The sequence below is a fragment of the Acinetobacter sp. IRS14 genome, from assembly GCF_034650275.1.
Taxonomy (GTDB): domain Bacteria; phylum Pseudomonadota; class Gammaproteobacteria; order Pseudomonadales; family Moraxellaceae; genus Acinetobacter; species Acinetobacter oleivorans.
On the sequence record NZ_JAOVFN010000012.1, the window covers coordinates 1 to 57671 of the forward strand.

Below are 57671 nucleotides of genomic sequence, written 5' to 3' on the forward strand. Positions count from 1 at the left end.
AAAGTAGCCATGCAGCAAGCCAGCTCAACTTGGGTAACTTAAGCCATCCAAAAGACAAGGCGGAAAGTGAGGGCCGAGGTGAAGGTTTCGAACTCAGAACTGATCAATGGGGCGCGGTAAGAGCTGGAAGTGGTTTACTCGTTAGTACTCACAAACAAGACCAAGCTCAAGGTGTACACCTTGATGCAAATGAGGCCAAACAACAAATCGAAGGTGGTCTTAACAATGCCAAGGCACTCAGTGAAGTAGCCAAAAACCAGCAAACTGATCCATTGGAAGTGCTCGAGAACTTAAAAACGTTCATAGAGCAAATTGAAGAAAAAGATCAAGGCAAAGCTGCCGCTTTTAAGCAAGCCTTGATGATATTAACGGCACCTAACAGTATTGCCATAGCCAGTAATGAAGACATTCACCTAAGCGCAGATGCTCAGTTAAGTCAAACTGCTGGTGATAGCATTAACCTGACCACTCAAAAGAACCTGATTGCGCATGCCCAAAATAAAATTAGCCTTTTTGCAGCTCAAGAAGGATCAAGACTTTATGCAGGCAAAGGCAAAGTCGAGATACAAGCACAAGGCGACGGAGCAGATTTAATTGCTCGTAAAGCTGTGCAGATTATTTCAACAGAAGATAAAATTGAAATTAGTGCTTCTAAAGAAATCGTTATCACGGCAGGTGGGTCTCAAATCAAGATTAATGGCTCGGGAATTTTCCCTGTCACTGGTGGTAAGTTTGAGGTAAAAGCTGGGCAGCATTTGTTTATAGGGGGAAGTTCATCAACACAGAACTTACCAATTTTACCCGCTTTCTCGATATCTAAGAAACAGCTTGAATTTAGAAAGGTATATGCGGATGGCATGCCTAGTCCAAATATTCCTTATACAATTCATTTGCCTGATGGAACCACACAAAAGGGTAAAACTGATTCGAATGGTATGGCGTTTTATAATGACCAGAAAAATGGACGTGCTGTCATTGAATATGGGGAAGATCGGAACCCATTAGGTTCAGCGTTAGAAATGAGGTTCGAGCAAGAAATAGATAACTTATTTAAAACTGAAATTTTTGTACTCCCACTTGCAGATGATCAAGCAGAAGATTAATTATGGATATGTTACAGACATTTAGTGGTTATCAAAGACAGCTTCAGAAAAGTTTTAATCAATCTGTCATCAGTTTGCAATCCAATTTTAATCAGACAGCAACATGGATAGAGAAAGAGCTTAATGAGCTTATTGCACAGTATAGTAAATCTTTAGACGGTGCTCAAAGTTGGGTTAAAAGTTTTATTTATGGGGAATTCAATACCGATGAACGCCCTGTTTCTGTGATTGTCACAGAAATGCTTGCAGGTTTTGTTCCTGGGACAGTTCTTGTATTTAGTGCTCGTGATGCGGTTGCAGTCATAATGAGGATGCTAAATGACCCCAAGAAACAAGATGATGTACAGGAATGGATGTTATTAGCTGTTTATCTGCTTCCATTTGTTTTAGTTGGTGTGACTGCTACAACCGGTGCGGCAACTGGTGGAGCAGGTGGGGCTGTTTTTGGTGGTGTTGGTGCAGCCCCCGGAGCTGGTGTGGGCGGTCTTATTGGTGGGGCTGTTGGTAGTGAAATAGGTAATGTAGTTAAATGTGTTGGATTATTTCTTATTAAAAAAACACCTCATTTAGCGACGATAGTCTCTAAACTAAACGGTTTTATGAAAGGAAATATTATTCCAACACTGAAAAGGATAAAGTATTCAGATTACACTACCTCTGTTACTAATATTATCACGTCAATACTTAATCAATTATTAGGTTTAGTAAAACGTGTTAAGTCACTGTTAAGCTATGGAGCTAAAATTAATTGGATGGGTTTAGGATGGGCTAAATCTATTTATGTGAGAATGGAGAGATTTGAAGCCGCTTTAGTTTCAATGATCCAAAAATCAGCCATAAAAATTAAACAAGGCTTTAAAGAATTTGATGAGCATTTGCAAAACTTATTAAAGCAATCAGTTAAGTATGAGCCTGCTTATGCTACTGTTGGTACAAAAGTGAAGCCTGTTCCTGCACCTGCTCAAACAGTTAGACCATCTTTCCCTCAAACTGCGCAGGCAAATGCTGCACATAGTGCAGGCACAGCTTCGAGTACTGCAGGAAAAACTCCTGAAAATGTACATCAGCCAAAAGTAAAAGAACCTGTCACTAAAAAAATGAAGGAAACAAAGGTAAACTGTTTTAACCCTGTAAATACGGATAGTGCAAGAAAAAATGCAGCTAAAATGATTAAAGAGGACTATCCAAAAGGTAGTAAGAATTTAACAGTTGATGAGTACTTAAAAAAAGAGACCGACTGGCAATTGGCTAACCAGCAAAAAGGCCTCAATGAAATGAGCGTGGATGATTATCTTGAGGGGCGCAAAGCTTTTGATGATAAAGGGAGAGGTGGCGGTGGACCAGCAGCTACAGCTAGAGAGGAATATGGAGAAAGTTTAACTGAGAAATATAAAAAAGAATATGAAAAACAAGGTATTGGTCCTAGGGAGGCGAAAAAACTAGCTACTGATAAATCCAGTCGTATTATGAATGAAATGGCAGCATTGCATAATCCAGACCAAATTGTAGGTGGGAAGAACAAAGTAGCATCAGATGCTATAGGTTTAAAAAATACTAACTCTTCAATTGGTAGCCAATGGAAAACGAGAGTTGAGGCTTTAGATGATGCTGCGAAAAAGGTTCCTGTAAGTGAAAGAAGTAAAACAGGTATGAATGCAAAATTGGAAAGGTGTAAAAAATGAGTGAATTTATGATGGATGAGCATTTTGAAATTTTCTATCACGATGAGGGTTTTGGACCACCAATTTATTCAGAAACTGTTTCCGAAGAAATTATAAAAAAATATCAAAAGAAACTGCCGAATCAATTACTTGAATACTGGAAAGCCTATGGTTTTTCAGGGTGGGGCAATGGATTATTTTGGCTGGTAAATCCCGAGGATTACCAAGATGTTTTGGATGCTTGGTTAGAGTATATTGAACTCCCTCCTCACGAAGAGTATTTTGTTTTTGCTCGTAGTGCATTTGGTGACTTAATTATTTGGGGAACTATACATGGTCGTTGTTTAAAAATATCTTCTGTCACGAATCAAATATTCCCAAATATGGAAGAAATGGAGCAAGGTGAAGAAGATTTTATACTACGAAATTACATTTCAACTCCAACTAAAAAAACATTCGATTTTAAAGACTGGAAAAATAAGCCTTTATTTGATAGAGCAGTAAAAAAATATGGGGAATTGAATAAAAATGAAATGTTTGGTTTCGAACCCGCTTTAATTTTAGGTGGTGAAGCAAAACTGGAAAATGTTCGCAAGTTACCGATTATTTCACATTTACAATTTCTAGCTTCTCTTGATACACCACGAATGATGCTCGATATCGGAAAATTTGTGGATGAACAAGGTCTAGGAAAGGATGATTAAAGCCCGTTAGGGCTTTTTATCCTATTTTCTAGTTTCCAAAGATATAAATGAAAACTTGGAAATAAGTGAAGTTATTGGAATATGAAAAAATAACTATTACCTTTCTGCTAGTATTGACGAATTAGATTCTTGGGATGCTTTTAGCCGAATATTTATTTACCGTCATGAATCAGACATAAATTGGTCTAGTCATGATTTAGATGGCTGGAAAGTTATTTCAGTGGCTTACGCGAATTTATTAAATAATAGATCTCTAATCTCGCTTGATAAAGAGGGGAATGTAGAGATTTTTCAGCAGGCTGGTGAAGAGTACCAACAAATATGTCCTGTTAATAATGAGCAGTTTATATATGGACAATTTAATCGTTTACGTATAATTCAAGATAGTATTTATGCTTGTGGAGATGGTGTAAAAATCTATATTTATGAAGATGAAAACTGGAAAAGTATCGCCAACAACTTAGAAGAGAAACCTTTAGAAACTCCTAAAAATGATGATTTTTTTCTAAATAATGATCAAGATTTAACTTTCCAAAAAAATCTTTATGATATAAATGGTTTTGATAATAATATTTATGTATGTGGAACACAAAATGATGAAGGCTTTATTGCATTTTTTAATGGCTTAAAGTGGCTCGAAGTTAATCGTATAACGCCATCTGCATTGTATGCAATAGTTCCTTGTCCTGATGGAAAAAACATTCTGGTCCTGGGTCAATGTGGAACACTTTTAAGAGGTAATATTGATAATGGATTTAAGAATTTAAAAGATATAAGTATTAATTCTACGTTTTATAATGCTGCTTTTTATAATAAAAAATTTATATAGCTTCTGAACAAGGACTTTATCTATATGAGGAGGGAAAATACTCCATAGTCTCAGAGTTAGAAGCAGTTCAAGGAGTAATATCAGTTTAAGTTAAAGAAAATATTCTTTGGGTGCTAACATATAAAAAACTTATACGCTATGACGGAAATGTTTGGGAGATAATTAGCCATCCTGATAATGATGAGTTAGATAGACAGCTATTAAAGTGTGAGGCTGGAGATGTTTGTCCATACTCTGGAAATTGGTATAGCCCAGCTAATAATTTAAAATGAATTTCTCGGAATACTAAAAAATTAAAAATTTTTAAAAGTGAATTAATAGCGTAAGTTTTTAATTCACTTTATATCTTTATTACGTTTATTATCTTCATCCACTCTTGTATTCATATGGTTAAGTTTTTCTTTACAAAATAGACAGATGTTTCTGTATTTTATAAAATAATGCCAATCCTGACAAAGTTTTCATAAAAAGATGTTATCTCATATACATAGAATTCTAGAAGATTTGGGTATCAGCTCGCAAAAGCGCGTGCTTCATGTTCAGTTTTCTAATCCATCATTGAATACTCAAGTCTTTTTACAAAGTATTGAAGGACAGCATCAACTAAATGAAGGACTAACTGTCGATTTATTTTGTCTTTCTACCAATGCCCATATTTCATTAAAACAATTTATTGGTTGTCAGGTTGCAGTCGATCAAGTAACTGATCAGGGGCAGCTATTTAGAACTACAGGAATTATTACAGAAGCCAGTCAGGGGCAGAGTGATGGTTCATTAACATTGTATAAAATGAGATTACAAGATCCAACCGCGCTATGGCATAAACGCCGAAATAGCCGTGTATTTATGAATAAAAGTGTACGGGACATTACTGAAATTCTATTTACTGAGTGGCAGAGCAAAAGCCCGTTGTTTGCTTCTGCCTTAACTTTGGATTTAAAAAACCTAAGCCAAGACTATGATGTTCGACCTTTTGTTATGCAAAGTAACGAAACGGATTATGAGTTTTTAAGCCGACTTTGGCGTAGTGAAGGCATTAACTGGTTAATTGATGAAGCTCAGTTGTTTGCCACTGATAGCTCAGATGAGATTCAACCGCAAAAATTACGTTTAATTGATAATAATGAATCATATTTAGCATTAGACCGAAGAAATATCCGTTATCACCGTAGTAGCGCTGTTGAACAACAAGACAGTATGACAAGCCTTGTGCCAACTCGAAGCTTGCAATCTACAGCCGTGCATGTTCAACGCTGGCAGGCTGATGCTTTAAGTCAAGAAGAAGGCATGGGTAGTGTTCAGTCAAAGCATAGTCATAGTGCTAATCAGGATAATGCGAGTTTGAGCCTAGAACATGCATGGCATGTCAGTCCTGCTTGGATGCAAGATTTAAATGGGGAAGACCAAGCCACTGCATCGGGCCACCAGCAGCTAGAAAAACTCAATCAAAATCTATCTGATTATTATGCTTCTCAATCAAAATATTTCCATGCACAAACCACGGTACGTGATGCGCAAGTCGGTTATTGGTTTGAATTGAATGAACATCCAGAAATAGATACGCATAGCGGATCAGACAAAGAATTCTTGATTATTGGGAAAAGCTTCTATCTGCAAAATAATTTACCTAAAGATTTGCAAGAGCAAATCAATCAACTTTTTAGTAAAAGCCAATGGCAAAACGATCAATCAGGGCTAAATGACCAGACTGAGCGTCAGGGTAATGTGCTCATCTTGTCGCGTAGAAATATTAAAACTGTTCCTGAGTACCATCCGTTAGAGCACCGTCCAGCTGCTTACCCGCAGCGCGCTAGAGTGGTGGGCTTGGAAGGCGAAAGTATCTATGTTGACCAATGGGGGCGTATTAAAGTTCGCTTCCTATTTACCCGAACTGACGACCATAGCCATGACGGTGGAGCGGGAAGTAACGATAATGCTACCGACTCAGCTTGGGTCGATGTATTAACCCCATGGGCAGGTGAGGGTTATGGCGCACGTTTCTTGCCTCGCGTGGGCGAGATCGTGGTGATCGACTTCTTTGACGGCAACATTGACCGCCCGTTTGTGGTGGGTCGTATTCATGAGGCTGAACGTCACCCAACACAATTCGACCAAAAAGGCCAACTACCCGACACTAAAAAGCTCAGTGGTATCCGCTCCGAAGAAGTCGACGGCAAAGGCTTTAACCAGCTACGCTTTGATGACACCACAGGGCAAATTAGTGCCCAACTAAAAAGTAGCCATGCGGTAAGCCAACTAAACTTGGGTAACTTAAGCCATCCAAAAGATAAGGTGGAAAGTGAAGGCCGAGGTGAAGGATTTGAACTTAGAACTGACCAGTGGGGTGCAGTAAGAGCAGGCAGTGGTTTACTCCTTAGTACCTACAAACAGGATCAAGCTCAAGGTGTACACCTAGATGCAAATGAAGCAAAACAACAGATAGAAGGCAGCCTAAATAATGCCAAGGCACTCAGTGAAGTTGCTAAAAACCAGCAAACTGATCCATTAGATATGCTTGAGAATATTCAGACTTTCTTAGAAATTCTCAAACAAGAAGATCCTAAAAAGGCTGCTGAGTTTCAATCAGCAGTGATGGTGTTAGCATCTCAAAAAAGTATTGCTGTAAGTAGTAATGAAGATATCTATCTCAGTGCAAATGGTCAGCTCACTCAAAGTGCTGGTGACAGTATTAATCTCAGTACACAAAAAAGTATAGTGGGTCATGCGAGCCAAAAGATTAGTCTGTTTGCCGCTCAGGAGGGTGCTCGACTTTTTGCTGGTCAAGGTAAAGTAGAAATTCAGGCACAAGGTGATGGCTTAGATGTGATTGCTCGAAAGGGTGTGCAAATTACTTCAACCGAAGACACGGTTTTTATTACTAGTCCAACTGAAATTAATCTGACTGCAAATGGGTCTCAAGTAAAGCTAAATTGTTCAGGTATTTTCTCTGTTACGGGCGGTAAGCTTGAGGTGAAAGCAGGGCAGCATTTGTTTATGGGGGGAGCCAAGGTGGCAACGAAAAACCCAGAATTGGCAATGTTGCCAGATTACCATTTAACTTATATAGCCAAAGATATAACTGGAAATCCATTGAAAAATAAAAAATATTTAATGATTTTACCGAATGGGGAAATGGTCAGTGGTGTGACAGATGGTCAAGGTAAAACACAGAAGATCACAACCAAGGGCCCTCAGCAAATCCAAATTAGTTTAGAAGATCACGTTCACGATGGTTTTGTAACTTTTGAAGAAGAATAAATGATGAATAAGATTAAATTAAAACTATTTATTAATGTATTGCCTGATAATGATACGATTGTTTGCCATGGAATGGATTATTCTGTAACTGAAAAGGGAAAACGGCCAGGACAGGTAAATAAACTTGCGATAGCTATTGGGAGTGCAAAGAATCCTAAGCCTCTTGTGCAGCCGTTGGATTCGAACTCCATTTATAAAAATAAACCTATTCCAGCTCAGACGATCGCCCAAAATATGGCGAGATATAAAGATGTACATGAAGGTCCAAGCTTGAGTCAGAACCGAGAAGCTAAAACTGACATGAAAGGTTTTACTAAAGAAATGCATCTGCCAGCTGGTGAGTATGATCTTTGGATTAAAAGAACGGATTCAGAGTGGGAGAAAGCCATTAATATTAATGGTAGTTCAGGTCTCCATATAAAAGAAGAAAAGCAAGGAATCACTACTATAGAATATCAAATCAAACAATATTATCGCTATAAAATAGAAGGGTTTAGGGGGACTAAACTATCTGATAATATTACATTTGAAACTTTTACTTTTGACAAAGAGGGTAAGGAAAAGAAAATTAGTTTACCTAATGTAAAAATGAGTGTTGTAGATAAAAATGGTTTTACTCCACCTTTATATTCGCCAAAAGGCGAAGTTATATTTGTAAAATTTAAATTCGTAAATATGTCTGCTCAACCAGAGAAAAAAGACATACAGCATTTTGCAACTATGAGTAAAAAGAATTATGTCACTGTACAGTTGAAGTCTGTTGCTAAGATAACAAAGCAAGATAAGAATACGACAGTAACTTTGCAGGGCAATGGAAAACCGCCTGTTATTTTAAATATGCATCGAGAGGAAATGATAGTTCTTTCAGCAGAGGATTATGCTGAGTTTGAAAAGGAAAGTTCGAAACTAGATAAATTATTTGGAAACTCTTTTGATGCTAAAAATAAATTAGCAGAAGCAATAAAATCTGGTAGTGTTTCTAATGTTAAAAAAGCAGAAGAAGAAATAAAAGAAGCAGAGAAAAAGATCGAAGAGGAGTTAAATAAAAACTTTAAAAAAGCGGCTGATCTAACAGAAGTCATTACTTTTGAAGCGCGTCAAAAGAAAAATCCGAATGGCAACACGCAAGAGTTTGATTTCAGACGTCGATATTTACGTACTGACCGATATATGCAGTTACAACAAAAGAAAAAGAACAAAGAGAGCTTTAAGGTAACGGTTTTAGGAACAGAGTTAAAGAAACTTAAAGATATAAAACAAGACTTTAAGAAAATTAACCAAGAGACTATCCATAATGAATTTAAAAAAGTTAGTTTAGATCTTGCGAAATATTCTAAGCAAACGGGAACTAAAGTTTGGGATTTCTCTGCTTTTAGTGCGGGTTTTGTCGAACAAATTAAGCTTTCAGACAGCTTAACGGTTGATATTCAATCACAATGGTTAAGATGTGTCGGTGGCGCTGGCTTATCAACAAGTGCAAGCTGGAAACCTGAAAGTGGTGAGGTGAATGCTAAGGCGAATGTTAATGCTCAAGGCAAACTAGTGTTATTTGAAGGGAAGGCAAAAACCACCTATGTAATTCCATGTGATAAAGGTTGGATGCTCAACTTTGATGACATTGATCTAGGTGCATTTCGATTTATTATTGGCATGGAACTCTACGGCTTTGCAGGTGCAAAAGTGGCCGCAGGGATTGGTTTAGAGATAAGCTATAGTAAAAATGGGCAGCAACAATTGGCTGCGAATGGTAGAAGAAATCGAAATCCTTCACTCGCCAATAATATGGGAGAAAACCGTCCAAGATTTGTCCCAATGGATCGAGATGAAACCATCATTCCTGGTAGTGGTGCAAGTTCTGAGGGGCAAATTGAAGCTTTTGCTGGTGCAGAAGCGGGAATCAAACCATCTGGAGAGTTCCAGTGGCTTTCACCTGAAGCTAAAGATTTTAAACCTCTAGCGAGCTTAGCTGTCGATTTCGCTGCAAGTGCAGGTTTAGGGGCTGGAGTTAATTTTAAATTATTTTACTGGGCTCAAAAGAGTCAATTTCGTTTTAGAGCAAAAGCTGCTTTATGTGTTGGATTGGGCGCAAAAGGGGCGTTAGATTTTGTAATTGATTTTAGCCAAGTTCTTGAAGTACTAAGATGGGTACATTATCAACTTACTCGTGCTCAATTTAAATTGTTGGGCTTTATTGCAGAGGGTGCTTTTAGAAATTTAAGTCGGTTAGCTGTAATTGCTTTAGGTAATGATTCAAGGATAACGCAGACTTTAAATGATATTACGGGCGAGTTTCAGAAATTTAATATGAAATATTCCATTGCAGAAAATGCAGTTGATTTAGCAAATAAAATTAAACGTCAACCAGAATGGTTGAAGTCCGCTACACCAGATGCGAAAGGAATGTTGATCTATCAAATGACTAGACATAATAGAGTTACACACTGGGTAGATAAACCATCTTCTCCAATTTCGCCATATTTACCGACTCATAAGCAGGCTGTGATTGCAATTTTTGAAACTATTGCAACAGAAGGAGAGTGGTTTAATGTACTCCAAAGAATTTCAATTGATGGTGCAAAGTCAGAAGTAAGTATTAAGTATTTAGAAAAACAAATTTTAGTTTTTTTACATGATGGGGCGTGGCAACAATTAACTGATATTGTAAAAGAATATACTTTTAATTCAGATACTGTTGGTCGTGGAAGTGAATATGTTGATCAATATGAAAAATTACGCTCTAAAATTGTAAAAACTATTCCTCTTCATGAAAAAGCACCAATGAATAATCCAAGGGAGTTGAAAAAGTTAAGAGAGAAAATGGCTGAAGACCCAAGTATTATTAATGCTGATAATTTAATTGCATTAAATACTGAAATAGTACCAACCATTGAAGTGGATGGTACTGATGCGGAACTGTTTATTGCTGCAAATTATGAACACGGCTCAGATGATTCACATATGGCCTAAAACTATTTTATAGGTTGTTGGATATTGGCGACACAACGTACTCCATACATACGGTAAGTCATTTTATTCTCTTCATTGGATTTGGGTTGAGCTTGTGCTCTTGCTATATTAAGTCCATCAGCCATCATTAAATCATCTGCACTCATTGCAGTTGTACTACGCAAAACTTTTTGAGTTCCTGACTTAGGTCCTGTTGGGTTATCAGTAGGTGAGTGTTTATAATAATCTTTATCGTACCAGTCATTCATCCATTCATAATTATTGGTGACCAGATCATAAAAACCCAATGGATTTGGAGGAGTTTTACCAAGTACTGGAATATCAAGTACTGAGTCAGGATTGTTAGTGTGTCTGTACGTATCGTATTGGTTTAATTTCCATAGATTTTTTTGGGGTTCTACTTTACCTGTATCTGTTGCAAAAACAACATATTGACCTTTATTTCGAGCAACATATTCCCATTGTGCTTCAGTAGGTAAGTCCATGGGGGTACCCACTTGTTGCCCTAGCCATTGACAGTAGTCTTTGGCTTGTTGCCAATCCATTCCTGTAGCAACTTCATGAATGATTTCTGGTGTATATAATCCATTGTAATAGCTTTTAGGTTGGCTTGTTGCCTCAGTAAAAGTATTAAAGTCTTCTAATGTTGTTTTATAAGCACTCATATTAAAGCTGCTCAGCGTAACTTTATGTAGAGTCTTATTATCATTTCCAGGTGAGAGAGGTTGGTTATCAGGATTTTCAGTATTACCCTTTGGGTTCTTCACCGCCATACTGTTTGGAACCATTTTTTCTAATTCTGGAGTTACTAGTCCAAAGTCACCCATTAGGTAGCTACCACCTTCAACAAAGATCATATTCTTTTTGGTTTTTTCAACCAATTTCTGAATTTTTTGTTGGAGTTCTGGTGAGGGCTTTGATGACTTATGATTTGTTTCAGTAGATTTAGCACAAGCGCTTAAAGCAAAACTTGAAAATAAAACAACAGCTATATTCCGTTTCATCATTTTTTAGGAAATCATTAGGTTGAATATTGATGAAACTATTTTAGTGAGAGACTTGAAAGATATAAAGAGCGGTTTTGTTATTCAACTTAGCGAATAATCATTATAGTTTATGAAGAATCAAAATGAACTTAGATATTTTATAACTGATTGGCTATCTAAAATAGGAATCTATAATTTTTTATCATACTTTTACAAAAAACAAACTTAATTTTTTTATTCTATTTTTTTGATAATTTGTCGAAAAGGCATGCTTAGGGCAGGGTGTAGTAGTTCTTAGCCTTCAGCTAGAAAATTAAATTTATATAAATAAGTATAATAGATAGACAGATTAGTCTTGACAATTTTTGTGTTTTTTGCACTTTAATTTTTACTTTACGTTTTGATGATGTGTTCATAACCAAATAGAAATACCTTCTGGTTAATATAAACTTAAATATTGTTAAGCAAATGTTTCATAAAAACTAAATGAATGATATTTATAATAATTTATTAATTGGTGTTGATTTTTATTTAATAAATAAAAATCAACAACTTATTTTTAATTACAAAAAATAACAATATTATATTTTTATAAGAATAACTTTATTAAGCTATATTTTATAACCATCTTAACTATTTACTTTTAGTTTAAGTTGATATGATTTTTATATAAAATATGTTTGTTTATATGATAAACTGCGCGTAAATTTTTTGAATATAAGGTTTTTAGACTGATTTTTTAATGTTTTATCAATATTAACTTTTCAGTAAAGCCTTGAATAAATAAGAAAACAGAGGAATAAAAGTTGTGTTGAAACGAAGTATTTTGATACTTTCTCTGACTGGAAACATTATCGGTCTATCAGGTGCTCATGCAGCAGAACTAGAGCCTGTAAAACTTAAAAAAAGTTGTATTAAAAAAAATCCTTTAGCAGAAGGTCAGAATGACCCTGAGCTATTGAATATTTTTAAACAAGTTTGTGATAGTGATAATACGACTCAAAAAAATGATTTATTAGCTAAAGCAGCTATGCGTTTTTATCAAACCAATCAACCAGTTAAAGCATTAAATTTGGCAAGTCAATTGCAAAGTCAAAATATACGCGGTTCATTAATAACAGATGTTTTATTTTTATCTGGTGTAAGCATTGCAAATAACTCTTTGCAGCAAATGCGAAGTCAGGAAATGCGTTATTTAAGCAATGATGTAACTTATCCACCCGCTAAACAATTAATTGAAAATATCCATACTTCAATGCCTGCGCCAGATACTTCAAATGTTAAGGCAGCTACAGAAGGTGGCTCAGTTGATAATGAAAGAAGAAGCTATAAAAAACAAACTGTAACACGTAACAGAGTTACTGCTTCTAGAGCAGTTACAAAACGAGTAGCAACTCCAGCAAAAGCAACTGTGGTTAAACCAAAAACTGCCCCTGTAGCCAATGTTAATAAATCAAAAAGTTCGCCTTTTGACCCTTTAATTAAATAATCAGGAAGAGAATCTTATGGCTAAGAGAGAAAGCGTACAAAAGAAGCTTCAGCGAATTCGCCCTCCACGTGTTCAGCTTACATATGATGTCGAAATTGGTGATGCAAAAGAAGCGAAGGAACTACCATTTGTTGTTGGTGTGATGGGTGATTTTTCGGCAGCTTCTGAGCTTGAACGTACAAAATTAAAAGATAAAAAATTCATTAATGTCGATTTAGATAATATTGATGAAGTTATGGAATCATTGTCTCCAAGAGCAGCTTTTCAAGTGGATAATACGCTGACTGAAGAGGGTGGAAGAATTGCAGTTGATTTAACATTTAAGTCAATGGAAGATTTTCGCCCAGAAAATGTTGTTCAACAGGTTGACCCATTAAAGAAACTCGTTGAAGCACGTGAGCGTTTAACAGATTTAAGAAATAAGATTTCTAACAGTGAGCGTTTAGAAGACTTACTTGATGAAGTGCTTAAGAGTACTGATCAAATCCGTAAATTAAGTGCGGAGGCTGATCATGAATAATGCTCAATCGGCAGCAATGCCTCTTGTTGAAAATGAACAAGTTAATCTTTTAGACTCGATTGTTGAAGAAAGCCGTATTGCCCGAAATGAAGAAGAACATTCGCGTGCAAAAAGCTTAATCGGTGAGCTTGCCAAAGAAGTAATGGCAGGTACAATTACAGTTTCTGAGAATATGACTTTATCAATCGATAAGCGTATTGCAGAAATTGATGCTCTGATTTCAAATCAATTAAGTCAGATCATGCACAATGAACAATTTCAAAAGATTGAATCAACTTGGCGTGGTCTTTACTACTTCTGTCAGGAAACACCGTCTAATCCTCTCATTAAAATTCGTATGTTAAATACGACTAAAAAAGAGCTGGTAAAAGATTTTCAAGGTGCTACAGACTTTGATCAAAGTACTTTGTTCAAAAAAATCTATGAAGAAGAATATGGATCTTTTGGTGGTGCACCATATTCGGCACTGATTGGTGATTTCGAATTTGACCGTACGCCTTCTGATATGTATTTGCTTGAGCAAATCTCTCATGTTGCTGCAGCGGCTCATGCGCCATTTATTTCTGCGGCTAGTCCAAGCATTCTTGGTCTTGAATCATTTACAGATATTGATCGACCTAGAGATGTGTCGAAAATCTTTGAAACAGCTGAATATGTTCAATGGCGTTCATTCCGTGACAGTGAAGACGCTCGTTATGTTGCTTTAACCTTGCCGCATGTGCTTGGTCGTCTTCCTTATCATCCAAAGGAAGGAACAGCTACAGAAGGGTTTAACTTTGCTGAAGATGTTTCGGGTGCAAACCACAACGAATATTTGTGGATGAATGCTGCTTATGCTTTCGGTACTCGTTTAACAAATGCATTTGATATGCATGGTTGGTGTGCTGCAATTCGCGGTGTTGAAGGTGGTGGTTTAGTCGAAGGCTTACCAGTTCATACGTTTAAAACACAAGATGGCGAAGTGGTATTCAAGTGCCCAACAGAAATTGCGATTACTGATCGCCGCGAAAAAGAATTAAGCGATTTGGGCTTTATTCCTTTAGTGCATTGTAAAAATACCGATTACGCTGCTTTCTTTGGCGCGCAATCAACTCAAAAACCTAAAAAATATGATAACGATACAGCAAATGCTAACTCTGCTTTATCAAGTCAAATTCAGTACATCATGGCCGTTTCACGTATTGCTCATTATTTAAAAGCAATGATGAGAGACAAAGTGGGTAGCTTTGCTTCTGCTGGAAATGTTGAAGCATTCTTAAATGAGTGGTTGTCACAGTATGTATTACTTGATGATGGTGCTTCTCAAGAAGCGAAAGCTCAATACCCTCTACGCGAAGCGTCTGTAAAAGTTGTAGAAGATCCTGCTCAACCAGGTCACTACAAATCTGTGGTTTTCTTGCGACCACACTTCCAGCTGGATGAGTTGTCAGTTTCTTTGCGACTTGTTACTGAGTTACCTCAGTCCTCAAATTAATAAAGGTCAGCGAAAGAATAACTTTAAATTACAAATAGGACATTTCTAAATGAAAGATATATACGTTGAGTTTCGCGGTAAATATAAAGTTGATGGCGAGTCTCGTGACTCTGAGCACAAAGGCTGGTTAGAAGTTAACTCTTGGTCTCACAACATTCGTCAACCTAAATCTGCTACTTCAAGTAGTGTTGGTGGCCATACTGCTGAACGTGTTGAACATTCAGATATGCTTTTTATTAAAGACCTAGATGCAACTAGCCCGAAATTATGGGAAGCATGTTCAGCTGGTTATACATTTGATGAAGTACAAATTGATTTTTATCGTGCAAATGGCGATAAACGTATCAAGTACTTACAAATTAAATTGAAGCATGTTCTAGTTTCTAGCGTAACTCCAACAGTTAACGAAGAAGGTGTACCAACTGAAGCGTTTGGTTTGAAATACGCAGCTGTTGAGTGGACATATAACCAACAAGATATTAACGGTACTGCTAAAGGTGCTGTTACTAAGAAATGGTCACTTTCTAATAATACTGCTTCTTACGCAGCATAATTATTTAAGTGAATATTTGGTGGAGGCTGACATAAAGTTAGCCTCTGCTGTCTTTAAGCATGCTTGTTGTGAACTCGAATGAATTTAGATCGGCTTTATCCATACGGATTTCGTTCAACTTTGTTTGATCGCTTAATTCCTGAAAGTGAAGATTATGCAAAGGGTCTTTCTATTCAGCAATTAAGAGAATCGGTAGCAAAAGATTTAGAAGACTTGCTGAATAGTCGAGTCGCTAAATTGGATCATGTGGTCGATGATTATCCGCTAGTTAAAAAATCTATACTTCAGTTCGGGATTATTGATTTTGTGGGGCTTTCTACAGCCAATCCGCTAGATCGAGACAAGATTTGCCAATCCATTGAACAATCAATAGCAGCTCATGAACCTAGATTAAGACAAATACGGGTAGAGATGTTGTTGGATGGACATAATATGGGGGCATTATGTTTAAGTATTCAGGCTTATCTAAATATTCATCCACTGTATGAACCTGTCGTTTTTGATGCATTGCTAAAACCGACAACGCAGCAATATGTAATTTCAGCGAGAACCTAAGCGTAGTGGGTGTGTTGTGATAGAAGAGCTTTTACCGTTTTACGAAAAACAACTACAAGAATTTGGTCAGCAATCTCGTGAATTTTCACAAAAATATCCGAAAATTGCTCAGCGTTTATCTTTAAATCAAGAGCAAATTGATGATCCGCATATTGAGCGTCTTATACAGGCGTTTTCATTAATTGCTGCCCGCATTGATAAAAAGCTTGCTGATAGTTATGACGTATTTACGCGCTCTCTATTTGAGGTGATGTTCCCTCAATACTTACGTCACTTTCCTGCTTGTTCGGTGGTAAGTTTCGAAGATATAAATAAGATAAAACAGCTCACAGAAGCGCATATTGTTCCTGCACACACCGTCTTAAAGTCGCGTAGTTTTAAAGGGGTTCAATGTGAGTTTAATACGACGCAAGAAGTCAAATTACTCCCGATAAGTTTGCAAGCGCTAGAGTTTAAAAGCACACCTAGTGCACATATGCATTTAAGTCAAAATGCGACTTTAAATTTTAAATTCGAAATTTTTAACAATGCTCATTTGTGTTTAAAAGATGAAAAACTACCTATTTATTTAGATGCAATTTCTAATTTTCCACTTCAAGTACTAGACAGTATTTTTAAGAAGGGGACAACTTTTGCTATTAAAATAGGGCAGAAAGTTGTTGAGCTGAATAAAAATCCATTTGAATTAACTGGCTTTTCAGAGCAAGAAAGTCTATTGCCTCTCGATCAGCATACTCACCATGCTTATCGTTTGCTGATGGAATATTTTTGTTTTCCTGAAAAATTTAATTATCTAAAACTCGATTTAAGTTTTTTAAAGCTTCTATCTTTAGAAGAGAGTGGTTTTGAGCTGCTTATACATTTTAAATTAAATTTAAATGATCAAGCTATAGTCCGAAATTATTCTGAATTAAATATCGCTAATTTTAAATTATTTACTACACCAGTCATTAATTTATTTGAAAAATACGCTGAACCTCAAAAAATTGTACATAAGCAATTAGAATACCCACTGATTACAGACGCACATCATCCTGAGTTTTATCAAGTTTATTCAATCACTGAAATGAATATGGTGCGTGAAAAAACTAGTCACGAAGAGAGCTATGTTCCGGTGCTACCTTTTTTTGCGATGAGTCACTACCACGCTGATAAGGCTCGTTTTTTCTATTCAGTAAACTATCAAAAATTACAGCCTAATTTCGTCGAAATGGGGTATTCAATTATTTCTAAAAATCTAAATCCTTCGTCAACACGTTCGGATTTTATTAGCACAAAATTATTGTGCTCAAATCGTGACTTACCACATGAAGCATTGGGGCAGTCTAATAATATATTGAACCTCAACGATAGTAGTTTGGCTCGCCGTGCGATTGTTTTAAAAAGACCTACAAAACCATATCAATTTGGTCAAAGTCAGAGTGAGCAGTGGCGTGTTATTTCGCACCTTTCATTGAATAGTTTAGCTTTAATGAAAGGTGATGCTGTATCTCATATTAAAGAGTTACTTGCGTTATACAACTTACCATTATCAAAAGAAAATTACCTAATTATTGAATCAATCAAGCACCTTGAATTTTCACTTACTCATAAACTTGTAGATGGAAAGCCATTTCCAATGTTTGTAAGGGGTGTGAAGGCCGAATTGCAAATTGATTCATCTGTATTTAGAGGGCATAGCCTATACATTTTTAGCCAATTGTTAAGTCGTGTTTTTAATTTAAAGGTTCAAATTAATAGTTTCGTTGATTTGGTTGTTAAGGATTATTCATCTCAGCAGGAGTTATACCAATGCAGTCAGAACGTTGGTGGCAAGACTCTTCTATAACAGCTGAGCTCTTTACAAAGCCAAAGTCTTTTGAATTTATCCAAGCAACACGGCTATTAAGACACGATTCAAGTCGCACAGTTGGTACATCTTGGAGTGATCATTTTAAGTTTGAGACATCCTTTAATTTAAATTTTCCTGCTACAGAAATTGAAAATTTAGAATTAACGGACGAGCGGATTTATATCACAAATTTAATTGTTGGTCTTACAGGTATACAAGGTGCTTTACCGTATACGTATACGAACAAGATTAAACAAGCTTCGCGTCAGCAAAGAGCTGAAACTAAAGAGTTTCTGAGCTTATTTAACCATAAGCTTACTGCTCAATATGTAGAGTCGAGCATTACCTATAATTTGCCGATTCGATATGAGATCGAGCATAAAAATGATTATCTCGATATTTTGCATGCGTTGAATGGCTATGTACGGTCGCAACATCAGCAAACAGAGCTTGATGACTATTTTGCAGAGTTTTCTGGATTAATGCAGGGCCAGAATAATACAGTTCATGCATTAAAAACGATGCTGTCGTGTATTTTTAAACATGAAATTACGATCAAAGAGTTCATACAAGAGTCTTTTAAATTGGCGAGTGACCAATTAACAACTTTAGGTGGAACTCAGCCGAGCCTACTTGGTGTTAATACATTTTGTGGCGAAACTATTCAGCAAATTGATGGGAAAATTGAAATTCAAATTGGGCCATTAAAGCGTCAGCAATATCTCAGTTTTTTACCAAATCAAGAATTAAGTTTAAAGCTTAAAAAAATTGTAGAAACTTGGTGCAGTCCAACTTTATCAATAGATCTTCGACTCGTATTGGATGAGTCAGAAATACAACCTATTTGTCTCACTCACCATAATCAGAATGGTTTGGGGCAAGGTTCTTTTCTTATATCACGAGAACCGAAAGTACATAGTCATGAAACTTGCTATAGCCTTATTGGAGAGCGAATATGATTAAAAAAATATTACTCTCGTTCATCGCTATTTTTGCATTAGTTAGTGGATTTATTATTTTCTACTGGCGTGATGTTCAATATAACCCTGATAAGGGTGATTTTTTCCTTTATTTCCTGCTATTACCAGCAATTATTACCTTGGTGATCTTATCCCCATGGTTAGTTTATAGCGCTTATAAAAATTATAAAGAAAAGAAAGAACAAGCTATAAATCAAGATAAAGGTGATGCTAACCAAAAACAAACTGCGGTAACTGATGCACCACTCGAACAGCTAGATTTTAATATTTACTCTTCTTTTGCTGTACATGCACTCGGTGAGAATGAAAGCATTATTGAGCAGCTACAAAACTTTAAAAGCCCAGAGCTGGATGATCAACTGTTAAATTCTTACGGATTGCCTCTTTTATCTTACCGAATTAAAGACTTGGATGAAGATAATCATGAGGAGAGCGAGTATGCATCTCCACGACAAGTTCGTATGATGTCATTAATAAAACAGCAATTAGAACAAAATATAGAAAACTTATATCTTCTTGCAGAGCATTTAAAACGTTCAACTTTATTTTATGAGTCGCAGCAAGCACGTGAATATCATATGCATCCGGCATGGGTTGATCCTGAGTCTGAATATGATGATGTTCAAATGCCGATAGTCGAAGTTTATCGTTTAAATCGCTTAAATCTACATATCCTTCTTTCGGAGGATTTATTACATATCTGGAATGATGAACAAAGTAATGAATTAATTTTAGAGTTTTTTGCTGAGATCGGCATTCCTGCTCAAAAGATCCATATTGAATATCATTTTTTTGGAGAGCAACTGGCTTATCAAGAGCTGATACACCTATTAAAGGGTATTCATAAAAGAGAACACGAGATGTTCTTTTTGCTCGTAGCCGATTCCGAAATTGATCAGGATCTAGTCGATGAAAAGTCTTGGATGATTAAAGATTATATTCCTGCTGAATTTGCAGCAAGCTGTTTACTTGCTGATCCTTTAGTAAAAATTCAAGAATTAGAACCTACAAAAAAACTAAAAGTTGTTGTAGGCCAACAAGATACAGCAAAGCTTTTTACTAATTTTGAATTTCATGACTTACCTCAATATGAAGGTGAGGATCCTTATGTGCTGATATTGTCAGATCAGACGGATATAAAAGTTTCGAAGAAATTGCAGCAATACTTTCTTCAAACACCTGTAGAACCACATCACTATATTTATGTGAAATCTTCATTAGGGCATACCCAACATTTAGCTGATATTTATGGCTTTATGCTGAGTATGCATTTCCCTGAACATATCATTCCTTTTGTCTTTGGTGAAAATACAGTGTCAGCACATACATTTGTGCAAAGTGTCACTGAAAATTCAGAAGATGATGTGATGGTGTTGAATAACTAATTTAAACTTTGGACTTAGAACGAGAATAGAATGCATACAATTTTAGGCTACTTGTGGCAGTACATCACGAATCCTAAAGCAATTATCGCCTTGTCATTGTTCGTGGCATTGATGTCTTCATATACTTCAATTCCTCGTCATATATTCTGGGCTTTAGCAACTGCCTATGCTTTGGGTCTTATTGTTTATGGTATCTATTGGCTTATTCAACGAAGAAAGCATGCTGCTCAGGGCGAAGAGCTAGCTGAAGCAATTGAAAAAGACAATCAAGCTGAATATGGCAAAAATAAAGATAAAGAAGAGCTTCAGCTTGTTAGTCAACAAATGAAAGAATCAATTCAACTGATTCGTAAATCTAAGTTGGGTGATAAAAAAGGGAATGCTGCACTATATGAGCTTCCTTGGTATATGGTTATTGGTAACCCAGCCGCGGGTAAAAGTTCAGCTATTTATAATTCTGGTTTAAAGTTTCCTTTCGAAGAAACGCATCAAAAAATGGTATCTGCTGGTTTAAGCGGTACTCGAAATTGTGATTGGTTTTTCTCTACAGAAGGTATTTTGCTCGATACGGCTGGTCGTTATTCTGTTTATAGCGAAGATCATTCTGAGTGGTTAGGTTTCTTAAATATTTTAAAAAAGAACCGTTCTAAAGCTCCGGTTAATGGTTTGATTTTAATTGTTAGTATTGCTGAGCTAATTAGTCAAAGTCCTGAAAACTCGTTAAAGCTAGCTAAAAATTTACGTGCTCGTATTCAAGATCTAACCGAACGTCTAGAAGTAGTTGTACCTGTTTATTTAGTCTTTTCAAAGATGGACTTGATTGCAGGTTTTACCGAGTTTTTTGAATTTTACGAAGCTCAAGAATATAACCAAGCTTGGGGAGCAACGCTTCCATATGAGCAGAGTTCTTCTCATAACGCGGTAGATTTGTTCGAAAAACATTACACCATTCTTTATGATGGTCTAAAAGGGGTAAGTTCGACTCATTTAAGTCGCCGTCATTCGCAAAATATCTCACCAAGTGTAATGACCTTCCCATTAGAATTTAAAACATTAAAACCAGCTTTAAAAAGCTTTATCGGTACACTTTTTGAAGATAATCCATATCAATTTCAACCTGTTTTCCGTGGATTTTACTTCACAAGTGCTTTACAGGAAGGTGTCATTGAAAGTCCAATGACGGAACAAATTGCACAAGAATTTCAGCTGACTCAAATTGCTCAAAGTGATTTAAAAGATCGTTCAAAAATTACGCCTAACCATGGTTATTTCTTAAATGGTCTATTTTCAGATGTTATTTTAAAAGATAAAGATCTTGTTAAGCAGCATGTAAATACGGGTAGAAAACGTCAACGCTACATTGCATTTATTGGTGCTTTAGCGGGCGTTTCCATTATTCTTGGCGTATGGGTTTGGTCATACCGTAATAACCAACAATTAATTGGTGAAGTTCAAGCAGATCTAAATAAAGTAGTTCAACTAGAAAGAGCTTCTGGTCAGCAATTATCTACTCAATTAGAAGCTTTACTGATTCTTCAAAGACGTCTACAGCAGTTAGATGAGTTTGACGAAAATAGACCACTTAAGTTTAGTTTTGGTTTATATCAGGGCAATGAGCTTCGTGAAAAGTTAAAAGCTGAATATTTAAAAGGTGTTAAGCAAATTGTATTGACACCGACACAGCAAAACATTGCTCAATATTTGCAACGTGTAAAAAATAATGAAGTAACCTTAAAAGCGAATCACACGAATGTTGAAATCAAGCAAACTGCTCAGACTCAACAATATTTAGAACCGTCAGACACAAATCCTCAAGATGCTTATAACGCATTAAAAGCATATTTGATGATGAGTAATCCACAATACATGGATGCTAGTCATCTGAGTGATCAAGTTACGCGTTTCTGGCGTTCTTGGTTGGACGCAAATAAAGGTCAAATGCCACGTGCAGATATGATTCAGGAAGCTGAACAAATCTTGTCGTATGCAATGACTTTAGCGAATGATAAACAGTTCCCAATTTTAGATGCAGATTCGCAAATTGTTGATCAAACACGTCAAGTATTGCTCTCTGTTGTTCGAGGAATGCCAGCGCGTGATCGTGTTTATAACGAAATAAAAATGCGTGCAGCAGTACGTTTCCCAGCATTGACGGTAAGTCAGATTGTGGGTGAAGCAAATAAAAATGTTGTATTAGGCAGTTATGCGTTGCCTGGCGTATTTACCCAAAAGGCATGGAATGACTATGTAGAAAAAGCGATTGAAGAAGCCGCAGATAAGCCAACAGATAGTAAAGATTGGGTGTTAAATAGTCGTCAATCTGATGATTTAACTTTCTCTGGCAGCCCAGAGCAAATTAGAAAGCAACTGACAGCACTCTATAAGCAAGAATACATTGCGGAATGGAGAAAATTCTTAAGTGGTATTCATTATGCTAAAGCTGCCCAATTCCCTCAGCAAGTAAAAAATATTGATGTTTTAGGTGAGCCACAGAACTCTCCAATTCGAACCTTAATTGAAAGAGTGGCAATTGAAACAAACTGGGATAATCCAGTTGTACAAGCTGAGTTAGCAGCTCCACAAAAAGGATTTGTTGCATGGTTTAAACGTAAGGTTTTAAATCATGATGATAAGGCTGCTAATCAAGTGGCGACTAATGCTCAGGGCGCTATTTCTCAAGAATACCAAATGTTCTATCAGTTGGTTCGCAAACGCGATGATCAACAAGGTAAATCATTACTTGATGAATATATGACAAATTTAGCCCTTGTTCGTAGTAAGTTTAATGAGCTTAAGAACGCAGGGGAAGTTGGGCCTAATGCGATGACATTAGTCAAACAAACCCTGAATGAGCAAACTTCTGTATTTAACCAAACGCAAAAAATTGTAGATGAAAAAATGGCGGTTGGTTTTAGTGAAATTGATCAGCGATTACTACAAAAATTAGTAGTTAGTCCACTGACACAGGCTTTCGAGAGTTTAATTACACCGACACAAGACGAAATTAATAAATTATGGGTCATGCAGGCGTATCAGCCATTTACAGCAAATCTTGCTAAGAAATATCCATTTAATTCATCAGCTTCTTTGCAGGCGACAAGTAGTGAAATTGGACAAATCTTAGGTGAAAACGGCAGCATTTCTCGTTTTGTAAAAGAAAATCTTGATCCATTTGTGATTCGTCGTGGCTATACATTAACGTCTAAGACATGGAAGGATTTAGGAATTAGTTTAAATCCTCAATTCGTCATGAATTTCCAAAGATACGTTACGCCATCTAATGGTATGGCAACAGGTGAGTTAAATAGTCAAGCTCCTGCTGCGCCTGCAACTAATCAATCTAACTTCCAGTTCTACCCAATTCCAAATCCACAATTGCTTTCATATACCGTGGATATTGATGGTCAGCGCATGACTTATGAGAACGGTGTGCAACAGTGGGTGAACTTCATTTGGCCAAATCAAGGCAGTATTCCAGGTGCTCGAATTACCGCTGTAGATTTACAAGGTCAAACGCATACGATTTTTGATGAGCCAGGTGAATACGGTATTAACCGCTTAATTGATAGTGCTCAGCGTAAAGAACAAAATGGCGGATTTGAAATGCTTTGGCGTAGTAAAACTGATCCATCATTAGTTTTAAAAATGAATTTCCGTCTGATCAGTAGTAATTCAGGCAGTATTGGTTCAAGCCGTGGTTATGCGGGTATGCAACTAGTGGATAAAGTCACTGCGGATAAAGCTGCTCGTGTAGTGTCTGCTCAGCAGGCGCCAGCTCAAGCAGCTGCTCCAGCAAAAACAGAAAATCCTGTTTCAGCACTTGCTCAGCCTTCTGTGGGAGTTAAACCATGACATGGAAAATAACCTCTATGCGAAAGGAGGAGCAATAATGCAGACATTAAAAACAACTCCTTTGTATTACGGCAAAAGTCCTGCACGAGGCGACTTTTTAAAAACAAAAGGTCAGAATGCTTTAATACAGTTGCTTGATCAGTGGATTACTGAAGCATTGGAATATGCAATGCAATCGGGCAGCTTTAAAGAAGCTTATAACACGTTGCCTTCGCTCGACTTCTTTATTGCGAATCCGAAAGAAAATATGTTTTTAGCGGCGAACCTTCTTGCAAGTGAAGATAGTTCGGGTCGATCTTTTCCAATGGTACTCAGCCATTTATTAGAAATTGATTTACCGTATGATAATTTGCTATATGCACCATATAGCTATAAGCATGTACTCGTTGATTTATTCCAAAACAATCGTACTTTAAAAGGAATTAAAGATTCAGATCTGTTACTTGGAAAATTAGGTCACTTACAAAATCAAATTCAGGTTTTAACTGAACGCGAGTGTGTGGGTTTCTATGAAAATCATACGATGCACTCATTTGCTCAATTAATGAAACTCAGTATTTATGAGTTAGCGCAAAGTATGATTGGGTTGGGGTTATTACTTCAGCCAATTTTACAAAATGGAACCAGTCGCTTAAATAAAGTTTTAATTTTGCCTATTAATAATCCTGCTTACAGTTATGAAATAGCAGCCTTTTGGGTCAGTATTATTTGTCGCTTTTTAAAGGAACATAATACTGAGGTGTTGATAGGTTTGTTACATCGAGAACAACCCGTATTATTCTTCGGTTTTCAAGGGGCTGATATTTTAGCCCTGAGCGATATTTTTACTCAGAATATGGATAGTAAACATTGGGTTTCTTTAATAGAAGCTCAGTGGATTGATACTTATTTGGAGCAGAATGCTGGTTTAGCTACGCTAGAACAATCATTATGCCAACGCCAATTAAGTTTAAATCAAGGCTTAAAACTATTTAGACAGACTTTTTTGGGTGAATAATAATGAATCAACGAAATCAAACTAAACTTACACAGCTCATAAAAGGCTGTTTTATCTATGCAATAGCTAATTATGCTTTGGCTCAGCCTATTGTTGTAGAGGGTGTGGTTCCAAATGAGGCGAGTAAACAGGCCATCTTATTAAAAATGCAATCTGTTTATGGTGCTGATCAGGTTGTAGATAAAATACAAGTGAGACCTGTAGCTGCTCCAAATGGATGGAGTGATTCTGTTACGCGAGTTATTACACCTGACTTAAAAAAAGTTTCACAAGGTAAATTAAGCGTAAATGGTACTCGATTTGAGCTAAGTGGGAAAATGCTGAATCCAGCAGATATTCAACCTACCATTCAATCTTTTCAAGGGTTAGTACAGCCACCATATCAACTGTATTCACAGTTATCAGTCAATCAGGCTGAGCAAAAAATCATTGATGACGCACTTAAAAATCGAATTATTGAGTTTGAATCTGGTAGTGCAGTTTTAACTGATGCGGGTCAAAAAATTCTAGACGAGATGGCTGTTGCCTTGAATAAAGTAGGCGGCAAAAAAGTCAAAATCGTAGGACATACAGATAGTTCAGGTGATGCGACTAAAAACTTGAAACTTAGTCAAGATCGTGCGCTAGCAGTAAAAAACTATTTGATTAGTAAAAGTATTCCTGCCGACCATTTATCTGCCGAAGGTTTAGGTTCATCTAAGCCTGTTGCAGATAATACTTCTCCAGAAGGCAGAAAGAAAAACCGTCGAATTGAGTTTACTGTTCTATAAATATAAGGAGAAGAACATGGCTAGCCCTTACATTACGATTGGATGCCCAACAACTGGTGGAGGGCAAGTCATTTCAGGAAACAGTACATTTTTAATTGATGGAATTGCAATTGCCTGTGTAGGAGACAAGGCGACTTGTCCGTTACACAAAATAGTTGCAACGATTGTATCGGGAGATCCGAATATGCTTGTCATGGGTAAATCAGCAGCGCGTGTAAATGATTCATTATCATGCGGCTGTAAATTATTGCCAAAACAGAGTTTAGTTAATCAAGGATAAGGGTAGAGATATTTTTATATAGATATAAATATCTACTAAAACATATTAACGCTTGAAATGATGAGTAGTTTGTCTGATAAAGCTGAATTTTGTTAATATACAGGCATTATGATTTTAAGCATTAAATTATTTAAAAATATTGAGAGTAATGATGAGTAATTTAAAAATTTTAATTACAAAACTTTCTACAGTTGCGCGAACTGCTTTAGAAAAATCGGCTAATGCTTGTGTTATTCAACAAAATTACGAAATTGAAATTGAGCATTTATTCTTAGAGTTACTTAATCAAACTTTAGAGAATGATTTAAAGATTTTATTAAAGAAATATAAAATTTCATCTGAAGCTTTAGCTGATGATTTAAAAGAAACAATTTCTCAATTACCGAAAGGTAATTCACGAACTCCTATTTTTGCTAAATCTATTGTTCGTTTGTTTGAACAAGCATGGTTATTGGCTTCGGCTGAGCAAAATCCGATTATTCGTAGTGGTCATCTATTAGTTGCCTTATTAACTGCGCCTGATTTATATCAAATTGCGACTCGAGCTTCGAGTTTATTTGATCTCTTGCCAATTGACTCAATGAAACATAAGTTTCTTGAAATTTGTGAGAAGAGTGTTGAGCAACAAGATGAAACGAAAACACTTTCTAGTGAAGCTGAGCCAACAGACGCAACTGTAGCAAATACCAAAGTAGCTAAAACACCTGCGCTTGATCAATATACGATTAATCTCACTGAAAAAGCGAAAAAAGGCGGTATAGATCCAGTTATTGGGCGTGAATATGAAATTCGCCTAATGCTCGATATTTTAATGCGTAGACGCCAAAACAACCCGATCTTAACTGGAGAGCCAGGCGTTGGTAAAACAGCTGTGGTCGAAGGTTTAGCTTTAAAAATTGCTCAAGGTTTAGTGCCAAACGCCCTTAAGAATGTCCATTTACATGTGCTTGATATGGGACTTTTACAGGCGGGAGCAAGTGTTAAAGGCGAATTTGAAAATCGTCTAAAACAAGTGATTCAAGAGGTTCAAGCTTCTGCTCATCCTATTATTTTATTTATTGATGAAGCGCATACTTTAATTGGTGCAGGTGGACAAGCTGGGCAAAATGATGCTGCAAATCTTTTAAAACCAGCACTTGCACGTGGTGAGTTGCGTACTATTGCTGCGACAACTTGGGCAGAATATAAACAATATTTTGAAAAAGATGCTGCATTGAGTCGACGTTTTCAGGTAGTAAAAGTAGAAGAGCCAACCGAAGAAGTTGCCGTAGATATGTTGCGCGCGATGATTCCTGTCATGCAGCAGCATTTTAAATTACAAATTGATGATGAGGCGATTGTTACAGCGGTTCACTCTTCACATCGATATATTAGTGGTCGTCAACTTCCGGATAAAGCAGTTAGTGTTCTTGATACGGCAGCAGCACGTGTTGCGTTGACCCAAAATGCCCAACCTGTAAAGCTTGATCAGTTAAAGGCTCAAGAGCACAACTTAAAGCTTGAACAGCAAATTTTAGAAAATGAACATCGTCAGATTCCAATTCATCATGAACGATTAGAAACTTTAAAAGCTAATTTAGAATCTTTGCAAAAAGAGATTCATGAAACTGAAGAGCAGTGGAAAAAAGAATTAGAACTTGTTCATAAAATTCAGGAATTAGAAGTACAGAATCATTCTAATGAATCTGAAGCTTATGATCAGATTAATTTACTGCGTAAAGATCTTGCTGAAATTCAAGGCCAGCAACCATTAGTATTTGAAAGAGTAAATTCTCAAATCATTAATGAAATTATTTCTGATTGGACCGGAATTCCTGTTGGAAAAATGGTTAATGATGAAATTAAACAGATATTAACGCTTGAAGATAAATTGGGCGAGCGTGTAATGGGGCAAGATTATGCACTTACACAATTAGTTCAAGGCATTAAAACTTCAAAAGCAAGACTTGAAGATCCTAATAAGCCACAAGGTGTATTTCTTTTGGTCGGGCCAAGTGGTGTTGGTAAAACTGAAACTGCACTAACTTTGGCAAATGAATTATATGGCGGTGAGCAGCATTTAATCACCATCAATATGTCTGAATATCAAGAAGCACATACTGTATCTTCGCTTAAAGGTGCACCTCCTGGATATGTGGGATATGGTCAAGGTGGTGTTTTAACAGAAGCTGTTCGTCGCAACCCTTACAGTGTTGTGTTGCTTGATGAAATTGAAAAAGCTCATAGTGATGTTCAGGAACTGTTCTATCAAGTATTTGATAAAGGCACTTTAGAAGATGGTGAAGGACGAGTAATTGACTTTAAAAACACTACTATTTTGTTGACTTCAAATGCTGGCTCAAGCGCGATTATGCAAGCTTGCTTAAATACACCAGTCGAAGACTGGCCGACAGCTGAAGAGTTGATTGACCACTTAAAACCAAGTTTATATAAGCAATTCAAGCCTGCATTTTTAGGTCGAATGAGAGTTGTGCCATATTTCCCATTGCATGACGATCTACTTGTACGAATTATTAAACATAAATTAGGCAAGATCACAGCAAGAATTGAAAAACAATACGGTACACAAGTCCAGTATTCTGAAGATTTGGTAGAGCTACTTTTGAGTCGCTGTACAGAAGTCGATAGTGGTGCACGTAATGTTGATAATATTTTAAATTCTACGGTGTTACCTGCATTGGCTACAGAAATTTTAGTGGCTTTAGCAGAGCAAAAGTTGCCAAAAGTTATCATGATTGATGCTAAAGATGACGAAATTCAATATTTACTAGATCCAGTTGCGAAAGCTGCTAAAAAAAGGACCAGTAAAAAGTTGAAGTCAGAAGTTTAAATTGAATAGAGCTAAAATTAGATGAATATTGATATTTCTGAACTCCTTGAACCCATTAGCGATAGCTTACCTTGTGGTGATGACTTTTCATTTTCTAATGAATTTCATGAAATCAAAAAGGCGAAAACACAAGATGATCTATTGCTAGATCAAGGCGATTGGGTTGCTGAGCGAAAACAAGCCGACTGGGATTTTGTATCAAATAAAACGAGTGTTTTGCTAAAAGAGAATACTAAAGATATTCGTCTATTAACTTGGCTCTTAGAAGCTTGGACTCATCTTTATGGTTTTGAGGGTATGGCGAAAGGCTTAACTTTAAGCCATATCATGCTTAATCAATACTGGCAGGAAATTCATCCTGTTATTGAAGATGATGACTTAGATCAACGCATTGGTTTATTACAGGGTTTAATTAATCAGTTGCCTGGCTTGTTGAAGAAAGTCTCTTTAACCAATACAGTGCCTTATTACAATTTGCTTGATTATGATAATTTTCTATATCACGAGAACATTCGTCGTAAGCAAACTGAAGAGTACGATAGTCAGTCGGGACCATCGGAGTTAGAGCAGTTCGATCAAGCTATTTTTAATACGTCTAAAACTTTTCAATATTCTAATTATCAAGATTTTAGCTCAGTGTTAACTGAGTGGGATGTTTTAAAGCAAACCCTTGACCATTTAATGGGACTCGACTCACCAAGTTTTGGTGCAATTGATTCAGCATTTGAAACCATTCACAGCACATTACGCAAGATTTATAAAGCAGAAGCTTTTGGTACTGGACTTACGCCAGTCCAAGAGCAGGCGGCTGTCATCACGAGTTCATCTATGGAAAATCAAGTGCCTGTACAAGTTGTTTCAGAACAGCCTGCTTTTCAGCCTCAAGCTCAAACACATTTGGCGAATCGTGAGCAAGCAATGAAAGTTCTGCAAGAAATCGCAGATTACTTTCAGGCAAATGAGCCTCATAGTCCTGTGAGTTATATGCTTCAAAAAACCATTAAATGGAGTCAAATGCCGTTACATGAATGGCTAGCGCAAGTCATTAAAGATGAGCATCCATTACAAATGGTTCAGGAAATGTTAGGTGTGCAGCCTAAAAATGAATACGAATAAAGATTGGTAAAGACATATGTTTAAAGCTGAAAAAGTCCTTTGGGGCGAAGGTTTATTTTTAAGACCTCAACATTTCCAAATTCAAGATACCTATCATGAACAACGCTTGAATCATACGGTTCGTGCGGTCGTACCTTTTTCGTATGGTATTCAAAAATTAAGTTTCGATGAGGCTCAATTGAGCACACATATTCTTGCTCTTGAGTCTGTAGAGATGATCTGGCAAGACGGTGAAATTTATCAGGCGCCTGCATATGATCTATTGCCTGAGCCAATTTTATTGGATGATCTCAATTTACGTGGTGAGATGCTAATTTATTTAGCATTGCCACTCTTACAAGCAAATAAGCAAAATCTAATTGATCAAAACCAAGCGCAAAAGGGCAGATATCAATCTCATCTTGTCGAAACGCACGATCTATTTACGAATGCTACTGAAGCAGATATTAGTTTGCTACGCCGCCGTGCTGTTTTTAAATTATTAGATGTACATAGTAATCCAGACCATAATCTGGATGGTTTCTTATATCTGCCGATTGGGAAGATTAAACGTCAAAGTTCGGGTGCTTTTGAAATTGACCGAAAGTTTATTCCACCAATTTTGCATGTGGATGCATCTGAAACACTCATTTCAAATTTAAAAAGAACACTGAACGTTATTAAGGCAAAAATTAAGACGATTCAAACCAATAACCGAGAAAATGAACAGAAATTAATTGAATTCCGTTCAGGTGATATCGTTTCGTTCTGGTTAGTAAATGCGTTAAATACAGCTCATTCTGGTCTAAATCATTTTGTGCAATATCCACAAATTCATCCAGAGCGTTTGTTCTTCGAATTATTGCGTTTAGCAGGTTCATTATTAACTTTCTCGACGGCCTATGATGTCGATCAGTTGCCTGCCTATAAACACCATAATTTACAAGAAAGTTTTTCGCAGTTAGACACGATTCTACGTGATTTGCTCGATACGATTATTTCGAGTCGTTATATCAGCATTGCGCTTAAAGAGATCCGACCTTCATATTGGGTGGGAAGTCTTGAGACCGATAAGATTACTCGAGATACTCGACTTTATATTGCTGTATCAAGTAGCGCAATGCAGACACATGAGTTAATCCAGATTGTGCCTTTACGATTCAAGATCGGTAGCACTTTAGATGTAGAACAACGTGTAGTTGCGGCATTGCCTGCGATTCCATTGCATCACTTAATTCAAGTTCCAACTGCGATACCGGTACGTTCTGGTGTGAGCTATTTCGAAATTGAACCACATCATGAGCTTTATCAGCGCATGTTAGATTCGGAAACGATTTGTATTTATGTTCCGGCTGGTTTCCAAGATATCAGTATTGAACTGATTGCGGTCATGAACGCTTAAGGGTAAAGGAGAGAAAAATGTCACAATCCACAGGCGCTCCTTCTTTATTTGATGATGGGCAAATTGGAACGGGCGGGAATAATAGTAGCCAGTCTCAAGCAAAATTACAGGCAATCAATCTTATTGATTTATTGCATGATGGCTTTTATTTGGTTTTTTTAATTCGAAATCAGTATGTGCCAGCAGACGCTCAACAGTTTCGTGAAAAAATCTTAAATTTACTCAATCAATTTGAGCAACAAGCCAAAAAGTTACAATTTTCAGCCGATGATATTCATGATGCTAAATATGCATTCTGTGCTTTGATTGATGAAACGATCGTAACGCAACAAGACCCAAGTTATTTTAATTTGCAAAATGCTTGGTTAATTAGCCCGTTACAATTGAGCTTGTTTGGTTCTCAGTTAGCCGGTTATCGTTTCTTTGAAATATTGGAACAATTACGTAGCCGTGGAAAAGAGCGTCTAGCTGCTTTAGAGGTATTTCATTACTGCCTTTTATTAGGTTTTCAGGGTAAGTACCGAATCGAATCTACGGAAAGTCTCAACCATTTAGTATCAAGAGTCGGTGACGAAATTGACTATTTGAAAGGAAAAAAAGTTGCCTTTTCGCCGTTCTCGGCCATTCCCGATCAGATACGAAATATTATTCATCGCGAAGTACCTTTCTTTTGGATTTTGATCTTTTTATTGATTTTTGCATTGCTTACCTTTGCAGGGCTAAGATTTGTGCTGAATAATCAAAATGATAAAGCATTATCTAATTATCAAAATGTGATTTCTGCTCCTCAAGAGCAAGCACATATTACAATTTATTTACCTTGATGATGGTACGAAATGGCTCAGGAAAAACCAACTTCTATTCGAGTTTTACAATCGAATAAAAAAAAGCCGAAATCACCAATACTTTATATTGTCATTGGTGTTATTGCCGGGGTGTTTGTCAGCATCTCGCTATTCCTGTTCTTGTCTCAACCGCATTCGTCAGAATCAACAGCAATTGAGAGTAAATCAACAGAAGAACAGATTTTAAATCAAGAAACTACTCATTCTTCTGATGAACAAAATCAGGTTGCTGTCAGTCAAGACAACGAAACAGATTCAATGAGCCGTGATGGCTTTGAACAACCTAAAGATAATGAATTAAGTAATATCTTTAAACCTGCTCAGCATAAGCCTGCTACTGTCAATCAACAGCGAGTTTCTCCATTTGATGAACAGCTCACGGGTGAAAAGAAAGTTCAGGTTGTGCCTCAACTACAGACGAGCGTAGCTAAAACGACTCAACCGAAGGTACAGCCAACTCAGCAAAAGCCAGTGAGTAAACCGCAGCAACAACAAGCGGCACAGGCTAAACCTGTTGTTGAGAGTAAAGCTCCAGCCGAACCCGAAGCTGAGGTTGAACCACCTAAAGCATCGGTAGATATTAAAATTACACGAAGTCCTTTTGCTGTGAATTAATGAACAAATGATGATTTTTCTCATTTTCTTTTGCTTTACATGCTTAGCAATTGGTTTAGCGTTTTTAATGTCTTATGAGCTAAGGACGAGAAGCAAAGATTTTGTTTTGTCATTACTGCCGCAAGGCCGTAAACAGCTTAATCAGGTTAGACAATTTGCTCAAACAATGAATCAGGCGGCTGCGCCTGAAAAGCTGCAATCCCATTGGCATTTACAGCAGTGGTGGATTGTTATTGCAGGATTTTTCTTGTTTGCCAGTATATTAGTTTTTGCTTTTACTCGACCTATTAGCTCAACTCGAATTGAAGCTGAATATCTCAAAAAAACAGATCCTCAAATCTACGCGCTTTTGAACGGTGAAATACTATCACCGCCACCAGAAGTGGATGAAAGCTTAATTGAGGCTGCAATTGTAGAGGCTACACAATTAGAGCAACAATATTCTGCTCAAAATAGTGGAACCATTAATTCTTCACCTATTGATAATACAAGTTTTGATGGGCGAGCTATTTTAGATACCAGTTTAGTAGATCGTAAATGGAGCAAAATGAACCCTCGTTATAAGCAGCGTTTACTCATGGTTTTTAAAATCATGAAAGAACAATATGGCTATGAGTTGGTTCTATTAGAGGGATATCGTAGTCCTGTACGTCAGAATATGTTGGCAGGTAATCCGAACACGACAAAAGCAAAAGGGTATCAGAGTTATCATCAGTTTGGTCTGGCAGCAGATGTCGCCTTTAAACGAAATGGAAAAGTGGTTATTTCTGAAAGAGACCCTTGGGCTATGCAAGGCTACCGTTTATATGGGCAAGTTGCTGAATCGGTTGGGCTTACCTGGGGGGGACGTTGGAAATCTATTCAAGATTATGGCCATACCGAGTTCCGTATGCCGGGGTTAAGAAAGACACAGGAAATGGCAGAAAAACTTATTGCTGAAAGTTTGAATGATGTAAGTTAAACATTTATTGATGATTGAAAACGTTCTTGTAAAACAGTTGTCATCTTGTCTACAAGCTGGGAAATGATCCCAGCTTTTTCCCATGTATAAATTGAAACAACCATAGGTGGGACAGTCCCTAATGAATCATATCGACGTACTCGACGTCCGCGGGTTGTTGCCACAGGCAGTAAAGATAATCCTAAGCCAGTTTCAACACTAACTAACACGCTTTCTAGGCTACTACCCGTAAAGGCAATATACCAACGTCGCCGTTCACGCTCTAACGTTGCGAACATCTCATCCCGATAAAGTCCGCCTTGAGGAAAGGTCACTAAACTCATGGGATCAGACCATGTAGTTGTTGAATTCTCGCTTTCAAACCATGCCATTTCTTCTGGGAATGTAGCGTGGTGATCAGCACTGGCCGCAGGTTCTTTGACAATAATAATATCGAATTCACCATTCCGATAACGTTCTGTTAAGTTGCGGCTTAAGCCAGAGGTTACGTCTAAACGAATGGAACGATGCTCTTTGGCAAATATACCAAAAACTTCAGCCATTGCTGGACTCATCATATCTTCTGGTAAACCAATACGAATAGGAATACTTCCTGCCGGATCTTTAAGCAGTGCTTCAGCTTCTTGTTGAAGGGTCAAAATCCTTTGCGCATAACCAATCAGATATTCTCCAGACACCGTCAATTTGAAAGGTCGTGCTGTTCGATCTATAAGCGCATGTCCTACTGATTCTTCAAGGCGAGCTAACTGCTGACTAATCGTTGATTGAGTCAAATGTAATTGATCGGCAGCTGCGCTAAAACTGCCAGTTTCAAAAATAGTGACGAAAGCACGTAAAAGGCGAGGATCAAACATTATTAGGCACTACCAAGCTTAAAAGCCGATGAAATAAGTATTTATAATCTTAATACTATCGATTAAATAATTTAATTTCCAAATACTTTTTGTGAAGCTTATTCTAATTGCAAAATGTTTTGCCATAAGTTTTTATTGGGAGGCCACCATGCGTAAGTCACTGTTATGGATGAATCTGATCGTCACACTGGGGGCTTTGGGCTTTACAAATATGACGAACGCAATGGGTGAGTATCCTTTACATCAGGCAGTGATAAATAATGACACTCAATCTCTCAAACAGATTTTATCTCAAAAGACCTTAATTGATGAGCGAGATGAAACTGGTTCAACTGCTTTGATGGTCGCAACAAGAGCAAATAATGTACATGCTGCTCATATGCTGATAGAGGCAGGCGCTGATGTAAATGCAAAAGACAATATTCAAGACAGTCCATATTTATATGCTGGTGCACAGGGATATTTAAAAATTCTAAGAATGACACTCATGCATGGTGCGGATTTAAAAAGTATTAACCGTTACGGTGGGACAGCGCTCATTCCAGCAGCGGAACGAGGCCATGTCGAAACAGTTCGTACATTAATTGCCGCTGGTGTAGATGTTAATCATGTCAATAATTTGGGGTGGACGGCATTACTTGAGGCCATCATTTTGGGAAATGGAGAACCCAAATATCAACACATTGTAGAGCTTTTATTAAAAGCAGGTGCTGATCCGCACTTGGCTGATAAAGACGGCCTAACTCCCTTACAACATGCGCGTTCACGAGGATACCGCGAAATTGAAAAAAGACTTTTTGCAGCTGGTGCAAAATAGAAAGTGAGAGTATTTAATGGAAAAAGGTGAACAGTTTTTACGTAAAGCGATTGAACTTGCCTATAACAATATTGAAAAAGGTGGCAGGCCATTTGGCGCTGTGATTGTAAAGAATGGAGAAGTTATTGCTTCAGGCGTAAATCAGATTCTGACAACGAATGACCCAACTGCACATGCTGAATTACTGGCGATTCGTTCAGCCAGTCAAATTTTAGGATCTGCCAACCTAGAAGGCTGCTCTGTGTATGCAAGTGGACACCCATGCCCAATGTGTATGGCAGCAATGCGTTTAGCCGGTATAAAGTCGGTGAGCTATGCTTATTCTAATGAAGACGGAACACCATTTGGTCTGTCTACAGCCGAAATATATATTGAGCTTGCGAAGCCGTTTGCTGAGCAATCAATGAAAATTCAATATATACCGATCAGAGTTGAAAACCGCACTGATCTTTATATGCATTGGAAGAATTATCAAGCCAATCATTCAGGCTCAGAATAATGAAACAGTCTGGCGTTTTTTTGACTCGTCCCATGCTTGTTGTAACGGTAGCTTTGGTGGGCCTTAATTTAAGACCATTTATCACAAGTATTGGTCCATTGATTGCCAATATTCGAACAGCTACTGGCTTAAGCCTACAAGGTGTAGCATTGCTCACTTTGCTACCGATGATGCTTATGGGAATCGTTGCATTTGTTGGACCAATATTGCAAAACTTTGTCGGTGAACGAAAGGCTATTCTTGGTGCATTGCTGAGTATTTGTGCGGGATGTGCTTTCCGATTTTTATTTCCTACTGCCGAAGGATTAATTCTTAGTGCCATAGTGATTGGATTCGGAGTCGCGATGATACAAGCGGCATTTCCTGGCATGATTAAACGAGAATTTAGCCAACATATTGGTCCGATGATGGGTCTTTACTCAGCCATGCTTATGGGAGGTGGTGCCTTAGGAGCATGGTTAGCGCCTGTAGTTTCAAATATAACGGGTTTATGGTCTATTGGACTATCTTTTTTTGCTATTCCAGCTTTATTTGCATTTATATTGGCGCTGGTTTTTTTACCTACAAAAGCTAGCTCATCTATTCATCGTGCGCCTGTAAGAAAGTTATTAAAGCAACCTCGAACTTGGTTATTAATGGCTTGCTTTGGGCTTGTAAATGGTGGCTACTCATCAGTCGTAGCTTGGTTAGCGCCTTCTTTTCAAGATCACGGTTGGAGCGCAGCACAAAGTGGGAAATTACTTGCTCTTCTGGCCTTGAGCCAAGCAGTTTCAGCACTCATTTTGCCTATTTTAGCTAGGAAATATAAAGACCGACGTCCATGGCTATGGTTTACGTTAGTAATGCAAATGGTTAGTTTTTCAGGAATGGCTTTTATGCCTGAGTTCGCCGCTATTCTTTGGGCAATTTGTTTGGGCGCGGGTTTGGGAGGATGTTTTGCATTAACGCTTATAGTTGCATTAGACCATTTTGATGAACCCATTCATGCAGGTGCTTTATCTGCACTGATGCAAGGTGGTGGTTTTTTACTGGCAGCAATCCCGCCGTGGATTATTGCAATTTTGCATGATCTTACGGGGGCTTACAAAGCAGGATGGCTTTTTCACTTAGCCAGTGTGGCATTGGTTGTTATTTTAGTGATTAGATTGGCTCCCAAAAGTTATTTAAAAATGAGTCTGTAAAATGTTGAGTTGGCCGAGATTCTTTTTATAAAGAATTACTGATGCTAAAGCACAAGCAAATTAGGAAATAGTGATAGGATAGAACTGAAATTTTTCTGCTTCTAAATGAATACAACAATATTTGATTTCTATGACTTCTTCTTTAAAACAGCTCACTTTATCTAATCAAGGCTTAGGAAAAACCAGTCGATTTGCAAAAGGTCTAGATGGCACTTTACAGGCTATTGAGCATTTAGGGTATGTACAGATTGATACCATATCGGTTGTAGAGCGAGCTCATCACCATATATTGTGGAGCCGAGTGCCAGACTATGATTTAAATCATTTAAATAATTTGGTTCGTGAGCGCCAGATTTTTGAATATTGGTATCATGCTGCGTCTTATCTTCCTATGAAAGATTATCGCTATGCGCTGCCTGCCATGATGTCTGTCAGGAACGGAGAAAGTCGTTATTTCAATAGAGGTGATCAGCACCTTATGAATGAAATATTGGCGCGTGTTCGTGCCGAAGGTAAAATTCGACTGCGAGACATTGATAAGAATAATAAGAAAAGTTTGGGAAATTGGTGGAATACAGGTCCAGGTCGCCGTGCTTTTGAGCAGTTATATATGCAGGGTGACTTGATGATCTGTGAGCGTAATGGAATGGAAAAAGTCTATGATTTGACTGAGCGTTGCCTACCTGAAAATATTGATTTAAGAATGCCCACGCTTTATGAATATGCGCAGTATTTATTTAATAATACGCTTCGAGCACATGGAGCATTTACATGGAAGCAATTAGTTCATTTAAAGAAAAATGATTTAAAAGAGACTATGCGTGTTGTGCTAAAAGAGCAGGTTGATGCTGGTGTTGTATCAGTGGTTAAACTTGCTGACGGTCAAACCCTATATGTGGATGTAGCTGCAATAGAACAAAAAGTGGAGACTGATTTTGGTTTAAAAATACTTTCGCCTTTTGATAACTCGCTTATTCATCGTGACCGCTTAACTTCTTTATTTGAGTTTGATTACCGGATTGAATGCTATGTACCAGCGGCTAAACGGGTATATGGATATTTCTGTTTACCTATTCTTTATCAAGATGAGTTAGTAGGCCGACTAGATTGTAAAGCTCATCGATCTATCAAAGAATTAGAAGTGATTAGCTTGCATCTAGAAAAAACAATCAAAGATAAAGAGCATTTCTTTTTTGAACTAGATCAAGAGCTTAAACGTTTCGCAGCATTTAACCAATGTTTAACTGTTAATGACAAAGTGATTAAGCTCATTCGTACTAAAATTTAAACACCAAAAGCATTCTAGCTTTTGGTGTTTTTACTTTTTTAGTTCAAAGGCATTCGATATTCAATAATCCCTGGTTTTTGTGCAATCCAGTCATAAAGCTTTTGTGCTGTTACATTGGTTTCTTGAGTATGCCAATATAAACGGTCACAGTTGTGTTCAATTGTTTGCTTCTGCACATATTCAATAAGTTGCTTACCAATGTGTTGTCCACGAACTTCGGGTGAAACATAGAGGTCTTCTAAATAACAATAATTATCTTCTGCCCATGTTGAACGATGAATAACATAATGCACAATTCCCAAAACTTGCTCACCTTGTTTGGCAACAGCACAATAAACGGGTTCATTTTCATTGAAAAAGCGTTCCCAAGTCACTTTTGTGACATGAAGAGGTAAATTTACCTGATAAAAATTTTGATAAGCAAGCCAATATTTTTCCCATTGTGAATAGTCCTGCTGTTGAACTGGGATGATTTGAATATCTTGATTTTGCATAATAATTACACTCTATTTTAAAGTAATGGAAAATGGACAACTAGAGTGTAGTTTTGATAGTGGTATTTTTATAAGGTACACTTTTGATATTTTTTACAGTACCAGTTTGTTATGGCAGCTTCGATTTCGGCATCTTTCCCACATTTGATTTTGCCAAAAGGTCAGATTAAAGATGGGCTATATTCGGCTTTGCGTGATGCTATTTTAGATGGAAGGCTATCTGCCGGAACAAAATTACCCTCAAGTCGTACCCTAGCAGAGATGATGTCAATTTCAAGAAACTCTGTATTGGCAGCTCTTGAACGATTACTTGATGAGGGATATTTATTTACCAAACCAAGTTCGGGGACCTATGTTGCTGAGGTTGTGCCAGATCAGTTAATACATGTTCAAGAAAATTCAAAAAAAACGTCTAAAAATAATCATCAATCCTTAAATATTAATCCGAATATGGAAGCATTATTAACTTCATGGCGAGAGCAGTCGTGGTCAAGTCAAAAGAAAAAAATGTTCCATGTGGGTGTAGGTTGTGTTGATTTATTTCCTCATCAACTTTGGTGGAAGTTATTAAATCAAGCTTGGCGGCAGTCGTATTATCAGCTTGGTCAATTTCACGACCCGCGTGGTTATCTACCTCTACGTCAGGCAATTTGTGAATATGTCCGCTCCACCCGAGGGCTGAACTGCAACGAAGAGCAAATTATTATTGTCAATGGAACGCAGCAAGCTATTCATTTAACGGCCTATGCTTTACTTCAAGCAAATGATGAGGTGTGTTTAGATGAACCAGGTTATGATGCGGCTTTTAACATTTTCCGAAGTTTTGGTGCACAGGTAAATTTAATTGAAAGTGATGAAGAGGGAATGCAAGTCTCTGACATTATTCATCGTTATTCAAAAAGCAAACTGGTCTATACAGCACCTTCACATCAGTTTCCTGTAGGTGGAACCTTAAGTCTCGCCCGCCGTTTTTCGTTACTCGATTGGGCATCTCAACAAGGGAAATGGATTTTTGAAGATGACTATAATAGTGAGTTTCGCTACGGTACACATCCTATTCAAGCTCTACAAGGTTTAGATCAGCAGCAAAGAGTCATTTACTCTGGTACTTTTACCAAAATGATGTTTCCAGAGTTTCGGTTAGGATTCATGGTTGTGCCTGAAGCATTGATCGAAACGTTTAGTGCAGCCAAATACTATACTGATGTTCGAAGTTCTTATTTAGAGCAAGTGGCTTTGTCTCAATTTATACAAAAAGGCCACTATGCTCGGCATGTACGTAAAGTTCGAAAAGCTTGCTATGAGCGCCAACAAGCCTTGATTAAAACTATTGATGAGCATCTTTCAGATGTGCTTAGTGTTCAACCTACAGATTCAGGTATCCATGCAGTGTGCTGGTTAAAAGGTAAGTGGACAGAGCAAGAATTCATTGATCAGTGTTCAGCTCTAAACTTGGCTGTTCAACCACTATCAAGATATTGTCAGATGCCAAACAAAAAGGGCGCGGTACTTTTTGGTTACGCAGCCCATACACCTAATGAAATTATTGAAAAAATTCAAAAAATTGCACAATATTTACAAGAAAAATAATAGCCTAAGTTTTGTTATTTAGATAAATTTAATCGTTCTTTAAATGCTTAAATACGAATTTCTATGATGATCAATTGGTTATATGAAAATAGAGATGTTATTAAAATTTTTAAAAATTAATTTTAATTAATATTATTTTAAGCTAGCACAATTAATCTAACTACATCAAAGCTTATTTAGTACACCTTTTGGCCACATTCTCCAGATGTGGCCGTTTTTTTATCAAAAATAAAAATAGTTCCGAATAACTTAATTAATTCTTAAAGGGAAATAAAAATTAATCTTCTTCCATGGCATTACTATAAAACTTAACACCCAGTTTAATACGATCACGCCCATTACCCATACGCCAGCGATTAGTATCTCTTAAAGAATATACACAGCCACAATATTCTTGTTGATAAAACTCTTCTCGTTTACTGATTTCAATCATACGGCTTGAGCCACCGTTTTTACGCCAGTTGTAATCCCAGTACTGAATTTCAGGATAGTGCGCAGCAGCACGAATTCCGCAGTCATTGATTTGCGCCATATTTTTCCAGCGAGAAATTCCTAGCGAACTACTGATGAGACTAAAGCCGTGTTCATGTGCGTAAAGGGCAGTTCGTTCAAATCGCATATCGAAACACATGGTGCAACGAATACCACGTTCGGGTTCATCTTCCATACCTTTTGCTCGAGCAAACCAATTGTCAGTGTCATAGTCTGCATCAATAAACGGAATATTATGCTTTTCGGCAAAACGAATATTTTCTTCCTTACGGATGAGATATTCTTTTACTGGATGAATATTAGGATTATAAAAAAATATTGAAAATTTAATGTCTGATTCAATCAATGCTTCCATAACTTCTCCTGAACAAGGAGCACAACAGGAGTGAAGTAATAATTGATCATGTCCAGATGGGAGTTCTAATTTTAAACGTTGAGTTGACATAATAAAAAAATTAAATTGTAATGCAATTCATTATATATTTATTTTTTATATAATGTGAAATGAATTATTTTCAATTTTACTGTGAAATTAATTTAATGTTATCTATTAATATTTTTAATATTAAGCTAAATATAATGAAATAAATATTGTGCTAAATATTGAAGTCATCTTTATAATTAACCTGAAAGTTATTGTTAAATATACTATATGATTAAATAAATTATGGGTGAATTTTATATATTGAAAAATAATAAACCTTAAATATTTTTTGATAAGTGATTGATGTATCTGAATATAATTTTAAGTTTTTATTGTGATATGTGTCACAAATAAACCTTATTTTTTCAATTAAAGTATTTCTTTAGATTTATATCTTTAATAAATTTATACTATAAAATTCAGTGTGTTTTTTTAATTTAAGCGTGTGATAATTTGAGATATGAAAGATTGGCAATGTAAGTATTGTAATGGTTACATTATGGTTAATCATTCAAAGATTAGCGTAGGAGAAAAAGTTTACTTTTTGGTATATAAATTTGATGCAAAGAATGAAAGGAAAAAATTATATAAAAAGGGAATTGTGATTGCACGTCACGATAATATACTTCACATTGAATCACGTAAAAAAACTTATAAGATCGAGCAAATTAAAGTCTATCCATTAGGTGCACCAATGCCTTTCGTTTACAACATGTTTTGGATTTGTGGATGTCCGTGTACTCTACAAAACTAATTTCTTAAATTTGATTGATAGTAAGTTATTTTATAGATCGAACTGGATTAATCATCAGATTCATTTTTTATCTTTTGCTTTTACAGATAAGAACTATAGTTTGATAAAAGCGGCACATACATATAACAAAACCTGTGTTATTTATTTGACAAAACAAAGACGTACTCTTATAAACCTCAAGTAAAGTTGAGGTCAATTGTGATGAGTGAAAATAAAAAAGCAGACCCTAGTCGCGTTTTGACTGTGGGTGAAGTTGCAAAAAGGAGCGGGGTTCCTGTTTCAACCCTTCATTTTTATGAAGCAAAAGGCCTTATAAAAAGTATAAGAACGAATGGTAATCAACGTCGTTATCCCTTAATTATTTTAAGATATATTGCGATTATTAAAGTTGCTCAAAGGGTAGGTATTCCTTTAAATGAGATTAAAGAAGCTTTAAGTCAGTATCCGATTGGTAGCAAATTAACAGCTAAGCAATGGAGGGATTTATCGAGTCATTGGCGAGAAAATTTGGATGATCGAATTCAAAAGTTAACTCGGTTAAGAGATGAGATGGACTGGTGCATTGGCTGCGGTTGTTTATCGTTAGAGCAATGTCCATTAAGAAATCCTGAGGATATTTTAGGACAAGACGGATCAGGCCCACGAATTTTAGAAAGACCTGAATAGGATAGTTCAAAAAAATGGCTTTTAATTGGGAATATCTTAATTTCCAATAAATTAAATTTATTTTGCTAGAACATTCAAGTGAGTTTTTTATTGTAAACAAGTCATATGAAACATGAATTTTTTTGATATCTTTAGTTTTTTTAGTAAGAAGCAAAAAATTATGAAAAAAACTATCTTTCTTGGCTTAGCGCTTGTTTCGTTAACGGCTTGTTCGTCTGTACAACATAAAGATTCAACTCCTCCAAAAATTGGTTCACCAAACCCAGCTAGTCAATATTGTGTTGAACAAGGTGGTAAATTAGAAATTAGAAATGAAGCAAATGGTCAGGTTGGGTATTGTCATTTACCAAATGGCCAAGTTGTCGAAGAATGGAAATTATTCCGTGATAACCAAGCGAACTGTGTAGCAGAAGAAGCTCAAAAATTAGTGGGGCAATCTGGCCTGACTGATGATCAAATTAAACAAAAAACTAAATCAGAAATTGTGCGCACAGTAGCTCCAGGTCAACCAATGACAATGGATTATCGTACAAACCGAGTTACAGTTACTATTGATCCTGCTTCTAAGAAAATTACTCAGGCAACTTGTGGTTAATTTGTTTAATTAAAGTTTGCTAAACCAAATCTTGAAGTACAAAAGCCTGCATTTCAGCAGGCTTTTTTATGACTTTAATTTTGGGAATAATGAATGACTGGATACTCTTTTTGTTGAGGCAGTTGTTGCAAAGCCTGATTAATTTTGATGAGAAAAATATCAACTTTATCTTGGTTTGGATTGTTGGTGTTGTATGAAGCTCTTTCTTGATAGTTAATTCCACATCCAATAATTTTCATATTTGCGGGATTAAAGCTCCAGTCATTTTTATTTTTGATCGAGATATCTAAATCACTATCACATTCTTTCCAGAGTTTTAAAAATTGATTGGAATATACAGCGGGAGCTTCTTGTGCTCGATAGGCTGTAAATCCTTGCATTTCAGAGTTAGCAAATTGAAGGAGATGATTGGTGGGCATTCCTCCCCAAAGCATAGCGCTATCTTTTGGTAACTTTATTCCTGTTATATGTTCTTCTTTAAGGGGGGCAGTTTGCTCATCTTTCTGTTTGGACTTTTGAGATTTATAAACTAGTTTTGTTCCAACAGGAACTGTTACGCCTTTGACTTGAGTGATTTGTGTTGTATAGAAATAAGGCGAAGTATCACGGTTACAGCCTGTCGGGTTATAACAGCCAATACAACCACTTAACAATAAAACCGGAAAACTTAAAATACTTAATTTGAAAATTCGATCCATTTTTCTTGTCTTTAATTATGTCTAGAAATTTAATATATCAGCATTTAAATCAATAATAAAAAAAGCCCCTAGCGGACTAGAGGCAGAAAAACATCAGATGCAAGAACAGGTGAATTATGCATCTGAGTTAAGTAGGTTGTATCAAACCATGTAAAGCACTTTACCAGCAAAAATGAATAAAAATAGGGAGGTGCGACTAATGGCTAATGTTCTACGGTTGTTTTTTAAGCACCTGTAAACTCAGATTTAATTTCTATTCTGAGCACTAATTTTTAAATTCCATAAATTTTTACATCCAATTTTTAAAAAAAATATGAGTTAAATTTTGCTTTTTAATTCGATTATTAAAATTAATATTTGTTTTATATGAATTTTTCCGTCGGTAAAGAATTTGGAAAGGAAGACTATTCTTTTTGTTGTATATCGTATACGATATATGAAGAATGATTAAGCAGCTATTAATCCCATTCCATAACTTTTGAGATGGATTAACTCGAAAGTACGACTACCCAGAGTTTTATTTGTATTACTGAGGAATAATTATGAGTAATATCTTCACAGGATGTATCCCGGCGCTAATGACCCCATGTACTCCTAACCGTGAGCCAGATTTTGACGCGCTTGTGAAAAAAGGGCATGAGCTGATTGAAGCGGGCATGAGTGCGGTAGTGTATTGTGGTTCTATGGGTGATTGGCCTTTATTGACAGAAGCTCAACGCCAAGAAGGTGTAGCACGACTTGTTGCTGCTGGCATTCCAACAATTGTTGGTACTGGTGCAGTTAATTCAAAAGAAGCAGTTTCTCATGCAGCTCATGCAGAAAAGGTAGGTGCACAAGGGCTTATGGTTATTCCACGTGTACTGTCACGCGGGGCATCACCAGCTGCACAAAAAGCTCACTTTTCTGCCATTTTAAAAGCAGCTCCAAGCTTACCTTCGGTGATTTACAATAGCCCATATTATGGATTTGCAACTCGTGCAGATTTATTTTTTGAATTACGCCGTGAGTTTCCAAACTTAATTGGTTTTAAAGAATTTGGTGGCGCTGCCGATATGCGTTACGCAGCTGAGTTCATTACTTCACAAGATGATTCAGTTACCTTAATGGCTGGCGTAGACACTCAAGTTTTCCATGGTTTCGTCAATTGTAATGCAACCGGTGCGATTACAGGGATTGGTAATGCTTTACCTAAAGAAGTTTTACTGTTGGTTGACCTTAGTAAGAAAGCTGCAGCAGGTGATGCAAAAGCCCGTCGCTTAGCACAAGAGTTATCAAGTGCATTAGAAGTTTTATCTTCTTTTGACGAAGGAACGGATCTTGTTCTTTACTATAAATACTTAATGGTACTTAACGGTGATAAAGAATATACCTTACACTTTAATGAGACTGATGCATTGAGCGAATCGCAACGTAAATATGTTGAAACTCAATATGAGTTATTCCGTACGTGGTACCGTAACTGGTCAGCTGAAATCTAAGTAAGTATCCATAAAAAAAGAGGCTAACAATTCAGTCTCTTTTTTTATTTCTACGAATTACTTTTTGGTCAGAACAATAACGCATAGGAAAATGAGAATTAAACCTAAATAACTATGCATTGTTAAACTTTCACCCACTACAACAACTGCTAATAATGCTGCAACAGGAATTTCCACCAAAGCTAGCGTCATAGCCTGACTTGCTGGAATTCGTTTAAGACCAAAGCTAAAAAATAAATAGCCTAAAAACATAGGAACAATCGGAATATAAATCGCAACCCAAATGTTAGTTGGATAATCAAAAAGGTTTTGTGCCGTAATGAATAATGTAGGTAGTAACAGCACTGCAGAGATACCAAAAATCACTCCCATGGCAGCTCTTGAGTCGACATCTTGGCGAATTAGGTTTCTCATTATCCAAGAATATGTTGCATAGCTCAGGCTAGAGAGTAAGCCAAAAAATACCCCTAAAATACGATCAGATTGTACGATTTGGTGCTGCGCATGATCACCTGCATAAGAGAGTAAAATAATTCCTAAAAAACCGAGAATAAAACTGATGAGCCATTTTAAAGAAAGTTTTCGTTTATCTAAAATCCATTCCAAAAGCACTGAAAACAAAGGTGCACAGCCAATAGAAATCACGGTGCCAATAGAAACACCCGCTAAAGAGACAGATGAATAAAATGCAAATGGACAAAGAATTGAAACAATGACCGCAATAAAAACTTGGGATTTATAGTTAAATAGTTTTTGGTAATTTTTTTTAATGGCTTTTAAGCTTAAAAATGTATGAATTAATCCACCGAAGCCAACAGAAATGGTAGCAATTACAAGTGGACTAATGCCTTTTGCAAAAGATGCCGCTGTACCTGCCGTACCCCATAGAAAAGCAGCAAATAGTACAGATAAGAAACCCGTATAATAATTTAGGGAAAATTTTGCTTCTGTTGGCGTACTCATATGAAGTGACTCAAACTTTAAAAGTTTTATGCAGCATGATTTTTACAAGATAAAAATTTTATCTTGCAGGCAATAACTCAGCTAAATGGATAGGAATCTTTTTGACAGTTGCCCATCAAGAGAACAGGGTAGTATGCTGCTATTTATTATGATTTGCTTGGTTAGATACAATAAAATGCTGACGATTTCAGCATAGTCTAATAATAGTTTTGTGAATTAAATGGTATAAAGTATACTTTAGCTATTAATGCAGTTAAAAATTATTAGCTCCAATAAATAGAGAAAATGAGTTTTAGCAGCATTGAATTAAAGGTAAGCCGTGCCGAAAATAATGCTTGAAAAGCAATAATTTCATTATGGCGGATGAATAAAAATTATCATCCTTTTATTTGTGTCATATTTTGAGGTTAAGAGAATATTCGTGACGCTACCATCTTTTAATGTATCAAATCTTGGTGCAATGCCTTCGGTATCTGAAGTTATTGTCAAATATATTAGAGAAGCAATTATTGCAGGACATATTGCTGAAGGCGAACCGATTCGTCAGGATGAAATTGCCAAACTTTTTAATGTCAGCAAAATTCCCGTACGTGAAGCCTTAAAGCAACTTGAAGCTGAAGGCTTAGTTGAGTTTATAAAAAATCGTGGCGCAATTGTGACCCGCATCTCTGAAGAAGAGTTGGCACAGATTTTTGAAGTCCGAGTGATGTTGGAAACGAAGCTGATTCAGCTCGCTGTGCCGAATATGACGGAAGAAACTTATAAAAAGGCAGATGAAATTTGTAATGCCTTTATTGATAACATGGATATTGGAAGCTGGACCACACTCAATTGGCAGTTACATGCATGCCTTTATGAACCAGCACAACGGCCCTATATGCTTGGATTAATTCGTTCTATTTACGATAAGATTGAGCGCTATTTAAGATTGCAGATGAATGTTTCAGAAGGCAAATCACGTGCAAATGATGAACACAAAGAAATCGTGAAAGCCTGCAAAGCCAAAGATGTTGATTTAGCGGTTAAATTAATTGAAGAGCATATTAATGGTGTTTGCCAATCACTTTATGAACATCTACCTCACCATAAAAATGTGAAAAAATAAGCGCTCCATTCTTAATCATTTCAGTGTTATTTAAATTAGGCCAATGGCCTAATTTTTTTGTCTTTATTTTAGATGAAGCAAGTTTTCACTATGCTGATTTCGTCATCGATTCATAAGAAAACGATCAAGCTTGCTGTTTTGAGATCAGTCATCCTAGAAAAAAATGTAAGGATACTTCTATGAAAACAGTAAAAATTTTGGACTCTCATACTGGTGGTGAACCAACACGATTAGTACTTGAAGGATTTCCTGATTTAGGCATAGGAGATATGGAAAGCCGCCGAAAAATATTATCAGAACAATATGACCATTTCCGTAGAGCAACCATGTTAGAGCCGCGCGGTAATGATGTTTTGGTTGGCGCATTATTGTGTAAGCCAGTGAATCCAAAAGCGAGTGCAGGTGTTATTTTCTTTAATAATACAGGTTACCTCGGCATGTGTGGTCATGGCACGATTGGTTTAGTCGCCTCGTTAGCACACTTGGGAAAAATACAAGTAGGTACACATTTAATTGAAACTCCAGTAGGTGATGTTGAGGCGACATTGCATGAAGATCATTCAGTTAGCGTGCGAAATGTACCAGCATATCGTTATAAAAAAGCAGTCGAAGTTGATGTTGAAAAATATGGAAAAGTTACTGGTGATATTGCATGGGGTGGTAACTGGTTCTTCTTGATTAATGACCATGGTCAACGTGTTGCAAGTGATAATTTGGATCAACTGACTGACTATGCGTGGACAGTCAGACAGGCGCTTACGGCACAAGGAATAACTGGTAAAGATGGACAAGAAATTGACCATATTGAGTTATTTGCAAGTGACGCCGAAGCGGACAGTAAAAATTTCGTACTTTGCCCAGGAAAAGCCTATGATCGTTCACCATGTGGAACTGGAACCAGTGCGAAAATTGCTTGCTTGGCTGCAGATGGCAAACTTGAACCAGGAAAGTTATGGAAACAAGCCAGCATTATCGGTAGCCAGTTTATTGCCTCGTATGAGCAAGCAGGGGAATATGTTATTCCAACCATTCGTGGTGAAGCTTATATGAGTGCCGAAGCAACTTTATTTATGGATGAAAATGACCCATTTGCTTGGGGTATTCAGCTATGAGAACCGATGCCATAGTCATTGGGGCAGGCATTGTAGGTGCGGCATGTGCTTATGAGTTAGCCCGACAAGGGTTAAATGTGCAAGTTTTAGATGCTCGTATTGGTGGGGCAACAGCCGCGGGCATGGGGCATTTGGTCATTATGGATGACTTGGACGCCGAATTGAAACTTAGCCATTGGTCAGTTCAGTTATGGCATGAATTAGGGCACGAGCTTTCGGAAGAATGTGCCTATCGCCAAACGCCAACTTTATGGCTGGCAAGCAGCTCAGAAGAAATGCAGATTGCCGAGGAAAAATATCAACGTCTAACTGCACAAGGTGTCCGTTGCCAACTTCGAAATGCAGAGGAAATCCATCAGCTTGAACCTCACTTAAAGCATGGTCTTTACGGTGGGTTAGAAGTTTTTGATGATGCCATTTTATATGCACCCTGTGCTGCTGAATGGTTGTTGAAACAACTCCCGCAAAAGATTCAGGTTCAACAAGCTAAAGTTATTCATATTGAAGAAAATCGGGTTCAGTTAAGTGATGGAACATGGCTCGAAGCAGCACATATTGTTTTAGCAAACGGCATTCATGTGACAGATTTTTTTCCAGAGTTACCGATTGAACCTAAAAAAGGTCATTTGGCAATTACCGATCGTTATCCTGAATTAAATGTAAAACATACGTTAGTGGCTTTGGCTTATGCAGCCAGCACTCAAGCGACAAGTGGAATTTCGGTCGCTTGTAATATTCAACCTAGACCGACAGGTCAGCTATTCATTGGGTCATCTCGTCAGTTTAATACGGTTGATCCGACTGTAGAGCCAGAAGTGTTTACACGGGTGCTTAAAGAGGCTGCTGATTATTTTCCAGCTTTGGCTGATCTTAATGTTATTCGGGCATGGACTGGTTTTCGTGCAGCTACTCCGGATGGCATTCCTGTTATTGGACGACATCCTGCATTTCAATCGGTTTATTTAGCGGTTGGTCATGAAGGACTAGGCGTAACCACTGCGACAGGTACAGCAAGACTTATTGCTTCCCATGTGTGTGGATTAACTTTTGATATAGATCCTGAACCTTTTTTACCTCATCGTTTTATAGGAGCTGCATAGATGATTCAGCTTTTTATTAACGGACAATCAGTTTCTGTGATTGAGGGCACCAGTGTTGCTGCTGCTTTAGCACAAGCAAAGTCTTACAGTCGTCTATCTGTTTGTGGTGAAAAACGTACTCCATTTTGTGGAATGGGAGTTTGTCAGGAATGCCGTGTCAATATTAATGGACTCAGAGTGCTTGCTTGTCAGACGCTGTGCCAGCAAGACATGAAGGTGGAAACACAATAATGGAAAAACAATACGATGTGGTGGTTGTAGGGGCAGGCCCTGCGGGGTTGTCAGCTGCTATTGCAGCCGCCGAGAGTGGTGGGCGAATTTTAATATTGGATAATAACCCACAGGCGGGTGGTCAAATCTGGCGCGCTGGACCGATTTTTCCTGTACCTGAAATGGCGCAGCAGAAATATCAACAAATTGAGACTCATCCTAATATTGAATTTATGTTTGGTACCAAGATTGTCGCTGCACCTTTTGTAGGCCAATTACTCGTTGAACGACCTCACGACAGCCTAAATTTGTCTTATCGCCAGCTTGTATTGTGTACGGGTGCAAGAGAACTATTTTTACCTTTTCCTGGTTGGACCTTATCTGGTGTAACTGGAGCAGGTGGTTTGCAAGCTTTAATTAAAGCAGGTACACCTGTTAAAAATGAACGTGTTGTGATTGCAGGATCTGGACCATTGCTCTTAGCAAGTGCTGATACTGCGAAAAAAGCAGAAGCTCAAGTTCTCTATGTTGCTGAACAGGCACCTTTATCTTCCGTTCGTAAATTTGCACTACAACTTTGGCGCTGGCCTGCAAAAATAATACAGGCCTTATCTTTGCCTTATCGTTTATATCAACCTGACAGTTATGTGATTGAAGCGATTGGTCAGGAGCGTCTTGAACGAGTAAGACTACAAACACCGAAAGGAATTGTTGAAATTGAGTGTGATCGACTCGCTTGTGGGTTTGGTTTAATACCGAATACTCAATTAGGGCAGTTAATGGGTTGTCAAATTAAGGACAATGCGATTGCGGTCGATGACTATCAACGTACATCACAGCCGCAGGTTTGGGCAGCAGGTGAGTGTACAGGTTTTGGCGGAAGTGAGCTGGCGATGGTCGAAGGTAGCATCGCAGGTTATGCAGCTATAGGCCAAAATGAAAAAGCCAGTCAATTATTTGCTCACAGACAACGGTATCGTTTATTTGCACATTTACTTGAGAAAAGCTTCAAGTTACGTGCTGAGTTAAAAACGCTTGCACGCCCAGAAACTATTTTTTGTCGATGTGAAGATGTGACTTTTGATAAGGTTGCCGAGCGTAGTAGTTGGATTGATGCAAAACTACATACACGTTGTGGAATGGGAGCATGTCAGGGAAGCACTTGTGCAACAGCCGCCGCCTGCCTATTTGATTGGCAGCTACCTAACTCTCGACCGCCATTACTTCCTACCCGTGTAAAAAGCCTCATGGCGATGTCTACTTCTCCTTTAAATCAAAAATGAAATGTTCTAGAGTAGACAAGTTATTACTTTGCCCGCTCTAGCTCATGACTTTGGTTCAAATTCCGAAACTAACCACAACTTTGGAAGATTTCTTAAAAAATCTGGAAAGTATTGAACCATTATTTGATGCTTTATCTTCGGTGGTATTTTTCATCAAAAATACTGAAGCACGCTATGTATTTGTCAATCAAACATTGGTAAATCGCTGTGGTTTCAAAGATAAAACTGCGTTACTTGGAAAGACCTCGGAAGAAGTCTTTCCTCACTCTCTTGGAAAAATATATACATCTCAAGACTTGCAAGTCATTCGCCGTGGTAAAAAGTTAACAGAGCAATTAGAACTGCATTTATATGCAAAAAATCAGTCGGGTTGGTGTTTAACTTATAAAGAACCTTTATTTGATGCGGATGGAAAGTTAGTAGGAATAGCGGGTATTTCTAATGATTTAAATGTGCCTGAAAATACACATCCTGCTTTTTATAAAATGGTTCAGGTTGAGGAATATATTAAAAAGAATTATGCCGAAACGATTACGTTGGCACACTTGACCGCAATTGCTGGTGTGTCGGTGGCTCAGTTAGAACGCTATTGCAAAAAAATATACCATTTAACGCCGCGGCAAATGATTAGCAAAATTCGTCTTCAGGTCGCCACTGAACTGCTTGCGACTGACTTACCGATTACTCAAATTGGTTTGCGCTGTGGTTATACCGATCATAGTGCTTTTTGTCGTCAGTTTAAGTTGCATACAGGCATGTCACCTACCTTGTATCGGGCCTCTATCAAAAATATTTAGATGAAAAAAATGGGTTGTATAGGACAACCCAAAATCATTATTAAGCTCTTAATTTATATTTTAAAGATTAATCTTTAAAAGCCAATGATCGGCCTTTGGTTTCTTTTACCAGCAAAATCGAGACTATAGAAATCAGACTTGCGGCAACTAAATATAAAGAAATTGGAACCGAACTATTAAATTCTTTGAGTAAGGTCAAGGCAATTAATGGAGCGAGTGAACCTGCCATAATGGGTGCGACTTGATAACAAAATGAAAGCGCCGTATAGCGAATGTGAGTTGGAAATAACTCAGTCATTAAAGCAGAGTAAGGCGAGTAGGTCATCGACTCAATAAATAAACCAAGCACAATCGCTAACATGATGAGCCAGTTATTGCCTGTATCCATTAACGGAAAGCCGACAAAGCCCCAAAATGCAGTGAGTACAGCTCCAATAAGGTAAATTGGTTTACGGCCAAATATATCGCTTAAATGCCCCATAACAGGAATAATAAAGAAATGGATCAGGTGAGCGCCGAACATGAGCAGTAATATCTGCGAAGTATCTTTATGGACGACCAACTTTAAATAACTGATCGAAAAAGTAACCACCATATAATACAAAATGTTTTCTGCGAATCGGGCACCGATACCCGCAATAACAGATTTCTTATGATATTTTAAAACTTCAATAATCCCGAGTTGTTGCTTTTCAAGAAGCTGCTGTTTGGCCTGTGCTTCTTTAAATACCTCGGCATCGTCTACATTTTTTCGAATCCATAAACCAATCAGTACCACGATTGCCGAAAACCAAAATGCACAGCGCCATCCCCAATCTAGAAATTGTTCAGGGGAAAGGTTTTTTGAAAGTAGTAATAAAATCAGTGTTGCTACTAAATTCCCGAGCGGTACACCAGTTTGTGGCCAGCTTGCCCAATAGCCTCTGCGATCATCTGGACTGTGCTCTGAAACCAAAATGACTGCGCCGCCCCATTCACCACCAAAAGCAAAGCCTTGAATTAAACGCAGCATGACCAAAAGTGTAGGTGCCCAATAGCCAATTTGATGGAAGGTCGGAATACAGCCCATCAAAAAAGTAGTGATACCAACAATAATCAGGCTAATTTGCAATAATTTCTTACGTCCAATTTTATCGCCGTAATGACCAAACACAAGGCCACCAATAGGTCTCGCTAAAAAGCCAACGGCATAGAGGGCAAAGGCTGCCAAAATACCATCTATAGCGTTGCCCGTTTGTTGAAAGAAAAGTTCGCCAAAGACAAGGGCAGAAGCGGTTCCATAAAGGAAAAATTCATACCATTCAGCTACGGAGCCGACCATAGAGGCCGCTACAACCTTTTTTAATGTTGTCGTCATATACCAATATCCTTATTAAAAAATATGTTACGCAATGATTTGTTTGAGCATCTTGCTATTCATTTTTTGCACTTTTTTATTCGAAGAATGTGCGGTTACGTTGTGAGATTTGGGTCTAAGTAAAAAGGAGCTCATCACTTGAATAAACTCCTTCAAAAAATATTAAAGTGCAGCTTGACTCATTTCACCATTCACTAAGCGTTCAATACCAAGCGGATTGGCATTTTGAAGGGCAAGTGGTAATAAGTGATCTGGATAGTTTTGATAGCATACTGGTCGTAAATAACGCTCGATTGCTAACGTTCCTACTGAAGTACCACGTGCATCTGAAGTTGCAGGGTAAGGACCGCCGTGTACCATGGCATCACAGACTTCAACACCTGTTGGATAACCATTTAGAAGTAAACGTCCTGCTTTTTCTTCAAGTAATGAAATCAGGTTAGAGAAGTTCTCAAAATCTTGCAGCTCGGCAATTAATGATGCGGTAAGCTGACCACGAAGTCCGTTTAACGCTAGAGCAAGTTGCTCTGCCGATTCAACTTCAATCACAATCGTCGTTGGGCCAAATACTTCTTCTTGAAGTAGTTCATCCTGCTCTAGTAAAAGAGATACATGAGCTTTAAAGAGCTGAGGATAGGCTTGATGGCCTTGCTGTGGTTGACCTGCTAAATGCTCAATTTTGTCATGTGCGAGTAATGCTTTCAGGCCATGTTCATAGCTTCTTAAAGTGCCTTTGTTAAGCATGGTTTGTGGTGGCTGCTGAGCCATTGCAGCCGTGAACTGCTCAAGAAATTGGCTAAATTCAGCTGATTTAATTCCAATAATTAAACCCGGATTGGTACAGAACTGACCGCAACCTAAAACCACTGAACCACTAAGTTCGGCTGCAATTTTATCACCACGCACTTTTAGAGCTTCGGGTAATAAAACCATTGGGTTAATGCTCGACATTTCGGCAAAAACAGGAATTGGCTCAGGGCGTGCAGCAGCTAAATCGCAGAGAGCACGGCCACCTTTGAGTGAACCTGTAAATCCAACTGCTTTAATTGCGGGATGTTTTACCAGGGGTTCACCAACACCTTGACCATAAATCATGCTAAAGATGCCTTTTGGCATAGCGCATTTCTCAATTGCGCTACAAATCGCATTTGCAATTGATTCGGCGGTTGCCATGTGGCCGCTATGCGCCTTAACAATAACAGGACATCCAGCCGCAAGTGCTGAAGCGGTATCGCCACCAGCAGTAGAAAAAGCAAGAGGGAAGTTACTCGCACCAAATACAGCAACTGGCCCAACACCGATTTTATATTGACGTAAATCTGGACGTGGAAGTGGTTGACGCTCAGGTAAAGCTAAATCAATACGGGCACCTAAATAATCACCACGGCGTAATACTTGAGCAAACAGACGTAATTGGCCAGTAGTTCGCCCACGTTCACCGCGAATACGCGCTTCTGGTAAAGCAGTTTCTTGACAGACAGTGGCAATAAACTGGTCATCAAGCGCATCAATTTCATTGGCAATTGTTTCTAGAAAAACAGCGCGCTGTTCTGGTGTAGTCTGTCTAAAAGCTGGATAAGCCAATGCAGCTGCTTGAGCTGCCTGATCAATTTCTTCAGGAGTGGCTTGAGCAAATTGATAGGGTAATGCTTCATCTGTTGCAGCATCATAACTTAAGACAAATTTACTGCCCGAACTTGAACGTTGACCTGCAATAAAATTTTGACCAGTAATATTTAACATTATCAACCTCACTTTAGAGTGAACGTCAAAAGTAGTTCTTCTGACGTTGGAGAATTATCAAAGCTTAGGTTTTACTTTCGAAAAATATAGTATTTTGTATACGTTATTAATCAAAAGAAAACTCCAACCTATATGTGTTTAAGCAAGTAATCACTAAGCTTCATCATCATTTTTAATGAGTGCTTTTGGTAAACCTGAATGTATTCCCCAGTAGTAACAACCAAGAGAAATCACCATAACTAAAAGTGTGTCAAACGGAGCTGCCAATAGGTGTGATGCGCCATCACCGAAGCTGCCAAGGTAAGAAACAATAATCATTAAAATGTAGTAAACAAGAAGCCAAGCTGATGACTTTAATTGTTGAGCTAGGCTGACTTCTTGGGTTGGCACATAGCGTTTAAAAATGACATAGAGTGCAAACAATACGATTTGTGCGCCTAATAACCATGAAATGACATTCCAGCCAGACCAATAGACAATAAAAGAAGCAATCACGAAGGCAAGTGGGCCAAGAACAGTAAAGCCTTTCACATAGAATGGACGTTCAAGCTCAGGAGCATTACGACGTAACGCACCCACTGTGACAGGAGCTAGGGCATAACTTAAAACTAACGCTGCCGAAACTACAGAAATTAATTTATCCCAAGATGGAAACGGCATGGTCCAAAATACAGAAAGTGCAAATGTTAACCATAATGCATAACGTGGAATGCCTGATTTTGGATCTACACGAGTAAAAATACGGAAGAACGTATTACTGTTCGACCATGCGTAAATTACACGTGGAGTTGCAGCCATATAGATATTGCCGCAGCCAGACGGAGAGATAATAGCGTCTGAAACAACTAAAAGCGCTAACCATCCCAAACCTAATAACATGGCAATGTCGCGGTAAGGTAATGGGAACTTGTCACTGAGTCCTGACCAACCATTTGCTAACATATCGGTAGGTACAGCACCTAAGAAAGCAACTTGAAGCACTACATAAATAATCGTTGCTAAAACGACAGATAAGATGAGTGCAAAAGGAATGGTAAATTGAGGACGCTTTACTTCACTTGCCACTGAAATAATTGGCGTTAAACCTAAGTACGCAAAAATAATACCGCCAGCAGAGACAGCACCTTGTACGCCGTGAGCGCCCATTGGTGCAAACTCGGTCATTGAAAAGTTTGCCGGTTTAAAGTGATAGAGAAGTGCAACCATCACTAAAACTGGAACCGCAAACTTCAATGCACTGATGAGGTTGTTGGCAATTGCAAAGGTTTTTACGCTGTAATAATTCAAAGCAAAAAATACGCATAAAAGTGCAAACTGAAACAACCATCCAATGGTAGTTGGAGATCGGATGCCATCGTGTATTTCTGTAAGAGAAGGGAACCATGCGGCTGCATATTCTCGGGCAGCAACGACTTCAATTGCAATTAAACTTGAAAAGGCAATGACGGTCACAGAACCAAGTAAATATCCTTGTAAAGGACCATGTGAAAATACGGGATAACGGATAATACCGCCTGCTCGTGGTAAGGCTGCACCTAACTCACAATAAATAATTCCCAGAATTAAAACGGCAAAGCCCCCAATAATCCATGACAATATACCCGCAGGGCCGGCTTGAGAAGCCACATGACTTGCTGAAAATAACCATCCAGAACCGAAAATGGCGCCTAAGCCAATGAATGTAAGATCCATTAGAGATAACTGCTTTTTAAACTGACTTGTCATTACGTTTTCCTTAACGACAGAACTATTGTTCTTTCATATATCGTATACGATATATGGTTGTTGGTAAATAGGGGAATTTTTATTCTATTTAATGGCAAAGAGTGATCTAAATATTGAGTAAGTTATTGTTTTTAATTTTGTTTAAATAATTTAAATTCCAAGTAAATAGCTTGAAAACCAAATTTTTTTTATAAAAAATTGGGAAAGGTTCGCTATTTTATTTGTTAAAAAGAACAATTCTTAAATATTTGTTGAGTAATTTACCATTTAAATTAATGGAAAATTCCATTTTTTGGAAAATATTGAATTAGAAATTGATTGTGTTGTTTTTAGGCAATGACCCATTTATTTTCAGTGCTTTATGGATGGCTTAATGATAATTTTAATGTTATCCGAAAGGACACAATAACGACGAACATACGAATAATAATGAATTGAAGGTAGGACCCAGTGTTTATTAGTGTATTTGATCTTTTTAAAATTGGTATTGGTCCATCTAGCTCC

49 protein-coding genes (1 of these 49 running past the window's edge) are annotated in these 57671 nt (G+C 37.4%); 40 read left to right on the forward strand and 9 right to left on the reverse strand.

The window, feature by feature from the left end; genetic code table 11:
* The 6 genes from ODQ17_RS12020 to ODQ17_RS12045 form a co-directional block, all read left to right on the forward strand.
* The coding region (locus tag ODQ17_RS12020; protein WP_322903859.1) for a DUF2345 domain-containing protein at positions 1-1103 on the forward strand (1103 nt) is incomplete at its 5' end.
* Between the two features lie 2 nt (positions 1104-1105).
* Complete coding sequence (locus ODQ17_RS12025; protein WP_322903861.1) at positions 1106-2785, forward strand: polymorphic toxin type 15 domain-containing protein; 1680 nt, start codon at positions 1106-1108, stop codon at positions 2783-2785.
* Complete coding sequence (locus tag ODQ17_RS12030; RefSeq protein ID WP_322903863.1) at positions 2782-3468, forward strand: GAD-like domain-containing protein; 687 nt, start codon at positions 2782-2784, stop codon at positions 3466-3468. The genes ODQ17_RS12025 and ODQ17_RS12030 overlap by 4 nt, the downstream gene beginning before the upstream one ends.
* 220 nt (positions 3469-3688) lie before the next feature.
* On the forward strand, positions 3689-4297 hold the full coding sequence (locus tag ODQ17_RS12035) for a hypothetical protein (protein WP_322903865.1): 609 nt from the start codon (positions 3689-3691) through the stop codon (positions 4295-4297).
* 471 nt (positions 4298-4768) lie between these two features.
* Positions 4769-7555, forward strand: a complete 2787-nt coding sequence (locus ODQ17_RS12040; RefSeq protein WP_322903867.1) for a type VI secretion system Vgr family protein — start codon at positions 4769-4771, stop codon at positions 7553-7555.
* Entirely contained in the window at positions 7556-10522 is a 2967-nt protein-coding gene (locus ODQ17_RS12045) for an ATPase (protein ID WP_322903869.1), read from the forward strand.
* A gap of 2 nt (positions 10523-10524) precedes the next feature.
* Here the strand turns inward: ODQ17_RS12045 and ODQ17_RS12050 are convergent, their stop codons facing one another.
* Positions 10525-11529: a formylglycine-generating enzyme family protein gene (locus ODQ17_RS12050; protein ID WP_322903871.1), complete on the reverse strand. Its 1005-nt coding sequence runs from the start codon at positions 11527-11529 to the stop codon at positions 10525-10527.
* 778 nt (positions 11530-12307) lie between these two features.
* Here ODQ17_RS12050 and ODQ17_RS12055 point away from each other — a divergent pair.
* From ODQ17_RS12055 to ODQ17_RS12140, 18 genes are all read left to right on the forward strand, one after another.
* Complete coding sequence (locus ODQ17_RS12055) at positions 12308-12997, forward strand: hypothetical protein (protein ID WP_322903985.1); 690 nt, start codon at positions 12308-12310, stop codon at positions 12995-12997.
* Positions 12998-13013: 16 nt separating this feature from the next.
* On the forward strand, positions 13014-13517 hold the full coding sequence (gene tssB, locus ODQ17_RS12060) for a type VI secretion system contractile sheath small subunit (RefSeq protein WP_003651049.1): 504 nt from the start codon (positions 13014-13016) through the stop codon (positions 13515-13517).
* Complete coding sequence (gene tssC / locus ODQ17_RS12065) at positions 13510-14991, forward strand: type VI secretion system contractile sheath large subunit (protein WP_013198291.1); 1482 nt, start codon at positions 13510-13512, stop codon at positions 14989-14991. Before tssB ends, tssC begins: the two co-directional genes overlap by 8 nt.
* A 49-nt stretch (positions 14992-15040) precedes the next feature.
* Complete coding sequence (locus ODQ17_RS12070) at positions 15041-15544, forward strand: Hcp family type VI secretion system effector (RefSeq protein ID WP_003651052.1); 504 nt, start codon at positions 15041-15043, stop codon at positions 15542-15544.
* 78 nt (positions 15545-15622) lie between these two features.
* Positions 15623-16099, forward strand: coding sequence for a type VI secretion system baseplate subunit TssE (gene tssE, locus ODQ17_RS12075; protein WP_002048404.1), 477 nt, complete (start codon positions 15623-15625; stop codon positions 16097-16099).
* A 16-nt stretch (positions 16100-16115) separates the two neighbouring features.
* On the forward strand, positions 16116-17927 hold the full coding sequence (gene tssF / locus ODQ17_RS12080; protein ID WP_322903873.1) for a type VI secretion system baseplate subunit TssF: 1812 nt from the start codon (positions 16116-16118) through the stop codon (positions 17925-17927).
* Entirely contained in the window at positions 17891-18889 is a 999-nt protein-coding gene (tssG, locus tag ODQ17_RS12085) for a type VI secretion system baseplate subunit TssG (RefSeq protein ID WP_322903874.1), read from the forward strand. The genes tssF and tssG overlap by 37 nt, the downstream gene beginning before the upstream one ends.
* Positions 18886-20295, forward strand: a complete 1410-nt coding sequence (locus ODQ17_RS12090; protein WP_322903876.1) for a hypothetical protein — start codon at positions 18886-18888, stop codon at positions 20293-20295. The genes tssG and ODQ17_RS12090 overlap by 4 nt, the downstream gene beginning before the upstream one ends.
* Positions 20296-20325: 30 nt before the next feature.
* Positions 20326-24147 (forward strand): type VI secretion system membrane subunit TssM, encoded by a 3822-nt coding sequence (tssM, locus tag ODQ17_RS12095; RefSeq protein WP_322903878.1) that lies wholly within the window; start codon positions 20326-20328, stop codon positions 24145-24147.
* A 37-nt stretch (positions 24148-24184) separates the two neighbouring features.
* The gene (tagF, locus tag ODQ17_RS12100) at positions 24185-25144 is read left to right on the forward strand and encodes a type VI secretion system-associated protein TagF (RefSeq protein WP_004793188.1); all 960 of its coding nucleotides are present in this window, start codon (positions 24185-24187) and stop codon (positions 25142-25144) included.
* Between the two features lie 2 nt (positions 25145-25146).
* Positions 25147-25914 carry an OmpA family protein gene (locus ODQ17_RS12105; RefSeq protein ID WP_005304028.1) on the forward strand — a complete coding sequence of 256 codons (768 nt, stop codon included), beginning with the start codon at positions 25147-25149 and terminating at the stop codon, positions 25912-25914.
* Between the two features lie 16 nt (positions 25915-25930).
* Positions 25931-26194 (forward strand): PAAR domain-containing protein, encoded by a 264-nt coding sequence (locus ODQ17_RS12110; protein WP_005304032.1) that lies wholly within the window; start codon positions 25931-25933, stop codon positions 26192-26194.
* A gap of 148 nt (positions 26195-26342) precedes the next feature.
* Entirely contained in the window at positions 26343-29024 is a 2682-nt protein-coding gene (tssH, locus tag ODQ17_RS12115) for a type VI secretion system ATPase TssH (protein ID WP_322903882.1), read from the forward strand.
* A 21-nt stretch (positions 29025-29045) separates the two neighbouring features.
* Positions 29046-30140 (forward strand): type VI secretion system protein TssA, encoded by a 1095-nt coding sequence (gene tssA, locus ODQ17_RS12120; RefSeq protein WP_322903885.1) that lies wholly within the window; start codon positions 29046-29048, stop codon positions 30138-30140.
* 16 nt (positions 30141-30156) lie between these two features.
* On the forward strand, positions 30157-31521 hold the full coding sequence (tssK, locus tag ODQ17_RS12125; RefSeq protein ID WP_322903887.1) for a type VI secretion system baseplate subunit TssK: 1365 nt from the start codon (positions 30157-30159) through the stop codon (positions 31519-31521).
* Between the two features lie 17 nt (positions 31522-31538).
* Positions 31539-32345 (forward strand): type IVB secretion system protein IcmH/DotU, encoded by an 807-nt coding sequence (gene icmH, locus ODQ17_RS12130; protein ID WP_322903890.1) that lies wholly within the window; start codon positions 31539-31541, stop codon positions 32343-32345.
* Positions 32346-32357: 12 nt separating this feature from the next.
* Positions 32358-32981 carry a hypothetical protein gene (locus tag ODQ17_RS12135; RefSeq protein WP_322903892.1) on the forward strand — a complete coding sequence of 208 codons (624 nt, stop codon included), beginning with the start codon at positions 32358-32360 and terminating at the stop codon, positions 32979-32981.
* A gap of 7 nt (positions 32982-32988) precedes the next feature.
* A complete protein-coding gene (locus ODQ17_RS12140) occupies positions 32989-33942 on the forward strand; it encodes a M15 family metallopeptidase (protein ID WP_107880245.1) in 954 nt (317 codons plus the stop codon).
* Here ODQ17_RS12140 and ODQ17_RS12145 read toward each other — a convergent pair.
* The gene (locus ODQ17_RS12145; RefSeq protein ID WP_322903895.1) at positions 33939-34796 is read right to left on the reverse strand and encodes a LysR family transcriptional regulator; all 858 of its coding nucleotides are present in this window, start codon (positions 34794-34796) and stop codon (positions 33939-33941) included. The two genes, ODQ17_RS12140 and ODQ17_RS12145, sit on opposite strands and share 4 nt — an antisense overlap.
* Positions 34797-34944: 148 nt before the next feature.
* Between ODQ17_RS12145 and ODQ17_RS12150 the strand changes: the two genes are divergently transcribed.
* The 4 genes from ODQ17_RS12150 to ODQ17_RS12165 all read left to right on the forward strand — a co-directional run bounded on the left by ODQ17_RS12150 (position 34945) and on the right by ODQ17_RS12165 (position 38581).
* On the forward strand, positions 34945-35613 hold the full coding sequence (locus ODQ17_RS12150; RefSeq protein WP_322903897.1) for an ankyrin repeat domain-containing protein: 669 nt from the start codon (positions 34945-34947) through the stop codon (positions 35611-35613).
* Between the two features lie 16 nt (positions 35614-35629).
* Positions 35630-36112, forward strand: a complete 483-nt coding sequence (locus ODQ17_RS12155) for a nucleoside deaminase (RefSeq protein ID WP_322903899.1) — start codon at positions 35630-35632, stop codon at positions 36110-36112.
* Positions 36112-37293 carry a cyanate transporter gene (locus tag ODQ17_RS12160; protein WP_322903901.1) on the forward strand — a complete coding sequence of 394 codons (1182 nt, stop codon included), beginning with the start codon at positions 36112-36114 and terminating at the stop codon, positions 37291-37293. The genes ODQ17_RS12155 and ODQ17_RS12160 overlap by 1 nt, the downstream gene beginning before the upstream one ends.
* A 130-nt stretch (positions 37294-37423) precedes the next feature.
* Complete coding sequence (locus ODQ17_RS12165) at positions 37424-38581, forward strand: winged helix-turn-helix domain-containing protein (protein WP_322903903.1); 1158 nt, start codon at positions 37424-37426, stop codon at positions 38579-38581.
* A gap of 38 nt (positions 38582-38619) precedes the next feature.
* On the opposite strand, the gene ODQ17_RS12170 is transcribed toward ODQ17_RS12165, so the two are convergent.
* Positions 38620-39075, reverse strand: coding sequence for a GNAT family N-acetyltransferase (locus ODQ17_RS12170; protein ID WP_322903905.1), 456 nt, complete (start codon positions 39073-39075; stop codon positions 38620-38622).
* A 111-nt stretch (positions 39076-39186) separates the two neighbouring features.
* On the opposite strand from ODQ17_RS12170, the gene pdxR reads away from it, so the two are divergent.
* A complete protein-coding gene (gene pdxR, locus ODQ17_RS12175) occupies positions 39187-40665 on the forward strand; it encodes a MocR-like pyridoxine biosynthesis transcription factor PdxR (RefSeq protein ID WP_322903907.1) in 1479 nt (492 codons plus the stop codon).
* 277 nt (positions 40666-40942) lie between these two features.
* Here the strand turns inward: pdxR and ODQ17_RS12180 are convergent, their stop codons facing one another.
* Positions 40943-41602 (reverse strand): epoxyqueuosine reductase QueH, encoded by a 660-nt coding sequence (locus ODQ17_RS12180; RefSeq protein ID WP_322903909.1) that lies wholly within the window; start codon positions 41600-41602, stop codon positions 40943-40945.
* Between the two features lie 439 nt (positions 41603-42041).
* On the opposite strand from ODQ17_RS12180, the gene ODQ17_RS12185 reads away from it, so the two are divergent.
* The 3 genes from ODQ17_RS12185 (at position 42042) to ODQ17_RS12195 (ending at position 43596) form a co-directional block, all read left to right on the forward strand.
* Positions 42042-42335: a hypothetical protein gene (locus ODQ17_RS12185; protein WP_013198273.1), complete on the forward strand. Its 294-nt coding sequence runs from the start codon at positions 42042-42044 to the stop codon at positions 42333-42335.
* A 198-nt stretch (positions 42336-42533) separates the two neighbouring features.
* The gene (gene soxR, locus ODQ17_RS12190; RefSeq protein WP_151827378.1) at positions 42534-43001 is read left to right on the forward strand and encodes a redox-sensitive transcriptional activator SoxR; all 468 of its coding nucleotides are present in this window, start codon (positions 42534-42536) and stop codon (positions 42999-43001) included.
* 160 nt (positions 43002-43161) lie between these two features.
* On the forward strand, positions 43162-43596 hold the full coding sequence (locus ODQ17_RS12195; RefSeq protein WP_013198272.1) for an I78 family peptidase inhibitor: 435 nt from the start codon (positions 43162-43164) through the stop codon (positions 43594-43596).
* 74 nt (positions 43597-43670) lie between these two features.
* Here ODQ17_RS12195 and ODQ17_RS12200 read toward each other — a convergent pair whose 3' ends face one another.
* Positions 43671-44294 carry a hypothetical protein gene (locus ODQ17_RS12200; protein WP_322903913.1) on the reverse strand — a complete coding sequence of 208 codons (624 nt, stop codon included), beginning with the start codon at positions 44292-44294 and terminating at the stop codon, positions 43671-43673.
* Positions 44295-44836: 542 nt separating this feature from the next.
* Between ODQ17_RS12200 and ODQ17_RS12205 the strand changes: the two genes are divergently transcribed.
* A complete protein-coding gene (locus ODQ17_RS12205; protein ID WP_013198270.1) occupies positions 44837-45772 on the forward strand; it encodes a dihydrodipicolinate synthase family protein in 936 nt (311 codons plus the stop codon).
* A 57-nt stretch (positions 45773-45829) separates the two neighbouring features.
* Here ODQ17_RS12205 and ODQ17_RS12210 read toward each other — a convergent pair whose 3' ends face one another.
* Positions 45830-46735: a DMT family transporter gene (locus ODQ17_RS12210; RefSeq protein ID WP_322903916.1), complete on the reverse strand. Its 906-nt coding sequence runs from the start codon at positions 46733-46735 to the stop codon at positions 45830-45832.
* A 421-nt stretch (positions 46736-47156) separates the two neighbouring features.
* Between ODQ17_RS12210 and ODQ17_RS12215 the strand changes: the two genes are divergently transcribed.
* From ODQ17_RS12215 to ODQ17_RS12240, 6 genes are all read left to right on the forward strand, one after another.
* A complete protein-coding gene (locus ODQ17_RS12215; protein ID WP_000174668.1) occupies positions 47157-47840 on the forward strand; it encodes a GntR family transcriptional regulator in 684 nt (227 codons plus the stop codon).
* Positions 47841-48019: 179 nt separating this feature from the next.
* Entirely contained in the window at positions 48020-48952 is a 933-nt protein-coding gene (locus ODQ17_RS12220) for a 4-hydroxyproline epimerase (protein ID WP_322903918.1), read from the forward strand.
* Complete coding sequence (locus tag ODQ17_RS12225) at positions 48949-50052, forward strand: NAD(P)/FAD-dependent oxidoreductase (RefSeq protein WP_322903920.1); 1104 nt, start codon at positions 48949-48951, stop codon at positions 50050-50052. Before ODQ17_RS12220 ends, ODQ17_RS12225 begins: the two co-directional genes overlap by 4 nt.
* Positions 50053-50283, forward strand: a complete 231-nt coding sequence (locus tag ODQ17_RS12230; RefSeq protein ID WP_000615330.1) for a (2Fe-2S)-binding protein — start codon at positions 50053-50055, stop codon at positions 50281-50283.
* Complete coding sequence (locus ODQ17_RS12235) at positions 50283-51545, forward strand: FAD/NAD(P)-binding oxidoreductase (protein ID WP_322903922.1); 1263 nt, start codon at positions 50283-50285, stop codon at positions 51543-51545. Before ODQ17_RS12230 ends, ODQ17_RS12235 begins: the two co-directional genes overlap by 1 nt.
* Positions 51546-51589: 44 nt before the next feature.
* Positions 51590-52342 (forward strand): AraC family transcriptional regulator, encoded by a 753-nt coding sequence (locus ODQ17_RS12240; RefSeq protein WP_322903924.1) that lies wholly within the window; start codon positions 51590-51592, stop codon positions 52340-52342.
* A 67-nt stretch (positions 52343-52409) separates the two neighbouring features.
* Here the strand turns inward: ODQ17_RS12240 and abaF are convergent, their stop codons facing one another.
* From abaF to ODQ17_RS12255, 3 genes are all read right to left on the reverse strand, one after another.
* Positions 52410-53699 carry a fosfomycin efflux MFS transporter AbaF gene (abaF, locus tag ODQ17_RS12245; RefSeq protein ID WP_322903926.1) on the reverse strand — a complete coding sequence of 430 codons (1290 nt, stop codon included), beginning with the start codon at positions 53697-53699 and terminating at the stop codon, positions 52410-52412.
* A gap of 162 nt (positions 53700-53861) precedes the next feature.
* A complete protein-coding gene (locus tag ODQ17_RS12250; RefSeq protein ID WP_322903928.1) occupies positions 53862-55442 on the reverse strand; it encodes an aldehyde dehydrogenase (NADP(+)) in 1581 nt (526 codons plus the stop codon).
* Between the two features lie 153 nt (positions 55443-55595).
* Entirely contained in the window at positions 55596-57167 is a 1572-nt protein-coding gene (locus ODQ17_RS12255) for an APC family permease (protein ID WP_013198264.1), read from the reverse strand.
* A gap of 450 nt (positions 57168-57617) precedes the next feature.
* On the opposite strand from ODQ17_RS12255, the gene ODQ17_RS12260 reads away from it, so the two are divergent.
* Positions 57618-57671, forward strand: the start of a protein-coding gene (locus tag ODQ17_RS12260) for an L-serine ammonia-lyase (protein WP_322903931.1). 1326 nt of this gene lie beyond the right edge of the window; only the first 54 of its 1380 coding nucleotides appear in the window; the start codon lies at positions 57618-57620; its stop codon lies off the right edge, out of view.

Bases quoted from the DNA above. Each gene is read 5' to 3' on its own strand.
- ODQ17_RS12105 (WP_005304028.1), top strand. From the start codon at position 25,147: ATGAATCAACGAAATCAAACTAAACTTACACAGCTCATAAAAGGCTGT.
- icmH (WP_322903890.1), top strand. From the start codon at position 31,539: ATGTCACAATCCACAGGCGCTCCTTCTTTATTTGATGATGGGCAAATT.
- ODQ17_RS12040 (WP_322903867.1), top strand. From the start codon at position 4,769: ATGTTATCTCATATACATAGAATTCTAGAAGATTTGGGTATCAGCTCG.
- ODQ17_RS12150 (WP_322903897.1), top strand. From the start codon at position 34,945: ATGCGTAAGTCACTGTTATGGATGAATCTGATCGTCACACTGGGGGCT.
- ODQ17_RS12160 (WP_322903901.1), top strand. From the start codon at position 36,112: ATGAAACAGTCTGGCGTTTTTTTGACTCGTCCCATGCTTGTTGTAACG.
- tagF (WP_004793188.1), top strand. From the start codon at position 24,185: ATGCAGACATTAAAAACAACTCCTTTGTATTACGGCAAAAGTCCTGCA.
- ODQ17_RS12240 (WP_322903924.1), top strand. From the start codon at position 51,590: ATGACTTTGGTTCAAATTCCGAAACTAACCACAACTTTGGAAGATTTC.
- ODQ17_RS12155 (WP_322903899.1), top strand. From the start codon at position 35,630: ATGGAAAAAGGTGAACAGTTTTTACGTAAAGCGATTGAACTTGCCTAT.
- pdxR (WP_322903907.1), top strand. From the start codon at position 39,187: ATGGCAGCTTCGATTTCGGCATCTTTCCCACATTTGATTTTGCCAAAA.
- ODQ17_RS12235 (WP_322903922.1), top strand. From the start codon at position 50,283: ATGGAAAAACAATACGATGTGGTGGTTGTAGGGGCAGGCCCTGCGGGG.
- ODQ17_RS12225 (WP_322903920.1), top strand. From the start codon at position 48,949: ATGAGAACCGATGCCATAGTCATTGGGGCAGGCATTGTAGGTGCGGCA.
- ODQ17_RS12185 (WP_013198273.1), top strand. From the start codon at position 42,042: ATGAAAGATTGGCAATGTAAGTATTGTAATGGTTACATTATGGTTAAT.
- tssB (WP_003651049.1), top strand. From the start codon at position 13,014: ATGGCTAAGAGAGAAAGCGTACAAAAGAAGCTTCAGCGAATTCGCCCT.
- ODQ17_RS12210 (WP_322903916.1), bottom strand. From the start codon at position 46,735: ATGAGTACGCCAACAGAAGCAAAATTTTCCCTAAATTATTATACGGGT.
- ODQ17_RS12230 (WP_000615330.1), top strand. From the start codon at position 50,053: ATGATTCAGCTTTTTATTAACGGACAATCAGTTTCTGTGATTGAGGGC.
- tssH (WP_322903882.1), top strand. From the start codon at position 26,343: ATGATGAGTAATTTAAAAATTTTAATTACAAAACTTTCTACAGTTGCG.
- ODQ17_RS12110 (WP_005304032.1), top strand. From the start codon at position 25,931: ATGGCTAGCCCTTACATTACGATTGGATGCCCAACAACTGGTGGAGGG.
- tssK (WP_322903887.1), top strand. From the start codon at position 30,157: ATGTTTAAAGCTGAAAAAGTCCTTTGGGGCGAAGGTTTATTTTTAAGA.
- ODQ17_RS12135 (WP_322903892.1), top strand. From the start codon at position 32,358: ATGGCTCAGGAAAAACCAACTTCTATTCGAGTTTTACAATCGAATAAA.
- ODQ17_RS12140 (WP_107880245.1), top strand. From the start codon at position 32,989: ATGATGATTTTTCTCATTTTCTTTTGCTTTACATGCTTAGCAATTGGT.
- ODQ17_RS12070 (WP_003651052.1), top strand. From the start codon at position 15,041: ATGAAAGATATATACGTTGAGTTTCGCGGTAAATATAAAGTTGATGGC.
- ODQ17_RS12025 (WP_322903861.1), top strand. From the start codon at position 1,106: ATGGATATGTTACAGACATTTAGTGGTTATCAAAGACAGCTTCAGAAA.
- ODQ17_RS12170 (WP_322903905.1), bottom strand. From the start codon at position 39,075: ATGCAAAATCAAGATATTCAAATCATCCCAGTTCAACAGCAGGACTAT.
- ODQ17_RS12145 (WP_322903895.1), bottom strand. From the start codon at position 34,796: ATGTTTGATCCTCGCCTTTTACGTGCTTTCGTCACTATTTTTGAAACT.
- ODQ17_RS12090 (WP_322903876.1), top strand. From the start codon at position 18,886: ATGATTAAAAAAATATTACTCTCGTTCATCGCTATTTTTGCATTAGTT.
- tssG (WP_322903874.1), top strand. From the start codon at position 17,891: ATGCAGTCAGAACGTTGGTGGCAAGACTCTTCTATAACAGCTGAGCTC.
- ODQ17_RS12255 (WP_013198264.1), bottom strand. From the start codon at position 57,167: ATGACAAGTCAGTTTAAAAAGCAGTTATCTCTAATGGATCTTACATTC.
- tssA (WP_322903885.1), top strand. From the start codon at position 29,046: ATGAATATTGATATTTCTGAACTCCTTGAACCCATTAGCGATAGCTTA.
- ODQ17_RS12165 (WP_322903903.1), top strand. From the start codon at position 37,424: ATGACTTCTTCTTTAAAACAGCTCACTTTATCTAATCAAGGCTTAGGA.
- ODQ17_RS12180 (WP_322903909.1), bottom strand. From the start codon at position 41,602: ATGTCAACTCAACGTTTAAAATTAGAACTCCCATCTGGACATGATCAA.
- tssE (WP_002048404.1), top strand. From the start codon at position 15,623: ATGAATTTAGATCGGCTTTATCCATACGGATTTCGTTCAACTTTGTTT.
- ODQ17_RS12050 (WP_322903871.1), bottom strand. From the start codon at position 11,529: ATGATGAAACGGAATATAGCTGTTGTTTTATTTTCAAGTTTTGCTTTA.
- ODQ17_RS12220 (WP_322903918.1), top strand. From the start codon at position 48,020: ATGAAAACAGTAAAAATTTTGGACTCTCATACTGGTGGTGAACCAACA.
- tssC (WP_013198291.1), top strand. From the start codon at position 13,510: ATGAATAATGCTCAATCGGCAGCAATGCCTCTTGTTGAAAATGAACAA.
- abaF (WP_322903926.1), bottom strand. From the start codon at position 53,699: ATGACGACAACATTAAAAAAGGTTGTAGCGGCCTCTATGGTCGGCTCC.
- ODQ17_RS12030 (WP_322903863.1), top strand. From the start codon at position 2,782: ATGAGTGAATTTATGATGGATGAGCATTTTGAAATTTTCTATCACGAT.
- ODQ17_RS12195 (WP_013198272.1), top strand. From the start codon at position 43,162: ATGAAAAAAACTATCTTTCTTGGCTTAGCGCTTGTTTCGTTAACGGCT.
- ODQ17_RS12250 (WP_322903928.1), bottom strand. From the start codon at position 55,442: ATGTTAAATATTACTGGTCAAAATTTTATTGCAGGTCAACGTTCAAGT.
- tssM (WP_322903878.1), top strand. From the start codon at position 20,326: ATGCATACAATTTTAGGCTACTTGTGGCAGTACATCACGAATCCTAAA.
- ODQ17_RS12045 (WP_322903869.1), top strand. From the start codon at position 7,556: ATGATGAATAAGATTAAATTAAAACTATTTATTAATGTATTGCCTGAT.
- ODQ17_RS12205 (WP_013198270.1), top strand. From the start codon at position 44,837: ATGAGTAATATCTTCACAGGATGTATCCCGGCGCTAATGACCCCATGT.
- ODQ17_RS12200 (WP_322903913.1), bottom strand. From the start codon at position 44,294: ATGGATCGAATTTTCAAATTAAGTATTTTAAGTTTTCCGGTTTTATTG.